Source organism: Microbacterium sp. (assembly GCF_051860965.1).
Lineage (GTDB): Bacteria > Actinomycetota > Actinomycetes > Actinomycetales > Microbacteriaceae > Microbacterium.
Genome location: NZ_JBIMKU010000008.1, coordinates 112,698 through 168,641, shown reverse-complemented (window position 1 = coordinate 168,641; position 55,944 = coordinate 112,698). Strand labels below are relative to the sequence as shown.

The 55,944-nt window shown below is 69.4% G+C and carries 55 protein-coding genes (2 of these 55 running past the window's edge); 32 read left to right on the top strand and 23 right to left on the bottom strand.

What is annotated here, in order from left to right; genetic code table 11:
* From ACTIFV_RS15895 to ACTIFV_RS15880, 4 genes are all read left to right on the top strand, one after another.
* A protein-coding gene (locus ACTIFV_RS15895) for a glycoside hydrolase family 32 protein (RefSeq protein WP_439593772.1) crosses the window boundary here: on the top strand, positions 1-918 show its 3' portion. It extends 324 nt beyond the left edge of the window; only the last 918 of its 1,242 coding nucleotides appear in the window; its start codon lies off the left edge, out of view; the stop codon is at positions 916-918.
* The gene (locus ACTIFV_RS15890; protein ID WP_439593771.1) at positions 915-1,901 is read left to right on the top strand and encodes a carbohydrate kinase family protein; all 987 of its coding nucleotides are present in this window, start codon (positions 915-917) and stop codon (positions 1,899-1,901) included. The genes ACTIFV_RS15895 and ACTIFV_RS15890 overlap by 4 nt, the downstream gene beginning before the upstream one ends.
* 277 nt (positions 1,902-2,178) lie before the next feature.
* On the top strand, positions 2,179-3,330 hold the full coding sequence (locus ACTIFV_RS15885; RefSeq protein WP_439593770.1) for an ice-binding family protein: 1,152 nt from the start codon (positions 2,179-2,181) through the stop codon (positions 3,328-3,330).
* Positions 3,331-3,468: 138 nt separating this feature from the next.
* The gene (locus tag ACTIFV_RS15880) at positions 3,469-3,690 is read left to right on the top strand and encodes a hypothetical protein (protein ID WP_439593769.1); all 222 of its coding nucleotides are present in this window, start codon (positions 3,469-3,471) and stop codon (positions 3,688-3,690) included.
* Between the two features lie 141 nt (positions 3,691-3,831).
* Here the strand turns inward: ACTIFV_RS15880 and ACTIFV_RS15875 are convergent, their stop codons facing one another.
* Positions 3,832-4,287 (bottom strand): SRPBCC family protein, encoded by a 456-nt coding sequence (locus ACTIFV_RS15875; RefSeq protein ID WP_439593768.1) that lies wholly within the window; start codon positions 4,285-4,287, stop codon positions 3,832-3,834.
* Between the two features lie 167 nt (positions 4,288-4,454).
* On the opposite strand from ACTIFV_RS15875, the gene ACTIFV_RS15870 reads away from it, so the two are divergent.
* The 8 genes from ACTIFV_RS15870 (at position 4,455) to ACTIFV_RS15835 (ending at position 11,546) form a co-directional block, all read left to right on the top strand.
* A complete protein-coding gene (locus tag ACTIFV_RS15870) occupies positions 4,455-4,757 on the top strand; it encodes a hypothetical protein (RefSeq protein ID WP_439593767.1) in 303 nt (100 codons plus the stop codon).
* The gene (locus ACTIFV_RS15865; protein ID WP_439593766.1) at positions 4,754-5,227 is read left to right on the top strand and encodes a GNAT family N-acetyltransferase; all 474 of its coding nucleotides are present in this window, start codon (positions 4,754-4,756) and stop codon (positions 5,225-5,227) included. The genes ACTIFV_RS15870 and ACTIFV_RS15865 overlap by 4 nt, the downstream gene beginning before the upstream one ends.
* Positions 5,228-5,332: 105 nt before the next feature.
* The gene (locus ACTIFV_RS15860) at positions 5,333-6,133 is read left to right on the top strand and encodes an SDR family NAD(P)-dependent oxidoreductase (RefSeq protein ID WP_439593765.1); all 801 of its coding nucleotides are present in this window, start codon (positions 5,333-5,335) and stop codon (positions 6,131-6,133) included.
* Positions 6,134-6,147: 14 nt separating this feature from the next.
* Positions 6,148-7,044, top strand: a complete 897-nt coding sequence (locus ACTIFV_RS15855; RefSeq protein WP_439593764.1) for an SDR family oxidoreductase — start codon at positions 6,148-6,150, stop codon at positions 7,042-7,044.
* A 31-nt stretch (positions 7,045-7,075) separates the two neighbouring features.
* Entirely contained in the window at positions 7,076-8,041 is a 966-nt protein-coding gene (locus ACTIFV_RS15850) for an LLM class F420-dependent oxidoreductase (protein WP_439593763.1), read from the top strand.
* Positions 8,042-8,062: 21 nt separating this feature from the next.
* Positions 8,063-8,236 carry a hypothetical protein gene (locus ACTIFV_RS15845; RefSeq protein ID WP_439593762.1) on the top strand — a complete coding sequence of 58 codons (174 nt, stop codon included), beginning with the start codon at positions 8,063-8,065 and terminating at the stop codon, positions 8,234-8,236.
* A 6-nt stretch (positions 8,237-8,242) separates the two neighbouring features.
* Entirely contained in the window at positions 8,243-10,051 is a 1,809-nt protein-coding gene (locus tag ACTIFV_RS15840) for a glycoside hydrolase family 15 protein (protein ID WP_439593761.1), read from the top strand.
* A 190-nt stretch (positions 10,052-10,241) separates the two neighbouring features.
* Positions 10,242-11,546: a cyanophycinase gene (locus tag ACTIFV_RS15835; protein ID WP_439593760.1), complete on the top strand. Its 1,305-nt coding sequence runs from the start codon at positions 10,242-10,244 to the stop codon at positions 11,544-11,546.
* A gap of 127 nt (positions 11,547-11,673) precedes the next feature.
* Here ACTIFV_RS15835 and ACTIFV_RS15830 read toward each other — a convergent pair whose 3' ends face one another.
* The 5 genes from ACTIFV_RS15830 to ACTIFV_RS15810 form a co-directional block, all read right to left on the bottom strand.
* Positions 11,674-12,534: a MurR/RpiR family transcriptional regulator gene (locus ACTIFV_RS15830; protein ID WP_439593759.1), complete on the bottom strand. Its 861-nt coding sequence runs from the start codon at positions 12,532-12,534 to the stop codon at positions 11,674-11,676.
* Positions 12,535-12,566: 32 nt separating this feature from the next.
* The gene (locus tag ACTIFV_RS15825) at positions 12,567-13,766 is read right to left on the bottom strand and encodes a M20/M25/M40 family metallo-hydrolase (RefSeq protein ID WP_439593758.1); all 1,200 of its coding nucleotides are present in this window, start codon (positions 13,764-13,766) and stop codon (positions 12,567-12,569) included.
* Complete coding sequence (locus ACTIFV_RS15820; protein WP_439593757.1) at positions 13,767-14,564, bottom strand: amino acid ABC transporter ATP-binding protein; 798 nt, start codon at positions 14,562-14,564, stop codon at positions 13,767-13,769.
* A 5-nt stretch (positions 14,565-14,569) separates the two neighbouring features.
* Entirely contained in the window at positions 14,570-15,508 is a 939-nt protein-coding gene (locus ACTIFV_RS15815) for an amino acid ABC transporter permease (RefSeq protein WP_439593756.1), read from the bottom strand.
* A 92-nt stretch (positions 15,509-15,600) separates the two neighbouring features.
* Positions 15,601-16,572 (bottom strand): ABC transporter substrate-binding protein, encoded by a 972-nt coding sequence (locus ACTIFV_RS15810; protein ID WP_439593755.1) that lies wholly within the window; start codon positions 16,570-16,572, stop codon positions 15,601-15,603.
* 217 nt (positions 16,573-16,789) lie between these two features.
* Between ACTIFV_RS15810 and ACTIFV_RS15805 the strand changes: the two genes are divergently transcribed.
* Together ACTIFV_RS15805 and ACTIFV_RS15800 are read left to right on the top strand one after the other, a co-directional pair.
* Entirely contained in the window at positions 16,790-17,146 is a 357-nt protein-coding gene (locus ACTIFV_RS15805) for a YciI family protein (protein WP_439593754.1), read from the top strand.
* A 10-nt stretch (positions 17,147-17,156) separates the two neighbouring features.
* Positions 17,157-18,377 carry an RNA polymerase sigma factor gene (locus ACTIFV_RS15800; RefSeq protein WP_439593753.1) on the top strand — a complete coding sequence of 407 codons (1,221 nt, stop codon included), beginning with the start codon at positions 17,157-17,159 and terminating at the stop codon, positions 18,375-18,377.
* Here the strand turns inward: ACTIFV_RS15800 and ACTIFV_RS15795 are convergent.
* Positions 18,355-19,926 carry an MFS transporter gene (locus tag ACTIFV_RS15795; RefSeq protein ID WP_439593752.1) on the bottom strand — a complete coding sequence of 524 codons (1,572 nt, stop codon included), beginning with the start codon at positions 19,924-19,926 and terminating at the stop codon, positions 18,355-18,357. The two genes, ACTIFV_RS15800 and ACTIFV_RS15795, sit on opposite strands and share 23 nt — an antisense overlap.
* 78 nt (positions 19,927-20,004) lie before the next feature.
* Here ACTIFV_RS15795 and ACTIFV_RS15790 point away from each other — a divergent pair, with 78 nt between their 5' ends.
* On the top strand, positions 20,005-20,541 hold the full coding sequence (locus tag ACTIFV_RS15790) for a MarR family winged helix-turn-helix transcriptional regulator (protein WP_439593751.1): 537 nt from the start codon (positions 20,005-20,007) through the stop codon (positions 20,539-20,541).
* A 3-nt stretch (positions 20,542-20,544) separates the two neighbouring features.
* Here ACTIFV_RS15790 and ACTIFV_RS15785 read toward each other — a convergent pair whose 3' ends face one another.
* The 3 genes from ACTIFV_RS15785 to ACTIFV_RS15775 are packed head-to-tail and all read right to left on the bottom strand — an operon-like array spanning position 20,545 to position 23,300.
* A complete protein-coding gene (locus ACTIFV_RS15785) occupies positions 20,545-21,399 on the bottom strand; it encodes an SDR family oxidoreductase (protein ID WP_439593750.1) in 855 nt (284 codons plus the stop codon).
* A gap of 40 nt (positions 21,400-21,439) precedes the next feature.
* Complete coding sequence (locus ACTIFV_RS15780; protein ID WP_439593827.1) at positions 21,440-22,114, bottom strand: response regulator transcription factor; 675 nt, start codon at positions 22,112-22,114, stop codon at positions 21,440-21,442.
* A 7-nt stretch (positions 22,115-22,121) separates the two neighbouring features.
* Complete coding sequence (locus tag ACTIFV_RS15775; protein ID WP_439593749.1) at positions 22,122-23,300, bottom strand: sensor histidine kinase; 1,179 nt, start codon at positions 23,298-23,300, stop codon at positions 22,122-22,124.
* 186 nt (positions 23,301-23,486) lie between these two features.
* On the opposite strand from ACTIFV_RS15775, the gene ACTIFV_RS15770 reads away from it, so the two are divergent.
* A complete protein-coding gene (locus tag ACTIFV_RS15770) occupies positions 23,487-24,194 on the top strand; it encodes an ABC transporter ATP-binding protein (protein ID WP_439593748.1) in 708 nt (235 codons plus the stop codon).
* Positions 24,191-25,498, top strand: coding sequence for an ABC transporter permease (locus ACTIFV_RS15765; RefSeq protein WP_439593747.1), 1,308 nt, complete (start codon positions 24,191-24,193; stop codon positions 25,496-25,498). The genes ACTIFV_RS15770 and ACTIFV_RS15765 overlap by 4 nt, the downstream gene beginning before the upstream one ends.
* Before the next feature lie 82 nt (positions 25,499-25,580).
* Here the strand turns inward: ACTIFV_RS15765 and ACTIFV_RS15760 are convergent, their stop codons facing one another.
* Positions 25,581-25,979: a DUF7882 family protein gene (locus ACTIFV_RS15760; RefSeq protein WP_439593746.1), complete on the bottom strand. Its 399-nt coding sequence runs from the start codon at positions 25,977-25,979 to the stop codon at positions 25,581-25,583.
* Between the two features lie 162 nt (positions 25,980-26,141).
* On the opposite strand from ACTIFV_RS15760, the gene ACTIFV_RS15755 reads away from it, so the two are divergent.
* A complete protein-coding gene (locus ACTIFV_RS15755) occupies positions 26,142-26,447 on the top strand; it encodes a hypothetical protein (RefSeq protein ID WP_439593745.1) in 306 nt (101 codons plus the stop codon).
* A 9-nt stretch (positions 26,448-26,456) separates the two neighbouring features.
* Positions 26,457-26,774, top strand: a complete 318-nt coding sequence (locus ACTIFV_RS15750; protein ID WP_439593744.1) for a DUF7882 family protein — start codon at positions 26,457-26,459, stop codon at positions 26,772-26,774.
* 3 nt (positions 26,775-26,777) lie between these two features.
* Here the strand turns inward: ACTIFV_RS15750 and ACTIFV_RS15745 are convergent, their stop codons facing one another.
* Together ACTIFV_RS15745 and ACTIFV_RS15740 are read right to left on the bottom strand one after the other, a co-directional pair.
* Complete coding sequence (locus ACTIFV_RS15745; RefSeq protein WP_439593743.1) at positions 26,778-28,448, bottom strand: amidase; 1,671 nt, start codon at positions 28,446-28,448, stop codon at positions 26,778-26,780.
* Positions 28,445-29,479 carry an agmatine deiminase family protein gene (locus ACTIFV_RS15740; RefSeq protein ID WP_439593742.1) on the bottom strand — a complete coding sequence of 345 codons (1,035 nt, stop codon included), beginning with the start codon at positions 29,477-29,479 and terminating at the stop codon, positions 28,445-28,447. Before ACTIFV_RS15740 ends, ACTIFV_RS15745 begins: the two co-directional genes overlap by 4 nt.
* 156 nt (positions 29,480-29,635) lie before the next feature.
* Here ACTIFV_RS15740 and ACTIFV_RS15735 point away from each other — a divergent pair, with 156 nt between their 5' ends.
* From ACTIFV_RS15735 to ACTIFV_RS15715, 5 genes are all read left to right on the top strand, one after another.
* The gene (locus ACTIFV_RS15735) at positions 29,636-30,280 is read left to right on the top strand and encodes a TetR/AcrR family transcriptional regulator (protein ID WP_439593741.1); all 645 of its coding nucleotides are present in this window, start codon (positions 29,636-29,638) and stop codon (positions 30,278-30,280) included.
* A 17-nt stretch (positions 30,281-30,297) separates the two neighbouring features.
* The gene (locus ACTIFV_RS15730; protein ID WP_439593826.1) at positions 30,298-31,656 is read left to right on the top strand and encodes a pyridoxal phosphate-dependent decarboxylase family protein; all 1,359 of its coding nucleotides are present in this window, start codon (positions 30,298-30,300) and stop codon (positions 31,654-31,656) included.
* Positions 31,657-31,678: 22 nt separating this feature from the next.
* Entirely contained in the window at positions 31,679-33,643 is a 1,965-nt protein-coding gene (locus tag ACTIFV_RS15725; protein ID WP_439593740.1) for an FAD-dependent oxidoreductase, read from the top strand.
* Positions 33,644-33,878: 235 nt separating this feature from the next.
* Positions 33,879-34,856: a PLP-dependent cysteine synthase family protein gene (locus ACTIFV_RS15720; protein ID WP_439593739.1), complete on the top strand. Its 978-nt coding sequence runs from the start codon at positions 33,879-33,881 to the stop codon at positions 34,854-34,856.
* A complete protein-coding gene (locus ACTIFV_RS15715) occupies positions 34,853-35,995 on the top strand; it encodes a cystathionine gamma-synthase (RefSeq protein WP_439593738.1) in 1,143 nt (380 codons plus the stop codon). Before ACTIFV_RS15720 ends, ACTIFV_RS15715 begins: the two co-directional genes overlap by 4 nt.
* Before the next feature lie 6 nt (positions 35,996-36,001).
* On the opposite strand, the gene ACTIFV_RS15710 is transcribed toward ACTIFV_RS15715, so the two are convergent.
* Positions 36,002-37,012 (bottom strand): LacI family DNA-binding transcriptional regulator, encoded by a 1,011-nt coding sequence (locus ACTIFV_RS15710; protein ID WP_439593737.1) that lies wholly within the window; start codon positions 37,010-37,012, stop codon positions 36,002-36,004.
* Between the two features lie 161 nt (positions 37,013-37,173).
* On the opposite strand from ACTIFV_RS15710, the gene ACTIFV_RS15705 reads away from it, so the two are divergent.
* From ACTIFV_RS15705 to rhaS, 4 genes are read left to right on the top strand one after another with little or no spacing between them, the layout of a single operon-like run.
* A complete protein-coding gene (locus ACTIFV_RS15705) occupies positions 37,174-38,703 on the top strand; it encodes a sugar ABC transporter ATP-binding protein (protein WP_439593736.1) in 1,530 nt (509 codons plus the stop codon).
* On the top strand, positions 38,700-39,740 hold the full coding sequence (locus ACTIFV_RS15700; protein WP_439593735.1) for an ABC transporter permease: 1,041 nt from the start codon (positions 38,700-38,702) through the stop codon (positions 39,738-39,740). The genes ACTIFV_RS15705 and ACTIFV_RS15700 overlap by 4 nt, the downstream gene beginning before the upstream one ends.
* Positions 39,737-40,804: an ABC transporter permease gene (locus tag ACTIFV_RS15695; protein ID WP_439593734.1), complete on the top strand. Its 1,068-nt coding sequence runs from the start codon at positions 39,737-39,739 to the stop codon at positions 40,802-40,804. The genes ACTIFV_RS15700 and ACTIFV_RS15695 overlap by 4 nt, the downstream gene beginning before the upstream one ends.
* A 43-nt stretch (positions 40,805-40,847) precedes the next feature.
* On the top strand, positions 40,848-41,894 hold the full coding sequence (gene rhaS, locus ACTIFV_RS15690) for a rhamnose ABC transporter substrate-binding protein (RefSeq protein ID WP_439593825.1): 1,047 nt from the start codon (positions 40,848-40,850) through the stop codon (positions 41,892-41,894).
* Positions 41,895-41,943: 49 nt separating this feature from the next.
* Here rhaS and ACTIFV_RS15685 read toward each other — a convergent pair whose 3' ends face one another.
* From ACTIFV_RS15685 to ACTIFV_RS15675, 3 genes are all read right to left on the bottom strand, one after another.
* Entirely contained in the window at positions 41,944-43,557 is a 1,614-nt protein-coding gene (locus ACTIFV_RS15685; protein WP_439593733.1) for an L-lactate permease, read from the bottom strand.
* Positions 43,558-43,646: 89 nt separating this feature from the next.
* The gene (locus ACTIFV_RS15680) at positions 43,647-45,155 is read right to left on the bottom strand and encodes a leucyl aminopeptidase (RefSeq protein WP_439593732.1); all 1,509 of its coding nucleotides are present in this window, start codon (positions 45,153-45,155) and stop codon (positions 43,647-43,649) included.
* Positions 45,152-46,846 (bottom strand): MFS transporter, encoded by a 1,695-nt coding sequence (locus ACTIFV_RS15675; protein WP_439593731.1) that lies wholly within the window; start codon positions 46,844-46,846, stop codon positions 45,152-45,154. Before ACTIFV_RS15675 ends, ACTIFV_RS15680 begins: the two co-directional genes overlap by 4 nt.
* Before the next feature lie 48 nt (positions 46,847-46,894).
* Between ACTIFV_RS15675 and ACTIFV_RS15670 the strand changes: the two genes are divergently transcribed.
* A complete protein-coding gene (locus tag ACTIFV_RS15670; RefSeq protein ID WP_439593730.1) occupies positions 46,895-48,463 on the top strand; it encodes an SLC13 family permease in 1,569 nt (522 codons plus the stop codon).
* Positions 48,464-48,481: 18 nt separating this feature from the next.
* On the opposite strand, the gene ACTIFV_RS15665 is transcribed toward ACTIFV_RS15670, so the two are convergent.
* Complete coding sequence (locus ACTIFV_RS15665) at positions 48,482-49,537, bottom strand: SDR family NAD(P)-dependent oxidoreductase (RefSeq protein WP_439593729.1); 1,056 nt, start codon at positions 49,535-49,537, stop codon at positions 48,482-48,484.
* A 48-nt stretch (positions 49,538-49,585) separates the two neighbouring features.
* Here ACTIFV_RS15665 and ACTIFV_RS15660 point away from each other — a divergent pair, with 48 nt between their 5' ends.
* A complete protein-coding gene (locus tag ACTIFV_RS15660) occupies positions 49,586-50,155 on the top strand; it encodes a TetR family transcriptional regulator (protein ID WP_439593728.1) in 570 nt (189 codons plus the stop codon).
* 36 nt (positions 50,156-50,191) lie between these two features.
* Here ACTIFV_RS15660 and ACTIFV_RS15655 read toward each other — a convergent pair whose 3' ends face one another.
* Complete coding sequence (locus tag ACTIFV_RS15655) at positions 50,192-50,803, bottom strand: TetR/AcrR family transcriptional regulator (protein WP_439593727.1); 612 nt, start codon at positions 50,801-50,803, stop codon at positions 50,192-50,194.
* A gap of 112 nt (positions 50,804-50,915) precedes the next feature.
* Between ACTIFV_RS15655 and ACTIFV_RS15650 the strand changes: the two genes are divergently transcribed.
* Both ACTIFV_RS15650 and ACTIFV_RS15645 read left to right on the top strand, forming a co-directional pair.
* Positions 50,916-51,719 (top strand): sugar phosphate isomerase/epimerase family protein, encoded by an 804-nt coding sequence (locus ACTIFV_RS15650; RefSeq protein WP_439593726.1) that lies wholly within the window; start codon positions 50,916-50,918, stop codon positions 51,717-51,719.
* On the top strand, positions 51,719-52,849 hold the full coding sequence (locus ACTIFV_RS15645; protein ID WP_439593725.1) for a Gfo/Idh/MocA family protein: 1,131 nt from the start codon (positions 51,719-51,721) through the stop codon (positions 52,847-52,849). Before ACTIFV_RS15650 ends, ACTIFV_RS15645 begins: the two co-directional genes overlap by 1 nt.
* Positions 52,850-52,900: 51 nt before the next feature.
* On the opposite strand, the gene ACTIFV_RS15640 is transcribed toward ACTIFV_RS15645, so the two are convergent.
* The 4 genes from ACTIFV_RS15640 to ACTIFV_RS15625 all read right to left on the bottom strand — a co-directional run.
* On the bottom strand, positions 52,901-53,491 hold the full coding sequence (locus ACTIFV_RS15640; RefSeq protein WP_439593724.1) for a MarC family protein: 591 nt from the start codon (positions 53,489-53,491) through the stop codon (positions 52,901-52,903).
* Between the two features lie 68 nt (positions 53,492-53,559).
* The gene (locus tag ACTIFV_RS15635) at positions 53,560-54,195 is read right to left on the bottom strand and encodes an NADPH-dependent F420 reductase (protein ID WP_439593723.1); all 636 of its coding nucleotides are present in this window, start codon (positions 54,193-54,195) and stop codon (positions 53,560-53,562) included.
* Between the two features lie 51 nt (positions 54,196-54,246).
* Positions 54,247-55,647 carry an aspartate aminotransferase family protein gene (locus tag ACTIFV_RS15630; protein ID WP_439593722.1) on the bottom strand — a complete coding sequence of 467 codons (1,401 nt, stop codon included), beginning with the start codon at positions 55,645-55,647 and terminating at the stop codon, positions 54,247-54,249.
* 100 nt (positions 55,648-55,747) lie between these two features.
* Positions 55,748-55,944, bottom strand: partial view of an ROK family transcriptional regulator gene (locus ACTIFV_RS15625; protein WP_439593721.1) — the 3' end only. Its footprint extends 958 nt past the window's final position; 197 of the gene's 1,155 nt are visible here — the last part of the coding sequence; its start codon lies off the right edge, out of view; it ends in the stop codon at positions 55,748-55,750.

Here is a 55,944-nt window from a genome sequence, read left to right as displayed (position 1 = left end):
GATGACGACGAGTGGATGTCGTGGACCAAGGGCGAGTTCGTCGTGGACGCCCCGACAGGTCTCGATCTCGTCGCCTACCGCGACCCGTTCTTGCGGTCGGACCTCGACGGCTGGCGCATGTTCGTGGGAGCGGGTGACAGGGCGGGTACGGCGATGGCGCTCAGCTACCGCTCTGACGACCTCGAGAACTGGGCGTACGAGGGTGTCGCGCTCGAACGCTCCACGAACGAGACCGCAGACGTATGGATGGGCGCTCTTTGGGAGTGCCCTCAGATCATCGACGTCGAGGGGCGAGCCGTCATGGTCTCGTCGGTCTGGGAGGCCGACGCGCTGCACTACGCCGGCTACGCGATCGGTGTGTACCAGAACGGCCGATTCGTCGCCGAGCGCTGGGGTCGGCTCACCTGGGGTGACAGCTATTACGCACCCTCCTACTTCCGCGACGATCAGGATCGCCCCTGTCTGATGTTCTGGATGCGGGGCATCGCGGACTTCGATGCCGGATGGGCGAGCGCGCACAGCATCCCTTATGTCCTGACAGTCGAGGACGACGTGCTGGTCGCCGCACCGCACCCGGACATCGAGCGCTACCGGTCACCCGAAGCATCCGGTCTCGCCGCTGACATCTCCTGGACTCCCGACACCGCCGGCCTGAACATCTCCTCTGGCGGGGACGCCGTGGCATCGCTTGAGCTCAGCAGCCCCGAGGAGCTGACCCTCCGCATCGGCGAGGCCGTGCACTCGTTTCCCGTCTCGGGTGACGTGCGTGTGATCGTCGACGGGCCGGTCCTCGAGGTCGCGAGCCGTGGCGGGCTGTTCGGGTCGGCCGTCGCGCCCCACGGCGAAGCGTTGCTCGTGCGAGCCGGTGACGCGTCGGAGATGACCGTGCACCCCCTTACGCGTCAGGGCGTGTCGTGACCTCGCAAGGGAGTGATGCGACTGGGGTGTCGGATGACGGTGTCCTCGTCATCGGCGAAGCGCTCATCGACATCGTGGTCCCCGCAGACGGTCGGAGGCAGACCGAACACGTAGGCGGATCACCCGCCAATGTTGCGCTGGCACTCGGCCGGCTCGGCGACCGAGTGAGCCTCTTCACCGCGATCGCCGACGATCCGCGAGGCAGGCGAATCGCCGACCACCTGGGTTCTGCGGGCGTCGCGATCGATCCTGCGTCGTGGAGTTTGGATCGCACATCGACGGCCCTCGCCCGCATCGCTGCGGACGGGTCAGCACGATACGAGTTCGATGTGACCTGGACTCTCCCCGAGGTTCCGATCGTGCGCAATCCGGTCGTCCACGTCGGGTCGATCGCGGCGTTCGTCCGGCCCGGCGCCGAAGCGGTGCTCGCCGCCATCCGGAATGCGCCGAACGGCACCGTCGTGTCCTTCGACCCCAACATCCGTCCGGCTCTCATCGGTGAGCGCCTCTCCGCCGTCATGCAAGTGGACGCGCTCGCAGCTCTCGCCGACATCGTCAAGCTGAGCGACGAGGACGCGGAGTGGCTCTACCCTGGCTGGGAAATCGATGCGGTGGTCGATCGGCTGCTGGCGATCGGCGCCGGTGTGGTCGCCGTGACGATGGGTGGTGACGGCGCCATCGTCGGCTCAACCTCAGGGCGGGTGACTGTCCCGGCTGCAAGGGTGCAGGTGCGCGATACGGTCGGCGCGGGGGACACGTTCTCAGCAGGATTGATCGACGCCGTCCTGCGCGACCCCCACCTGTTGCTGACACCGGATGCCGAGGCGCTGGCTGCCCTTGGACGCCACGCCACTGCTGCCGCAGCGATCACGGTTCAGCGTGCAGGTGCAGACCCGCCCACTCGTCGAGACCTGCTGCGGGCAGTGCGAGCGGACGCCGTCCGTCGCGGAATGACCGGCGGGGTCGGGCTCTTTGCGTTCTGAGGTGAAGAGTTCTGCACTGTTCCTGGCGTGCTCTGCGGCAAAACCTCACGCGCGCGGGTTCAATCCCCTCCGTCTCCTCCCCATCGAGCCGCCCTTCCCCCGGCCCCGCCTCCGTTGCGTCGCGGCTGCGTTCGTCCAGGAACGCGATTGTCTCGTTTGTGCTGTCAGTTGCTTCGGTTCTCGTTCTGGAAGACATCCGCGTGGTACTTCTTAGGTAGGCGCAGATCCTGTCGACATCGCGACGACCTTTGTTCCTCCCTATCTGAAGGGATCGAACATGGTCCAGGTATCAGTACGTGTCAGAAGCGCATCCCTCGCGGTGCTTGCCGCCTGCCTGTTGCTCGCGCCGGCGACCGCGGCCCGGGCGGCGACTTCCATCGATGGGCCGGTCGACCTGGGTACGGCCGCCCCATATGCGGTCCTCGCAGGATCGACCGTGACGAACACCGGTCCATCGATCTTGAACGGCGATATCGGGCTGAGTCCGGGATCGTCCGTCACCGGATTCCCTCCCGGCATCGTAAACGGCGTTCCGCACGTCACGGACACCGTCGCCGCGCAGGCGCAGCTGGATCTGACCACGGCGTACAACGTGGCGGCGAGCCTGACACCCATCGCGGTCGGTCTGGGCGATCTCACTGGGGCGTCACTGACTCCCGGCGTCTACTCCGGCGGAGCACTGTCGCTCAGCGGTGCTCTGACGTTGGCCGGCACCGCCGAGTCCGTCTGGGTCTTCCAGGCCGCATCCACGCTCACCATCGGCTCGGGCGCGATCATCACCGTGACCGGCGGAGCGAACGCCTGCAACGTGTTCTGGCAGGTCGGCACCTCCGCCACTCTCGACCCGGGTGCGCAGTTCACGGGTACCGTCATGGCAGCCCAGACGATCACCGCGGCCACGGCCGCCACCATCACCGGCCGACTCCTCGCCCGCAGCGGCGCGGTCACCCTCGACACGAACACCATCACCGCCCCGACCGGATGCGCGGCGGGGACCGTCTCCACGAGCCCGACGATGACCTCCGGCCCACCGCCCGATGGGGACACCGGCGCCGTCTACTCCCACACGATCACCGCCACGGGCACACCCGCGGCGACGTACGCCGTCTCATCCGGCGCACTCCCCACCGGTCTCACGCTCGACACCGTGACCGGCCTGCTGTCGGGGCAACCCACCACGCCGGGGAGCTACAGTTTCGAGATCACCGTGAGCAACGGAACGAGCCCGGATGCGGTCGCGAGCTACACGATCAGCATCGCGGAAGTTGGGGTGCCGTCAGCATCCGGGGCAGCGCTCGCGTACTCCGGCGTCGACGCGCGCCCAGCCGTCCTCATCGCCGGCATCCTCACGACCCTCGGCATGAGCCTGCTCTTCTACGCGCACAGTCCGGGGTTCCACCGTCGACCGACCAGCCGCCGTTCTCGCTGACACCGTCGACGCGTCGCTCATGGTTTCTCCTTCTCCTTCGATCCGCCCGCCTTCGGAATGTCGGCCCCGGTCTACCACGCCCGACAGCGAGAAGCCATGGGGTCACCGGACTCGGCGCCGATGCGTAGCGTCGCGACCATGAGCGACATGACCCCACCTGTACCCGCAGACGACGCGATGACGCCGGAGCAGATGCGGCGCGATCAGCTGTTGGCCGCGCCGAACGCCGTGGAGAGCGACGCCGACCCTCGCATCCAGATCACCGAGCACGACGGCATCACACGCGTCGACATCCTTCCCGACGCGGATGTGCGGCCGGGGAATCCCTACGCCGAGCCGGGCGAGGGGACGCGGTCGTGAGGACCTCGACGTGGCAGGGGCGCCCGTAGAGCGAACGTCGAGACGGTACCGGGTCCTGGCAAGGGGAGCCGACGGACCGGGCGATGGACCTGCGTGATGAGCAGGTCGCACCCGCTCATCACGCAGAGATCGTCCGGCGTTCTACGCGTCGACGTCGCTGCGCCATTCGCCGGTCGGGCCGCCCTGCTTCTCGATGAACTCCTTGAAGTTCTTGAGGTCCTTCTTGACAGCGTGCCCGCCGACGCCGACCAGCGAACCGAGCTTCTCGAGTAGCCCCTCGGGCTCCCAGTCCAATTGCACGGTGACACGACTCGTCGTGTCGGTGAGCTTGTGGAAGGTCACGACACCGGCGTGCTCGGTGTCTCCGCCGGTGCTGGTCCACGCGACACGCTCGTCGGGATGCTGCTCGGTGATCTCGGCGTCGAACTCGCGCTCGAATCCTCCGACCTTGACCTTCCAGTGCGTGTGGGTGTCATCGGTCTGGGTGATGGACTCGACCTCATCGAGGAACTTCGGGAAGCTCTCGAACTGGGTCCACTGGTTGTAGGCGGTGCGGACGGGGACGTCCACGTCGATGGTCTCGATGATCTGGACCATGGGGTGCTCCTCACTGCTCGGCGATCGTGTGCTCCATCACACTCGACATCGCGTATTCCACCCTCGGGGTTGACAGCATCCCGTAAGGGGTCCGCTCCTTCGTGCAGCCACCTCCGACCGTGTCAACCCCAGCGCTCGACACCCCATCGGCTCCTACCGTTGCCAGCATGAACGCCGACGACAAAGCCCGGTTCGCGGCCGGCGAGACCGATGAGATGCCTCCTGCGCCCGACAGCTCCGCATTGAGCGCAAGCGACGCGGTGCGCAAAGACATGACGTACAGCCCGGCGAGCGAGACCGAGACACAGCAGAAGCAGACCGATCCGGTGCCCGACTCGATCGACGAAGACATCGACCGCGACGCCATCCGGACGGTGCCGGGTACCGGCGGTCCCGATGACACCGGCGATGTCGACGTCGACCCGGAGGATCTGAACCTCCCTGGACGTGGTGCGAGTAGCGTCGAGTGAGCACCGGCGACGGCCTGCAGCTCACGCCCATCTCGATCGATGACGCGGGTGAAGTGCTCACGATCCAGCGCGCGGCGTTCGTCTCGGAGGCCCTGATCTACGGGTCGGTCGACATGCCGCCCCTCACGCAGACGCTCGAGGCGCTGCAGGCGGAGCTGCGCGACGCCTACGGCTGGGTCGCCCGGCTCGACGGGCGACTCGTGGGCGCCATCCGGGGGCGCATGGACGGTGACCTGCTGCTCATCGGACGCATCGCGATCGCGCCGGACGTGCAGGGCGAGGGTGTGGGCAGCGCGCTCCTGGAGGCTGCTGAGGCCCACAGCGGCGCCCGTGAGGCGGAACTGTTCACCGGAAGCCTCAGCGAGGCCAACATTCGCCTGTACGAGCGGAACGGCTACGTCGAGACGCAGCGGGTGGATCAGGGCGGGGGCATCGAAGAGGTGTACCTGCGCAAGCGACTCGCCCCATAACCCGCGCGGGTCACGTGGTCAAGGTCCCTCAAGGATTCGCGCCCCGTCCGTAGCGTGAGCAGAGGCGAACCCGCCGACGCGATTCGCCGGAGCGAGGAGTGGAACATGGATCTCGGCATCACCGGGCGCACAGCGCTGATCACGGGCGGCGACTCGGGCATCGGCTGGCACACCGCGCGTCTTCTGCTCGAAGAGGGCGTGACGGTCGTCATCAGCGACCAGGATCCCGACGCTCTCGCCACCGCCGCCAAGAGACTCGCGGCGGACGAGGGCACGCTCTTCGCGTTCGATGCCGATATCACGAGCGTCGACTCGCTCGCGCAGCTCCACGAGAAGGTGCAGGATGCCGTGGGCGACATCGACATCCTCGTGCAGTCCGCCGGCGTGACCGGCGCTCAGGGGCTGTTCCACGAGATCACCGACGAGGGCTGGACGAAGACGATCGAGACCGACCTGATCGGCCCGGTCCGCCTCGTCCGCCAGTTCCTCCCGTCCCTGCGCAAGGGAGGCTGGGGGCGACTCGTGTTCCTCGCCTCGGAGGACGCCGTCCAGCCGTACGACGACGAGCTCCCCTACTGTGCGGCGAAGGCCGGCATCCTGGCCCTGTCCAAAGGACTGTCCCGCTCGTACGCCTCCGATGGGCTCCTCGTGAACGCGGTCTCGCCCGCCTTCATCCACACCCCCATGACCGACGCGATGATGCGCAAGCGCGCCGACGAGCTGGGCACCACACCGGCCAAGGCGATCCGATCGTTCCTCGCAGAGGAGCGTCCGCACATGGAGCTCGGCCGACGAGGCGAGCCGGAGGAAGTGGCATCCGTCATCGCCTTCCTCTGCTCGGATCGCGCCTCGTTCGTCAACGGCTCCAACTACCGGGTCGACTCCGGCTCGGTGGCCACCATCTGAAGACCTGGAGATCCATGTCCCGCGACCAGTACACGTTCACCGACCCGGCGAAGCTCTATGCAGACATCGAGCCGGAGAAGCAGCATCAGCCCGAGCCGGGACTCGATGCGCAGCTCACGCCGCGCGCCGATCTCGGCGAGGACACCTATCGGGGGACCGAACGACTCGTCGGCCGGAGGGCGCTCATCACGGGAGGCGATTCGGGGATCGGCGCAGCGACGGCGATCGCGTTCGCGCGCGAGGGCGCGAGCGTCGCACTGTCGTACCTCCCGAGCGAGGAGGAGGATGCGCAGCGGATCGCGAGCATCATGCGCGACGCGGGTGCGACGGTTGCGACGATCCCCGGCGATCTGCGCGACGCCCAGTACTGCCGGGACCTGGTCGCCCGCACGGTCGAAGAGCTCGGCGGTCTCGACATCGTCGTCAACAACGGCGGCAAGCAGATCTACAACGAAGATCTCACGACCCTGAGCGACGAGCAGTTCGACGACACCTTCAAGACCAACGTCTACGCGATGTTCTGGATCACGAAGGCCGCGCTGCCGCACCTCCCCGCAGGATCCGCGATCATCAACACGACATCGATCCAGGCGTACAGCCCGTCCGACATCCTGGTGGACTACGCCTCGACCAAGGCGACGATCAACGCGTTCACGAAGGCACTCGCCCAGCAGCTCGCGCCGAAGGGGATCCGTGTCAACGCCGTGGCGCCCGGCCCGATCTGGACACCGCTGCAGGTGACCGACGGCCAACCGCAGGAGAAGATCGCCGAGTTCGGCGAGGACACCCCGCTCGGGCGCATGGGGCAGCCCGCGGAGCTCGCGCCGGCGTATGTGTTCCTCGCATCCGCCGAATCGAGCTACGTGGTCGGCGAAACGCTCAACGTCAACGGCGGAAAGCCCACCCCGTGACCACGCACGATCGAGAGAAGAGGAGTCGACGATGACACGTTTCGGATACACGCTCATGACGGAGCAGAGCGGTGCGCGCGACCTGGTGCGCTACGCCGTCGCGGCGGAGGAGGCCGGCTTCGACTTCGAGGTCTCGAGCGACCACTACTCCCCGTGGCTCACGAGTCAGGGCCACTCGCCCTACGCGTGGACGATGCTCGGGGCGGTCGCGCACGCGACGTCCAGAGTCGAGCTCATGACGTACGTCACGTGTCCCACCATGAGGTACCACCCCGCCGTGGTCGCGCAGAAGGCGGCGACCCTGCAGGACCTCGCCGAGGGACGCTTCATCCTCGGACTCGGCTCGGGCGAGAACCTCAACGAGCACGTCGTCGGCGAAGGCTGGCCGTCGGTGAGCGCCCGGCAGGACATGCTCGTCGAGGCGATGAAGATCATCCGTGAGCTGCACACGGGTGAACTCACGACGTGGGAGGGCGACTACTTCCGAGTCGATTCCGCACGCATCTGGGATCTGCCCGATCAGGTCATCCCGATCGCCGTCGCGGTGTCGGGAGACGAGTCCATCGAGCGGTTCGCCCCGCTGGCGGAGCATCTCGTCGCCGTGCAGCCCGACAAGGACGTGATCGACAAGTGGGATGCCGAGCACGACGGCGGCTCGCGCAAGATCGGGCAGATCCCGATCAGCTGGGATCCCGACGAGAAGACCGCGGTCGCCCGCGCTCACGACCAGTTCCGCTGGTTCGGAGGCGGATGGTCCGTCAACGCCGATCTCCCGACCCCCGCCGGATTCGAAGGTGCCAGCCAGTTCGTGAGGCCCGAGGACGTCGCGGAAGCCATCCCGTGCGGTCCCGATCTCGACAGGATCGTCGCGGCCGTGAAGGAGTACGTGGATGCCGGATTCACGGACGTCGCCCTCGTCCAGGTGGGCGGCGACACGCAGTCGGCGTTCCTCGACGGCCCTGCGACCGAGCTCCTCGAAGAGCTGCGCGCCCTCTGAGGCATCCAGAGAGGAGACACCATGAGCACGGAACCGAAGGACGGCGTCCACAAGGACGACGAGCCGCCGCGCGCCGAAGAGGTCGTCGCCGATGAGGACCTGACACTGCCTGGATCGCTCGAGAGCATCGAAGGGTCTTCTGCGTCGCCCTATCCCGAGGATCCCGGCGACCCGTCTCCGGGCCGGAAGCCCTGACGGACGGTGGCGCGCGCGACCCCCAGGGACGATGAGCGTCCGCCGGGCGAGGAGCTGAGCTCCTACGCGCCGATCGGCGACGGTCGAACTGTCGCACTCATCGGGATGCGCGGGCAGGTCGACTGGCTGCCGATTCCCAACCTCAGTTCGCTACCCGTCTTCGCGCGGTTGATCGACGACGAGACGGGGGGATGCATCGAGCTCGAGCCGGTCGACGAGTACACCGTGACGCGCAGGTACGTCGCCGGAACGAACGTCCTGCGGACCACCTTCACCACCGCGAAAGGGAAGGCGACGGTCACGGATGCCCTCGTGACGGGTGTCGCGGGAAGGCTGCCCTGGGCGGAGCTCGCGCGGCGTGTCGACGGCGTCTCGGGCGCGGTCGCGTTCGCGTGGCGCGTGCGACCGGGGACATCCCTCGGCACGGCCTCGCCCTGGATCGAGCGGCGTGAGAGCGGACCGGTCATCCGGTCGGGTGAGACGTCGATCGCGGTCGTCGGCAGCGACCACGGGCAGCGATCCGCGAGCCCCGAGGGCTACCCCGAGATCTCCGGACGACTCACGACGAAGAAGGGATCACGGCACCTTCTGATCGTCGTGGCGACCCACGACGAACCCGTGCATCTGCCCGACCCCGCGATCGTGGACGAAGGAATCGACCGCACGATCGCGGCGTGGCGCACGTGGTCGAGAGAGTTCTCGTACGACGGTCGCTGGCCTTCTCAGGTGCAACGCAGCGCTCTCGCGCTGAAGCTCCTCATCTTCAGCCCGAGTGGAGCGATCGCGGCGGCGGCGACCTCGTCCCTCCCCGAGAGCCCTCGGGGAGAGAAGAACTGGGACTACCGCTTCGCGTGGGTGCGGGATCTCGCCTACACGACGCACGCGCTCGTGCGTTTCGGTCTGCGCGAGGAGACCCACGCGGCGATCTCGTGGCTTCTGCGAACGATCCGCGACAACGGCCCCGAACTGCACATCTTCTACGGTCTCGACGGAGACGTGCCGGCGGGGGTGCGCGAATACGATGTCGCCGGCTGGCGCGGCCTCGGACCGGTCGTGACCGGAAACCCCGCGCAGGGGCAGCTGCAGCTCGGGGTCTTCGGTGATCTGATCGGGGTCTGCCGCACATACGTCGACGCCGGGAACGTGCTCGACGTCGCGACCGGACGCATGCTCGCCGAGATCGCCGACCGCACGTGCGATCTCTGGCGCAATCGCGACGCCGGCATGTGGGAGCTGCCCGAACTGCAGCATTACACGTCGTCGAAGATGGGATGCTGGCAAGCCCTCGATGACGCGATCCACCTCGCCGAAGCAGGTGAGATCGCCGGGAGCATCGACCGGTGGAAAGCGGAGCGGCAACGCGTCCGCGAATGGATCGACCAGCACTGCTGGTCCGACCAGCGGTCGTCGTACCTCATGTACCCCGGATCGGACGACCTCGACGCATCGGTCCTCCTTCACGCACTCAGTGGATTCGACCGCGGCGACCGCATGTCGACGACGATCGATGCGCTGACCGCCGAGCTGGGTTCCGGCGCCCACCTCTACCGGTACTCCGGCATGCAGCACGAGGAGTTCGCGTTCGTCGCGTGCGGATTCTGGCGTGCTGCGGCCCTCGCCTGCGTGGGCCGCGGGGGCGAGGCTGTGGCGGCGATGGACGATCTCGTCGGCCAGGGCAACGACGTGTCGATCTTCGCCGAGATGATCGACCCCGCCAGTGGGGAGTTCTGGGGCAACCTCCCTCAGGCGCTGAGTCATCTCGCGCTCATCGACGCGGCGATGACCATCGACGAGCTGGTCCCAGGCGGGCCGTGAACGACAGTGCGTGGTCGCGTGCTCGTCGCGACCCGCCCGACCCTCGGCTGCGGCGCGCCCGGTGTCGCGCGATCAGCCGCAGCTCCTGAGCGCGTCAGGTGGTCCGCTCCAGCCGAAGAGGTGATTGTAATGCGCGTTAGATTCATGTCAGAATCAGCGCATTCTGTATCACTTGTTCCAAGGGAGAACCATGCACCGTCACACCATCGGCATCGTTGCCGTCCTCGGCGCGACCGCGCTCGCGGTCGGTCTGGGCGGCCCTGCGGTCGCCGCGCAGCCGTCACCGAAGAAGCTCGCACCGCACGCCGTGCTGATCGGCGGAAACCTGCAGGAGAACGCCGACATCCTGCAGAGCATCGTCGATCTGGCCGACCCCGACGGCAAGGGCCCGCTGAAAGCGCGCATCGCGATCGTATCCGCAGCGGCATCCCCCGCCCGCAACGCCGTCGACGCCGCCGATGCGGATCTCAACAACGCCGCCGCGAACGGTCTCTACTACGGTGCGCTGTTCGCCAGGTTCGGCGCAGACACCTACGCGGTGCCGATCGACGGCGGTGTCGACTACGAAGGCGACCCCTACACCCCGGACAACGCCGACAGCGCGGCCGTCGCTGCGGAGGTCGCGGCATCCACCGGCGTCTTCTTCGGCGGCGGAGACCAGATGCGCTACGTGCGTACGCTGTTCGAATGCGCGGATGCTGAGCTCGAGGCGTTCACCGACTGCACGGACACCCCGGTCATGAAGGCGATCCGCGACGTCGCGGCGCGCGGCGTGGTCGCAGGCGTGAGCGCCGGCCTCACGATCCAGCAGGGCCCCGATATGATCACCGGCGGCGAGTCCTACCAGTCATGGCGGGATGGCGGCACCCCCGGATACCTGGACGACGCGGACGCTCTCGGTTCTCTGCCGTACGGCGGATTCGGCTTCGTCGACGGTGTGCTGCTCGACAGCCACTTCACGACCTGGGGCCGCCAGGGTCGTGCCGTCAAACTCGCGCTCGAGACGGGCAATCCCTACGTGCTGGGCGTGGACGAGACCACGGCCGTCGTCCTCGACCGGAAGAAGCGCGAGGGCTACGTGATCGGCGAGCACGGGGCCTCTCTGATCGATGTGCGCAGTGCGGTGGTCACCGAGGCGGGTGTCGAGGGCGTGCGCTGGAGCTATCTCAACGCCGGCGACCGGATCGACCTCGGCAAGAAGGTCAAGGTCGATCAGGGCAAGGGCGCGAAGAAGCTCAAGACCCAGGGTGCGGTCCCGGCTGTCCAGACCGACACGTGGGACTCGATCGACGGCGAGGGCGGTGTCTACTCGCTGCGCGACCTCGCCCAGCAGGTCGTGGCCTCGTCCGTCGGCGTCGGCGTCGGCCTGTCGCTCGAGACCGGACCCCAGTTCGCGACGACCCTCGTGCGCGACGGCAAGACCGCGGCATGGACGACCAAGGCGGGCAAGGTCTCGTTCAGCCAGCTGCAGATGGTGATCGCGCAGGTCGGCTGACCGCGCTTCCCACCACGGCCCGGGCCGGTCTGGAACAGGAGACCGGTCCGGGCTCGTTGTCGATGCCAGGACCTGCGCCATGCGCTCCCCGTCGGATCGCGGCAGCGCCGCCGCGATGTGGATCCGATCAGTACAGGCCCAGATCGGTCGCCGTGCGGTCGGCGCGCGCCATGCGCTTGGTCGCCGCGTCACCCAGCGCCTCGAAGCATCCGGCCACCACGGTCTCGACCAGTGCCATCACGGGGGTCAGCGCATCGAAGGGCGAGGGCGCCCTCGTCTCGCTCGTGAGAACGACGTCGGCCACGGACGAGATCGGCGACAGCCACGCGTCGGTGAAGAGGATGATCGAGGCCCGCCTCGCCCGCGCGTGCCGCGCCAGGAGGAGCGTCTCGTCCTCGTAGCGGCGGTAGTCGAAGAGCACCATGACGTCGCGTCGGCCGAGGTCCTCCAGCACCGCGGCGCGTGTCGACGGCAGGTCGGGCAGCATCTGGACGCGCGGACGCAGCTGCTGCAGGTGCAGGGCGAGTGCGCGTCCGAGAAGCTGAGAGTAGCGTCCGCCGGAGATGTGGATGGCCCCCTGCGCTTCTGCGAGCAGCGAGATGCACCGTTCGAGATCGTGCGTCGTGAGGCCCTCGAAGGTGCGGCGCAGCGTGTCGACGGCGATGGATGCGGCGCGGTCTCGCAGGGAGGTCTCGGTGCCGGGCTCCGCGCCCTGGCGGGACTCATAGATGCGCAGTGGCGAGGCCGACCGCTCGTCGAGATCGCGCCGCAGTGACTCCTGGAAGTCCGGGAAGCCCTTGTAGCCGAGGCGATTCACGAACCGGATGACCGTCGGCCCGCTGACGCCCGCGCGCTCTGCGAGCTTGGCCACCGTCTCGAAGCCGGCCGACGGATAGGCGGCGAGAAGGACCCGTGCGACCTTGCGCTCGGCGGGTGAGCACTCACCCATGCCGCGCCTGATCGCGTCGGCGACGCCGGTCTCAGCCATCTCTCGTACCTCCCGTCTCGACAGTAGTGCCCTCACCCCGTGGCGACTCGGATGATGAGGCCCGCCAGCAGCGCGATGCGGGCGGGGGCGCTGTCGATGTCGAGCCACTCGCCGGGAGCGTGGTCGTCGCCGCCGATCGGCCCGAGGCCGTCCAGCACCGGCACCCCGGTCGCGGCGACGAAGTTCGCGTCCGAGGCGCCCCCGGTCGTGGCCCCCGCGACCTCGATGCCGAGCTCGCGCCCGACCTCGACCGCGAGACCGAGGAGAGCATCGGTCGAGGCCGTGCGCTCGAGCGGCGGGCACACGGCGACGCGCGCCGTGGCGATCGTCGCCCCGGCGGTCACCGGCTTCGACGCCCGGCTCTCGATGGCGGTGAGCGTCGCGTCGAGGTCATCGACAGTGGCCGCACGCACCTCCCCGTGGATCTGGGCCGACGCGGGCACCACGTTCGCGCGGTCGCCCGAGCGGATCATGCCCATGTTCACGTGCAGCCCCGGCTTGCTCCCCGAGAGCGCTTCGGCCTCCAGCAGCAGGTGCGCGGCCTCCACGGCGGCGCTCACGCCGCGCTCCGGATCGACACCCGAATGGGCGGCCCGCCCTCGCACGTCGATGCGGATGTCGGCGACCCCCTTGCGCGCGACCACGAGGTCGCCGTTCTCTCGCGCGCATTCCAGGCAGAACGCGGCATCCATTCCCGCCGCGATGCCGCCGAGGATTCCCTGCGATGCGGGAGAGCCGATCTCCTCGTCGGGTGTGAAGACGAGGACGAGCTCGGCGAAGTCGTCGAAGCCGCTCTCCGTGACGATCTGCGCACCGTGGATCGCCGCGAGCAGCCCGCCCTTGTCGTCGCTCACTCCCGGGCCGTAGGCGCGGCCGCCGCACTCGCGGTAGGGCCGCTCGGCGGCCGTGCCGTCGGCGAACACGGTGTCCATGTGCGCGAAGAGCAGGATGCGACGGATGCCGCGTCCCCGTCGCCGCGCGACGATCACGCTGCCGAACTGGTGGCCCTGGACGGGAGCGGTGCTCACGCGCTCGACGGCGAAGCCGAGATCGCGGAGCCGCGCCGTGCACCAGGCGCCCACGGCCTCCACCCCGGCCGTGTTCCACGAGCCGGAGTCGATGCCCACGAGCGTGGTCAATTCGCGGCGGAACTGCCCCGACAGGCCCTCTGCGCGGGCGCGCAGCTCAGCGACCCCGGGCGTCGATGCGCGCACCGGGTGAACAGCCGACATCTACAGCACCTTGGCGAGGAAGGACTGGGTGCGCGACTCGCGCGGACTGCCGAAGACGTCGGCCGGTGAGCCCTGCTCCACGATCACGCCGCCGTCCATGAAGACCGCCACATCGCCGACCTCGCGGGCGAAGCCGATCTCGTGGGTCACCACGATCATGGTCATGCCGTCGGCGGCGAGGCGCCTCATGACGTCGAGCACGTCGCCGACGAGTTCGGGATCCAGCGCAGACGTCGGCTCGTCGAAGAGCATGACCTCGGGCTCCATGGCGAGGGCCCGAGCGATCGCGACGCGCTGCTGCTGACCCCCCGACAGCGCACTGGGGTAGGTGTGCGCCTTGTCGGCGAGACCGACCCTCTCGAGCAGTTCCAGTGCCTGCGCCTTCGCCTCCGCCGACTTTCTGCCGAGGACCTGCGTGGGGGCCTCGATCACGTTGTCGAGGGCGGTCATGTGCGGAAAGAGGTTGAAGCGCTGGAAGACCATGCCCACCTTGCGGCGCTGGGCGGCGACATCCTTCTCGCGCAGTTCGTAGAGCCTGCCGCCGCGCTCGGCGTAGCCGACGGTCTCGCCTGCGACGCGGATGATGCCGGCGTCGATCTTCTCGAGGTGGTTGATGCATCGCAGGAACGTGGACTTGCCCGAGCCGCTGGGCCCGAGGAGACAGGCGACCTGGCCGCGCTCGACCTGCAGGCTGATGCCCTTGAGCACTTCGAGCGATCCGAACTTCTTGTACACGTCCTGCGCGTCGATGATCGCGGTCGTCGCGGTGTCGATCGGCGCCGCTGAGGGGAGGGTCATGGTGGTCACTTCTTTCCGCCCTTCCAGGCCTGCAGCACGCGGGTCACGCTGCTCTCGCGGGCGCCGGCGACCCCGCGTCCGAACCGGCGCTCGAGCCACGCCTGCGGAACGGCGAGGATGCTGGTCAGCACCAGATACCAGATGGCTGCCACGATGAGCAGCGGGATGATCTTGAAGTTCTGCGCGTAGGCGGCCTGCAGATTCGACATGAGGTCGCGACCCGCGATGACCGAGACCAGTGCCGTCGTCTTGAGCATCGTGATCACCTCGTTGCCCATCGGCGGGACGATCACGCGCATCGCCTGCGGCAGGACGATCCGGCGGAGCGTGCGCCCCGGCGACATGCCGAGCGAATGGGCGGCCTCGGTCTGGCCGTTGTCGACGGACTGGATGCCCGCCCGCACGATCTCGGAGGCGTAGGCCATCTCGTTGAGACCGAGCGCCAGAAGGGCGGCGACCGTCGCCGGGATGAGGTCGGATGTCGAGACCGACCAGAACTCGATGCTCGTGAACGGGATGCCGAGCACGATCTTGGGGATGAACGCGCCGATGAAGCCCCAGAAGATCAGCTGCAGCAGGACGGGCGTGCCGCGGAACACCCAGACGAAGAGCCCGCTGACGACCCGCAGGACCGGGTTCGGCGAGAGGCGCATGACGGCCACGACGATGCCGCCCGCGAGACCGATCGCCATCGCGCTCACCGTCAGGAAGATCGTGGTGGCCAGGCCCTGCAGGGTCAGGGGCGCGAACAGGTACTCGCCGACCGTCGGCCAGTCGAGGTTGGGGTTCTGTACGACGGAGAAGAGGAACGCCGCCGTGGCGATGCCGACGATGCCGGCCGAGATCCAGCGGCCGGTGTGGCGGAGCGGAACCGCCTGGATCCGTGCCGGGCCGTTCGTGTGGGGAGTGGGCGTCGGTGCGACCCGCTGCGACGTTGCAGTCATGATCCTCCTCGATGAGGTGGCGCCGCTGAGGCGCCGGTGAATGGAGAGAGTGCCGGTGCGGCCGTGGGGGGCGGCCGCACCGGCGGAGGGCGCTAGGAGGCTGCGCCGTTGATGGTGGCTTCGTCGATGCCGATTCCCTCGACGCCGAACTCGGCCAGGATCTTGTTGTAGGTGCCGTCGTCGATCAGTGCCTGAAGCGCCGCCTGGATGGCCTCGGCGAGCTCTTCGTTCTCCTTGAGGACCCCGATGCCGTTCAGGGTGGCGTTGTAGCCGTTCGGCGACGTCGGATCCTCGATGACCTCGAACGTCGCGCCGTCGTTGGTCGTCTTGGCGACGAACCCGGCGCTGGGCTTGGTGAGCAGCGACGCGACCGCTTTGCCGGCCGTGATGGCGAGCTGCGCGTCGGAGTCGGAGGGGAACTCCGACAGTGCGATCGGGTCGAGGCCCTCGGCGGCGCACTCGGCCTGCCACGTGTCGTTGACGAGGTCGACCTGGCTGGTCGCGCCCTGAACGGCGACGTCCTTGCCGCACAGGTCGAGGTACGTCTCGATGTCCTCGGGGTTGCCCGCCGCGGTCAGGATGCCGGTGCCCGACGCGGAGTAGTCGACGAACGTGAGCACATCCATGCGCTCGACGCTCGAGGTCATGGCCGACAGGGTGACGTCGAAGTTGCCCGCCTGGAGCGCGGGGATGATGCCGTCGAAGCCCTGCTGCGCGAAGTCGAACTCGATGCCGAGCTTGGCGCCGATCGCCTGGCCGAGGAGCACATCGACGCCGGTGAGTTCTTCCGAACCCTCCTCGACGAAGAACTCGAACGGCGCGTAGGGGGCGTCGGTCGCGACGGCGACCGCGCCGGCATCGCGGATGTCGGCCGGCAGGAGTGCGCGGGCGTCTTCGTCGACGGTGATCGAGACGCCGGCGATCTCGACGCCGTCGGGCGCCGAGCCGGAGTCGGTCGTCGTCTCGCCGGCGGCGGACGTGCAGCCGGCGAGGAGGATGCCGACAGCGGTGAGTGCGGCGGCAACGGTGCCGACGCGGCGGGCGGGGGTGCGGAGCAGTTCCATGGGAGGACCTTTCTCGGGTTCCTATCGCTGAGCGACGTTCTCTGATCCTGTAACAAAAAGTACAGAAGCGCCAGCATGTAATCAATCTGTAACACACGTGTCGCGCCGGTGATTTCGAACAAGTTCCGCCGTTTGTCGAGATGGACGCTTCCTGTGCGTCTCCCTGGTGCGCCACACCGGCGCGAGCAGACATGATCATCGGAAGAAGGAGACCACCATGCAGTACGCAATCCTGGCCGTCGAAGCGGACGCCGACTTCGATGCCCGCAACGACCCCGCGCTCGCCGAGTCGTACTGGGCATCGTGGGCCAGCTACGTCGCAGCGCTGGGGGAGAGCGGCGTCATGACGGCCGCAGCGGGACTCCAGCCGCCTCAGTCGGCCACGACCCTGCGGGCGCGGGGCGGTTCGACGAGCGTGCAGGACGGACCCTTCGCCGATGCCAAAGAGCATCTCGGAGGGATCTTCCTCATCGACGTCCCCGACCTCGACACCGCCATGGAGTGGGCGGCGCGGTGCCCGGCGGCGGTCAACGGCAGCGTCGAGGTGCGCCCGATCCTCCCGTCGATGGGGTGAGGTCGTCGCCATGTCCGACCCGGACCCCGATGAGGCGCTCGAGGCTGCGCACCGCGCGTTCTTCGGGCGCCTCGTGGGGTGGCTCTTCCGTCGCACCGGCGACCTGCAGCTCGCCGAGGATGCGGTGTCGGCTTCGTTCGCATCCGCGGTGACGGCGTGGCGCGCCGGCGGCGTGCCCGCCTCGCCCGAGGCATGGCTGCGCGTGGCATCGCGAAATCAGGCGATGAGCGCGCTGCGCTCGAGCGCGCGTGTCGTGTCCGTCGCGCCGGAAGACCTCGAGGATCGCGGCGCTCCCGCGCCGTCGCCGGACGCCGCCATCGACGATCGGCTCGGCCTGCTCATGGTGTGCGCGCATCCCGCCATCGATCCGCGCATGCACGCGCCCCTGATGCTGCAAGCGGTGCTCGGGGTCGATGCCGCACGCATCGCATCCGTCTACCTGATCCCTGCGGCGACCATGGGCCAGCGACTGAGTCGCAGCAAGGCGAAGATCCGTGACGCGGGACTCCGGTTCGAGGTGCCCGAACCGGAGTCCTTCGCACCGCGGCTGGATGCCGTGCTGCAGGCCGTCTACGGCGCCTACGGCCTCGCCGACCCGATCGCCGACGTGGAGGACGAGCGGGACGCGGCGCTGCGGGCGGAGGCCATCAGGCTCGCCGAGGTCCTCGCGGAACTCCTGCCAGCCGAGCCCGAGGTGTGGGGGCTGCTGTCCCTGATGCTGCACACCGAGAGCCGGAGGGGCGGACGGATCGTGGACGGCGAGTTCGTGCCCCTGGCGGCGCAGGACACGTCGCGGTGGTCGCGCAGCATCCGGGAAGCCGCCGACGCGCATCTGCGACGCGCCGCGAGCATGGGCCGCATCGGGCGCTTCCAGCTCGAGGCGGCGATCAGCGCGCTGCATTCGTCGCGCGCCGACGATCGCGAGCCCGATGCCTCGGCCATCGTCGCGCTCTACCGCGGGCTGCTGCGGATCGCACCGTCGCCGGGGGCGACGATCGGCGCCGCAGCCGCACTTCTCTCCACGGGCGAGACCGTCGAGGCCCGGACGCTGCTGGATTCCCTGCCCGCGGAGACCGTCCGCTCGCATCAGCCGTACTGGGTGTGCCGTGCCCGAATCGCACTGGCCGACGCAGACGGGTCCGCTGCGTGCGCGGCGGCGGAGCGCGCGATCGGGTTGACCTCGAACCCCGCCGTACGCCGTTACCTCATCAGATCTCTGCTCCGGTCCTGACGCCCACATCCCGACCCTCGAGAGGTCTGGCCGCCGCGCGACCCGGGGCCACGATCACGACGATGACGGCCGCGACAGCCAAGACCACCGCTCCGACGAACATCGATGCACTGAGTCCGACGGCGAAGGCTTCACGCGCGGCCAGAGCGAGCGCATCGCCCTGCGGTCCGAAGGCCTCCGCGACGCCCAGCGCGGCACCCGCGCCGCTGTCGGCCGCATCCTGCACCTCGGGCGGAAGCCCGTCCAGGGCGGGAGCGATCTCGTCCCGGTAGAACGCGACCAGAATGCTCGAGAGCACGGCGATGCCGAGCACGCCGCCGACCTCGCGGGTGATGTCGTTCACGGCGCTCGCGACGGAGCGACGTTCGGCGGGGAGCCCTTCGATGATCAGCTCGGTGCCGGGGGTGATGCCCATGCCGAACCCCACGCCGAACACCAGCACGCCGCCGCCCAGCACCCACAGCGATGGCTCCAGTCCACCGAGGAGCCCCAGTCCGAGAACGGCGAACCCACCGCCCATGAGCAGGAGACCCAGCGAGCCGGGCACACGCGCCCCGAAGCGCTTCGCGAGGGCGGCCGAGGCGCCGATCCCCGCCCCGACTCCGACGGGCACGATCAGCAGCACGAGGGCGGCCCCGAGGGGGCTGTAGTCGAGCACGATCTGCAGGTACTGCGGCGAGAGCACGAAGAAGCCTAGGGATGCGAAGAACTGAATCGTCACGATCGTCGAGCCCGCGGCGAGTCCGCGATTCTTGAAGAGCCGCACATCGAGCGAGGGCACACGGGCGCGGAGCTGGTGCGCCACGAATGCGACGAAGCCCGCGGTTCCGACGGCGAGTGCCGCGAGCGTCACGGCGTCCGTCCACCCCCGCTGGGGACCCTCGACGATGCCGAAGACGAGGCCACCGAGGGCGATCACCGACCACAACGCACCGACCGGGTCGAGCGAGAGGGCGGGGTTCCGGTTCTGTGCGACCAGCAAGAGCGCCGGCACGATGAGGGCGATCGCGACGCCGCCGAAGAGGAGCTGGACGCTTCCCCACCAGAAGACCTCGAGCAGGGCTCCGGAGATGATCGTGCCCGCGACGGCGCCGGCGGAGCTCACCCCTGACCAGACCCCGATCGCGAACGTGCGGCGCTCTTCGGGGTAGGCATCCACAAGCGCCGAAAGGGTCACCGGGAAGACCGCCGCGGCTCCGACTCCGGACACGGCCCGCAGAGCGATGAACCATTCCGGATCGGGCGAGAACGCCGAGGCGACGCTGGCCCCTCCGAAGACGACGAGGCCGAGCACGAGGATCGTCCGCCTGCCCACCCGGTCGGCGGCGAGGCCGGCGGTCAGCAGCATCGCGGCGAACGTGAGGGCGTAGGCGTCGATGATCCAGGTGAGCTGAGACTGATCGGCGCCGAGATCTTCGGCGATGTCGGGGAGGGCGATGGCAAGCGCCGAGTTGCCGGCTACGACGAGTGCGAGCGCGGCGCAGAGCACGATGAGCAGTGCGCGCAGCCTGCCCGGCGTCAGAACAGGTGAAGTAGCGGACGAGGGCATCACAGGCCTTTCATTCGGCAGGTAGCTCCGTGTCCGAGTGTTTCGGAAACCGAGTGAAATGTCAAGTATGATGTGCCCATGGATGCGACCAGCGGACACCGCGGGCCGGACGCGCGCTCTGCGGAGGACGTCGAGCGCGGGCGAATGAGCGCCGATGAGCTGTCGTGGGCGCTCCGGTCGGTCAACCGTGCGGCCGCCCAGCTCGACCACGCGCTCGCCGCGCGCATGGGTCTGCGTCCGACCGACTACGAGGCGATGGGCCACATCATGGACAGCGAGGGATCGCATCTCGGTCCCGTCGAGCTGGGGCAGCGTCTCGGGATGAGCACGGGCTCAGCCACTGAGCTCGCAGATCGGCTCGAGCGCGCCGGACACATCCTGCGCGCGCGCGACGAAGCGGACCGCCGACGGGTCTCGCTCGTGCCCCAGGGGGAGACGGTCGGGCGGATCCTCGGCGAACTCGGGCCCCTGTTCGAAGCGCTCGATGAGCTCGCAGCGGACTTCAGCGACCACGAACGCGACGCGATCGAGCGCTACCTCCGACAGGCGGCGCGGCGGTTGCAGACGCGGGCGCAAGAACTCGGCGGCGCCGGGGCGCGGCATCCTTCGGCGTGACCCTCAGGCGTTCCAGACCTCGGCGTAGTCGGCGACGAACTTCTCGAGCGTCGTGGCCGGTCGCCCCGTCAGCTTCCGCACGGAGGTGTTCGGGAGCGCGGACACGTTCATGCGCACCACCCTGTGGATCATCTTCTGCACGTCGATGTAGTCCTGTGGGGCACCCGCCTCGGCGAGGCGGGTGAGGTAGGCCTTCTCGCTCGGGCGCGCGTAGCGGATCGTGCGGCCGAGGACCTCGCTCATGATCGCGGCCACGCCACGGTAGGTGAGGCTCCGCTCGCCCGACAGCGTGTAGGCCTTGCCGATGTGAGCCGGGTTCGACAGCGTCGCGGCCGCAGCGCTGCCGACGTCGCGCGCGTCGATGAAGGCGGTATGAGAGCGTCCGGCCGGCACGAAGATCTCGCCGTGCCGGCGGATGGGCTCGGCGTACGTGGTCGACAGGTTCTGCATGAAGAAGTTGGGCCGGAGGAATGTGCAGGGGCTCCGCGTCTCGCGCAGGTAGGCCTCCACCGCGTAGTGCGGCGTCTTCCGATTCGCCTGCACGCCCTGAAGGCTGAGGAAGGCGATCTGATGGATGCCGCGCCGCCGTGCCGCATCGATCACGGGGAAGAGCGTCTCTCGCACGTTCGCGATCGCCGGCGGACGCATGAGGAAGAGGCGATCGACCCCTTCGAACACCTCGTCGATCTCTCGTGTCCGGGCGTCGAACGAGAACGGCCGTTGCTCGGCGGCCGCCGGAACCCGAGCGTCGCCCGTACGCCGGACGGCGGCGATGACCTGCTGGCCGCGGGCGAGAAGGTGCTCGACGACGGCCGACCCGACGGTTCCGGTGGCACCGGTCACGAAGACGGCGGTCATGGTCTGTTCCTCTGCTTCGTGATGATCGGGATGCCGTGGCTCAGCCCGTCGCCGGCTGCACGAGCCCGTTCTCGTAGGCGGCGATGACCAGTTGAGCGCGGTCGTGGGCCGCGACCTTCATCATGATGCGGTTCACGTGGGTCTTCGCCGTGAGGGGAGAGATCACGAGCGCTTCGGCGATCTGCGCATTGCTCAGGCCTCGGGCGACGAGCACGAGCACCTCGGTCTCGCGTTCGGTGAGGCCGCCGAGGTCGAATGCCGGCCCGGTCGAGGTCGCCGCCCGCTGATCCATCCGCGCATAGCGGTCCACCAGCGTGCGAGTCGCCCGCGGTGAGAGGAGCGCTTCGCCGGCATGGACCGTGCGCACGGCGGCGACGATCTCTTCGGGGTCGGCACCCTTGCCGATGAAGCCGCTCGCGCCGGCGCGGAGGGCCTCGACGACGTACGCCTCGTCTTCGAACGTCGTGAGGATCAGAACGCGCGTGCCGGCGAGGTCCGCGTCGGTGCAGATGCGACGGGTCGCCCAGATGCCGTCGTGCTCCGGCATCCGGATGTCCATGACGACGACGTCCGGTCGGAGCGTGCGCGCCTGGCGCACGGCATCCGTCCCCGTCGCCGCTTCGCCCACGACCTCGAGGTCGTCCTCATGGGCGAGGAGGCCGACGATCGCCGACCGGACCAAGGGCTGATCGTCGACGACCACCACCGAGACCACCGTCACATCACGACCTCTCCGTCGTGAGGGGAAGACCGACCTCGAGCACGAAGGCGGTTCCGTCGCGACGGCCTTCGCGCCGCGCGTGCACGAATCCGCCGATCGACTCGACGCGCTCGCGGACGCCGATCAGGCCGTACCGGCCCGTGGGTGCCGACGCGGGCACGGGCCCCACGAGATTCTCGACCCGCAGCATGAGCTGCCGTCCGTGCACCTCGGTGGCGACGAGGGCCTGCCCGTCGCCATGCTTGAGCGCATTCGCGAGTCCTTCCTGCAGGACCTTGTACGCCACGACGTCGGCCGCGCCGCCCAGGTCGCCGAGGCCGTCGCCCAGGTCGGCGGTCACGTCCAGCCCCGTGGAGCGGAATTCCTCGATCACCAGCGGCGCGTGGGCCCATGTCGCCACCGGTGCGAGCGCCTCGTCGTCGCCCGTCGCACCGCGCAGAAGCCGCAGCAGTGCGCCGATCTCGTCGAGCACCGTGCGAGCCGACTGCTGGATGCCGGTCAACAGCATCGTCGCCCGCTCGGGGTCGTCGGGGAGAGCGTTCTTCGCGACCCCCGCGTTCAGGTTGATGGCCGCCATCTGGTGGCCGGCCGTATCGTGCAGGTCGCGAGCGATGCGCAGGCGCTCCTCGGTGACCCGGCGCTCGGCCTCGAGCTCTCGTGTGCGCTCGGCACGTTCGGCACGCTCCGTGATCGCGTCGATGTAGGCCCGGCGACTGCGGGTCGCTTCTCCGAGGGCGGCGGCGCCCCCCAGTACGGCGACAGGCTGCAGCATCCAGGCGAGGTAGTGGTCCCCAGGCCCGAAGAGCGCGACGCTGGTCACGAGCAGTGCCGCGGACGACGCGAAGGCGATGACGATGACGCGTCGGTCGGCGGTGACGGCGGCCAGTCGATACAGGCACACCGCGCTGGCGAGCACCAGCCCGAGGGTCGCCGTGGACCACAGAGGCGCGCTGGCCGCGATGAGGGTCGTGACGGTCAGCATCGTGCGCGGGAAGCGACGGGCGAGCGGAAGAGTCGCGGCCACGGCGATGCCCACCGCGAGGGTCGCCCAGAACTCGGGCGCGGACGACGCCTCGGTGAAGGGTGTGGGCGCGAGTGCCCCGAGTGCGACCGGAAGACCGAGCAGGATGTCGACGAGCCACTCGGGCGCCCTCGTTCGCGCCGCGGCGTCGGAGGGCACAGCGGCAGATGAAGGCCGGGACGGACTGCGGATGGTCACCTCGCTCAGGACGGATGCGTCGAGCGTGCCACACGTACGGCGTCCCGGCATCCGCCTTCCGCAGTCTGCCGCTGTACTGCACCTGCAGTACCGAAGTGCCCACGGCGGACGGATGCTCGCGCGTGGGCCGCGGACGACGCTGGAAGCATGATCACACAGGCCCCTGCCGTCCCGCCCGCGTTCGAGACGCGCGAGCTCACGAAGACCTACGGACGCGGCTCGACCCGGTTCGATGCTCTGCGCGGTGTGTCGCTCAGCATCGACGAGGGCGCCAGCGTCGCCATCACGGGTAAGAGCGGATCGGGCAAGTCCACGCTCATGCACATCCTCGCACTGCTCGACACGCCCTCGTCAGGCGAGGTGCTGATGAAAGGGAGCAGCGTCGCGAACCTCGGGCCCACGGCGATCAACAAGGTGCGCAATGCGACCTTCGGATTCGTCTTCCAGCAGTTCTTCCTCATTCCGAACGCCAGCGTGCTCGACAACGTCACGCTGCCGTTGAAGATCGCAGGCGTCCCGGCTCGCGAGCGCCGGCGCAGAGGTGTGGAGGCGCTCGACGCGCTCGAGATGGCCGACAAGGCGCGCAATCGGGCGACCGACCTCTCGGGAGGCCAGAAGCAGCGGGTCGTCATCGCACGCGCCCTGGTCAACGACCCGAGCATCATCTTCGCGGACGAGCCGACGGGCAACCTCGACTCGGCCACCGGTGCGATCGTCGAGGACATCCTCTTCGAACTCAACGCATCGCGGGGGATCACGCTCGTGATCGTCACTCATGAGCCCGAGCTCGCCGCCCGCTGCGATCGACGCATCCAGATCCATGACGGCCTGCTCGTCGAGGAGGTGGCGGCGTGAACATCCGCGACCTCGTCGGCACCGCGGTGCAGAGCACCTTCCGCAGCAAGCTGCGCACCACACTCACAGTGATCGCCATCTTCATCGGAGCCTTCACCCTGACGACCACTTCGGCGATCGGAACGGGCGTGTCGAACTACATCGCGTCGCAGGTGGCCGCCATCGGGGCCGAGGACGTCCTGCTGGTGACGAAGGCGCCCGAGGGCGCGCCGGCCGACGCGGGCGACGGACCCCAGCCGTACGACCCCGACGCCACCGGCGGTTCGGCCGGACCGTCCGGTCCGATCGCGCTTCCAGGACAGGGGGAGCCTCTCACCTCCGACGACATCGACGCACTGCGCGCGACGGAAGGCGTCGTCGCCGTCACTCCGCTCAGCAGCATCTCGCCGGAGTGGATCGAGTACGGCGCGAACGGCAAGTTCCAGGTGAGCGTGAACGTCGCGGCCGGAGTGAGCCCTGCGGACCTCGCGGCAGGACAGGCGCTGGACAACGACACCGCCGAGTTCGAAGTGCTCCTTCCGACGAGCTACCTCGAGAACCTCGGGTTCGACAGCGCGAGCGCCGCGATCGGCGAGACCGTGGTGTTCGGCGTCGACGACTACCTGGGCGAGCGTTCCGAAGTGGCCGCGACGGTGGTCGGCATCCAGAACGAGTCCCTGCTCGGAAGCGGAGTGAGCCTGAACTCCGCCCTCGCGAACGAGATGGACGACATCGGCTCGACGGGCAAGCCGGACTCGGTCGAGACGACCTTCGCTCAGGCGACGGTCCAGATCACGGCGGGGCTCACCGCGCAAGAGGTCGCCGACCTGCAGGACCGTCTGGCCGAAGAGGGCTTCGCGGCGCAGACCCTCGAGGATCAGCTGGGGTCGTTCCAGCTCGTCATCAGCGGGATCGTGGGTGTGCTCAATGCCTTCGCCGCGATCGCTCTGCTGGCCGCCGGCTTCGGCATCGTGAACACACTTCTCATGAGCGTGCAGGAGCGCACGCGCGAGATCGGCCTCATGAAGGCGATGGGCATGGGCGCGGGAAGAGTGTTCGCCCTGTTCAGCCTGGAGGCGGTCTTCATCGGATTCCTCGGCAGTGCGCTGGGCGCCCTCGTGTCGATCGCGGTCGGCGTCCCGCTCAGCGCAGCCCTCGCCCAGACCGTGCTGTCCGGCCTTCCGGGACTGAACATCCTGCAGTACGCGCCGGCCTCGGTGGCGACGGTCATCCTGGTCGTCATGGGGCTGGCATTCCTCGCAGGCACACTCCCTGCTCGCCGCGCCGCACGTCAGAACCCGATCGACGCGCTCCGGTACGAATGACCGATGAGCGGGGCCACCCCGTCGGTGCCGATCCGACGCCGACGGGGTGAGCGCCGGCGAGGAGTGCGGACCGCAGCGTGCGTCAGTCCGACTCGGTCTCGATCTTTCCGACCTTGACGACCTCGACCTCGGCCACCTCCACGGTCAGCTTGGCGGGCTCCTGCACGTCGACGGGACCGGTGTCGAAGTGCTCGGAGATCAGTGTGATGCCCCCAGACGAATGGGCGGAGTTCGCGAGCTCTTCGAGCCATGTGCGGCTCAGCTCCGGCGCCTCGGGCTCATCGAAGACGAATCGCAGGGGGATCGACGGATGCAGCCAGATCGTCGATCGGCCACCGGGCTGATCCTCGGGATGCTTCCACGAGACCGTGAAGCTCTCACCCCGGCGCAGCTTGGTCGCGATGACGACCTTCAGGTGCGCGAGCGCGCGGTCCTCGATGTCGATCGGCGTCGCTTCGCCGCCGTAATAGATCCTGCCCACGGGTGAATCGTAACCCGGCCGGTGGTGTTCGGTACCAAAGCCGCGGAGACGCGTCAACCCGTACGCCGGGAGAGGGGGTCACCCTCATTGTGGAAAGACCGGTTCGCCGGCGGACGCGGTATTCGCCGCTCAACTCGGAACAGAAGCGTACGGGAGCCTCCAATGAAAGATCTGCTGATCGCCGGCACGCGCTTCCTCACGACGGATGACATCGCCGACTCCGTCCTCGAATACGCGAGCCTGCTGAGCCTCTATCAGCGCGTCGACACGGTGCGCTTCCCGGCCGTCGTCTCCGGCACAACGGCCCAGTCGGCCGTCGCGGTCGGCGCCGGCAATCAGCTTGTCGTCGTCGACGCGCCCGATGTCATCGCCGTCCGCCTGCCGGGAGCCCAGGAGGCTGTCGACGACATCCGTCGTCGAGCGGCCCGCTATCGCGACGCACCCGTGGACGATGCCGCTGAGGGTTAGGCTCGCCCCATGGGCAGGTTCATCTACGACACGATCGGCAACTCGGTCGAGCTCGAAGACCGCACGCTGGCGCACCTTCGCATCGTCTTCATGAACAAGCTCCGCCGTGCCGAGCCCTTCATGTTCGACGTCGACCTCAGCGACGGCACGGGTCGCCGCAGCTTCTGGATCCACCCGTCGATCCCGATGCAGATCCACTTCAACGGCACCCGCCCGCCCCGGATCAATCGCTTCTGGGTCGACGAGCTCATGAAGTCCGCGAGCGGACCCAACGGCCTCACGATCATGCCGGAGCCGCCCGAGGGGGAGCAGCCCGCCGAGGGGTGAGCGTCACATGCGAGGAGTGCGCGGGGGAGTCGTGCGCCGTTCCCCGGTCGCCTCGAACGCGACGGCCAGCTGCAGGAGCGCCGTGTCGTCGTAGGCGCGACCCGCGAACGTGAGGCCGACCGGCATCCCGATGTCATCCATCGTCCCCATCGGGACGGTCACGGTGGGGATGCCGAGGTGGCGGATCGCGAGGTTGCCGTTGGCGACCCACACGCCGTTGCGCCACCCGAGGTCGGCGGATGCCTCGTTCACGTCCATGTCGGCGGGCCCGACGTCGGCCACCGCCGGGAAGACCACGGCGTCCAGCCCGAGGCGATCCATCCACTCCTCGAGGTCGACGCGGCGGGTCTCTTCGAGCCCACGGAGTCCGGCTTCGAGTTCGGGCATGTCGGCCGGACCGACGCCCGGGTGCGCACGCACCCAGTCGGGGTACTCCGCGATGTCGTCGTCGAAGCCCGTGTAGCGGTCGGGGAGCGCCCCCGCCGGGTGCGGGAAGATCGTCGCGCCGTCCACTGCGGCGAGGCTCGAGAGTTCAGGGTCGCCGTTCGCGGCGAGGAAGTCCTCCCACCCCCAGGCCGACAGGTCGACGATCTCGCGGTGCAGATACTCGGCGCTGACGAGGCCGCGCGTCGCGATCGTGGGCGCGCCGGGGCGATCGCCTTCGTAGTTCGAGACGACGGGGAAGTCGACCTCGACCACGGTCGCGCCCGCAGCCTCGAGGTCGCGGCGGGCGGCATCCCACAGCGCGATGACGGAGTCGCGGGTGCGGATGCGCCGGCCGGTCGGACCCCCGATGCCGACGCCGTCGGGGGCGTCGTCGGCGTTGATGTACATGCGGGGGATGCCGATGCGGCATCCCTCCAGTGAGCCGTGGAGGCCGCGATACGAGTCCGGCCGCACCGACGATGCCGTCGGGACCTCCACCCACGGCTGCGAGCGCCAGAAGTCCCCGCGCGTCTCGGCATCGTCGGCGACGATGACGTCGAGCACCTCGAGGAGATCGGCCATCGTTCGCGCGTGCGGCACGACGACATCCATCGTCGGAACGAGCGGCCAGTTGCCGCGCGTCGAGATGACCCCGCGCGAGGGGGTGTAGGCGCAGAGCGCGTTGTTCGACGCGGGCCCGCGGCCGCTCGACCACGTCTCCTCGCCGAGGCCGAAGGCCGCGAAGCTCGCCGCCGTCGCAGTGCCCGAGCCGTTGGATGACCCCGAGCCGAACGGCGCGGTGAGGAAGTCGGCGCTGTAGGGGCTCTCGGCGCGACCGTAGACCCCGCGCTGCATTCCGCCGTTCGCCATCGGGGGCATGTTGGTCAGGCCGAGGCAGATCGCGCCCGCGGCGCGCAGGCGCTCGATCGTGAAGGCGTCGCGCTGCGCGACGAGGTGCTGGAACGCGGGGCTGCCGGCGGCGGCGGTCAGCCCTGCGACCAGGTACGAGTCCTTGGCCGTATAGGGGATGCCGTCGAGCGGACCCCGCACCGCACCGCGCGAGCGACGGGCGTCGGATGCCTCGGCCTCGGCGATCGCGTCGGGATTGCGCACGACGACGGCGTGGAGCTCGCCGTCGTACGCGTCGACGCGTGCGAGGTACGCCTGGACCAGTTCGACGGCCGTGGTCGCGCCGGACTCGAGGGCCGCGCGCAGGTCGGCGATGGAGGCTTCGACGACGTCGATCACGAGGCCACCGTCGGCTGCTGCTGCGTGATGCAGTGGATGCCGCCGCCACGCGCGAAGATCGCCCGCGCATCGACGGTGACGGCACGGCGTCCCGGGTAGGCCTCCTCGAGGATCGCGCGGGCAGCGGCATCCGCCCGCTCTTCGCCGAAGCCGCACGCGATGATGCCGTCGTTGACCACGAGGTGGTTGACGTAGCTCCAGTCGACGAAGCCCTCGTGGTCGCGGAGCGTCTCGGGCGCGGGCAGGTCGACGATCTCGAACCGGCGGCCCGCGGCATCCGTCTCGTTCTCCAGCAGCGACTTCAGCTCGCGCGTCACCTCGTGGTCGGGGTGGGCGGGGTCGTTCTGCGCGTGCAGGAGGACGCGGCCGGGAGAGGTGATCGTCGCGACGATGTCGACGTGGCCGTTCGTGCCGAAGTCGTCGTAGTCGCGCGTGAGGCCGCGGGGAAGCCAGATCGTCTTCGTCGTTCCGAGCGTGCGGGCGAACTCGGCCTCGACGCGGGCCTTGTCGACGAAGGGATTGCGGCGCGGATCGAGCTGCACCGTCTCGGTCGCGAGGACCGTGCCCTCTCCGTCGACGTGGATGCCGCCGCCCTCGTTGACGAGCACCGAGCTCACGAGCTCCGACCCCACGAGGTCGCTCACGAAGCGGCCGATCCGGGCAGACAGGTGCCATTCCGCCCAGTCGGGTGCGCCCCAGCCGTTGAAGATCCAGTCGACGGCACCCAGAACACCCGGGCGCTCGTCATCGACCACGAAGGTCGGGCCGAAGTCCCGCATCCAGTACTCGTCGAGCGGAGCCTCGACGATGTCGACGCCGGTGCCGAGCATGCGGCGCGCGCGGCCTGCCTCGATCGGGTCGACGACCATCGTGACGGGCTCGAACTGCGCGACGGCGTGGGCGACCGCGGTCCATGCGGCGTACGCCTCTTCGGCCTCGGCGGGCGATTCGCCGAGCGTGATGCCGGGGCGCGGGAACGCCATCCACGTGCGGTCGTGCGGCGCGGTCTCCGCGGGCATTCGCCAAGCCATCGGACTCTCCTCGAGTAATATTGATCACGTGCTCAATAGTGCGACGGTACCGACTCGCGAGGTTCTCGTCAATGCTCGTTCCGCCGCGGCGCTTGCGCCTTCGCTTATGCGCGGGCATTATTGACCAAACGATCAATACCGGCGGGGGGATGTTGCATGCCGACCACGACGCGCGCGCCGCGCCGTTCGCCCGATCAGCGGCGCGGCGAGATCGCCGACGCCGCGCGCGACCTCGCTCTCGACGAGGGACTCGCCGCCCTCACGCTGCGCGGCGTCGCATCACGTGCTCGCGTCACCCCGGCGCTCGTGGCCCACTATGTTCCGACGATGGACGACCTCGTCGCCTCGACCTTCACCTCCGTGGTGGATGCCGAGCTCGCCGAGCTCACGGCCCTCGCGGCATCCGGAACCGCCACAGGCCGCCTCGCGGCGCTGCTCGCCGCGCTGCTCGACGGGTCGCGCGACGACGTCACCCTCATCTGGGTCGAGGCGTTCGCCCTCGGACGCCGCAACGAGACGCTCGCCGCCGCCGCACGCGACGCGATGGACCGGTGGCAGAGCGCGCTGCAGGAGCTCCTTGCCGAGGGCGCGGCGGAGGGGGATCTGCACATCGACGACCCCGCCGAAGCCGCCTGGCAGCTGCTGGGCATGATCGACGGCATCAACGCGCAGTCGCTCGTGCGCTGGGGCGGGGCATCCGATCGCTCCGCCCTCATGCTCCGCGCGGTCGAGGGGATGCTCGGCGCCCGCCGCGGCATCCTCGACCCGTCCGAGTCCCCGTCCGAAAGGAAGACCCCGTGACGATCCAGCCCGACGCGATGCACGCGATCACCGACGAGACCCGCGACACCGTCGACGACGTCCTCGCCTACGCGCGCAGCCGCGCCCTGTACGAGAACGTCCCGCTCGACAAGCCCGTGAGCCCCGACGAGCTCGCCACGACGGCGTCCGGCTCGATCACGGCGGACGGCATCGGCGCGCAGGCGGCGACGGCGCTTTTCGCCGACGTGCTCGCGCCGACATGCCTGTCGATCGACCACCCGGGATACGTCGCGTTCATCCCGAGCGCCCCGAGCAAGGCGGCGATCGCGTTCGACCTCGTCGTCTCTGCGTCGGCGATCTACGGCGGCTCGTGGCTCGAGGGCGCGGGCGCCGTGTTCGCCGAGAACGAGGTGCTGCACTGGCTCGCGCGCGAGTTCGGACTCCCCGAGGGAGCGGGTGGCGTCTTCGTCCAGGGCGGAACGATCGGCAACCTGTCGGCGCTCGTCGCGGCTCGCGATGCGGCGCGTCGGCGGAATGCCGAGAACGGCGTGCAGAATCCGCCGCGCTGGAAGGTCGTGTGCAGTTCCGAGGCGCACTCGTCGATCATCTCGGCGGCATCCGTCATGGACGTCGACGCGGTTCCCGTGCCGACCGGCGCCGACGGGCGCCTGCACGGGGATGCCGTGGCGGCGGCGCTCGACGAGCACGGCGATGCGGTCTTCGCCGTCGTCGTCACGGGCGGGACGACCAACTTCGGGATCGTCGACGACATCGCCTCAGTCGCCGTCGTGACGAAGGAACGCGGGGTGTGGCTGCACGTGGACGGCGCCTACGGCCTCGCGGCGATGCTCGTCGAGCGGATGCGGCCGACCTTCGCCGGTGTCGAGCTCGCGGACTCGGTGATCGTCGATCCGCACAAGTGGCTCTTCGCGCCGTTCGACGCGTGCGCGCTGATCTACCGCGACCCCGCGCAAGGGCGGGCGGCGCACACGCAGCACGCGGAGTACCTCGACACCCTCACCGAGCGCCCGGACTGGAACCCGTCCGATCTCGCGGTCCAGCTGACGCGCCGGTCGCGCGGTCTGCCGCTGTGGTTCTCGCTTGCTGTGCACGGGACCGACCAGTACCGGGCATCCATCGACCACGGCATCACGCTCGCGCGCGAGATCGCCGACGAGATCGAGCGGCGCGAGGGGCTCTCGCTCGTGCGCGACCCGCAGCTCTCGGTTGTCGTGTTCCGCCGCGAGGGCTGGACGCCCGCCGACTACCAGGCGTGGTCCGACCGTCTGCTCGACGATCAGGTCGGCTTCGTCGTGCCGAGCTCGCACCGCGGCGAGACGGTGCTGCGGTTCGCCATCATCAACCCGCTCACGACCTTCGAGGTGCTCAGCGGCATCCTGGACACCCTCGCCTGACACGTCGTCGTAGGCTCGGGCCATGACCTCGGCTCTGTTCACCCCACTGACGATCGGGTCGACCGTCGTGCCGAACCGTCTCATGCAGACGGCGCACTCGAAGCAGTACTCCGACCGTTTCGAGACGCCGCGCGAGACGGCCTACTACGTGCGGCGGGCACGCGGCGGGTGCGGCCTGTTCGTCGCCGGCAATCACTTCGTGCACCCCTCCGGCTCGATCCGCGGGTTCCAGGACGCGTTCCGCCCTGAGTCGGTGGCGGCGAACCTCGCGATGACCGATGCGGTGCACGACGCCGGATCCCGCATCTTCGTGCAGCTGAACCACCACGGCGCGCAGGCGCAGCCCGACGGCCCCGAGGGCCCGCGGACGGTGTATGCCCCGTCGCGCATACTCTCGCCGTCGACGGCGCACGCGACGCGGGAGATGGATGCCGCGGACATCCGTTCCTTCGTCGATGCCTGGGCGACCTCGGCGGCGCTCGCGCAGGACGGCGGCTTCGACGGCGTCGAGATCCACATGGCCCACGGCTATCTGCTGCACGAGTTCCTCTCGCCTCTCTACAACGCCCGCTCCGACGGCTACGGCGGTGACCTCGAGGGCCGCACGCGGTTCCCGCGCGAGGTGCTGGCCGCCGTGCGCGAGCGCGTCGGGGACGACTTCACCGTCGGCATCCGCATCGTCGCGAACGAGTTCCATCCCGAGGGGCTCGACGGTGCCGCGATGCGCGCGGTCATCGCCCGCCTGCGCGAGGACGCCCGCATCGACTTCCTCGACCTCGCCGCGGGCGGCTACCACAACGTGCACTACGTCTTCCCGTCCTCGCCCATGCCCTACGCGTGGCTGCGCGACGACGTCGCGGCGGTCAAAGCCGCCAACCCCGACGTGCCGGTCTTCGGTGTCGGCGCCGCACGATCGGTCGAGGAGGCCGAGGAGGTCGTCCGCGACGGCATCGCCGACATGGTCGCCCTCACCCGTGCGCAGATCGCCGACCCCGATCTCGGCCTCAAGCTGGCCGGCACCGACCATGACGGCATCCGGCACTGCATCCGGCTCAATCAGGGCTGCCTCGGTCGAGGCAGCCGTGGGCTCGCGATGTCGTGCACCGTCAACCCGGTCGCGGGGCGCGAGCTCGAGCGCCCGCCACGGCCGCGCGCGACCGAGCCCGAGCGCTGGACCGTCGTCGGGGGAGGGCCGGCCGGCATGCGGGCGGCGATCGAACTCGCGACCGACGGACACGACGTCACGCTGTACGAGCGTTCCACGGAGCTCGGCGGGCAGCTCAGGCTCGCGAGGCGCGTGCCGGGCCGCGAGAGCGTCGGCCTGCTCGTCGACGATCTCGTGCGCGACCTCGCGGCCGCGGGTGTCGCCGTGCGGCTCGGCGCGGAGCCGCCCGAACTGACAGGCAACGTCGTCGTCGCGACGGGTGCGATCGCGCCCCGAGTGACGTCGCTCGCGCTGGGTGGGGCGTATGCGCCGGATGCCGTGCGCGAGGAGATCGTCGACGCGTTCGCCGCGGCATCCGCCCCCGACCGCCTCGGTCGTCGCGTCGCGGTCGTCGACGCCGACGGCACCGCGTACGCGGCCGGAATCGTGCTGACGCTGCTCGAGCACGTCGACGAGATGGAGCTGATCACACCGTTCGAGACGGTGTTCCCGCACATCGGCGCCGGCTACGACCGCCCGTTGCTCCTCGAGCGGCTCGGCGCCCACGGCGGCTTCCGCCGGCGCACGTCGCAGCGCGTCGAACGGATCGAGGCCGAGGACGTCGTGATCCGGGATGCCGTGACCGGCGAGGAGGGTCTGGTCGTCGCCGTCGACACCGTCGTGGGGATCGAGCCGCGGTCGTCGGTGCAGGTCGAGGCGGCCGATGCCTCCCGCGTCTTCGTCGTCGGCGACGCCTTCGCGCCGCGCACGATCGACGCCGCGATCTTCGAGGCCGTCGAGCTCGCCTACGACGTCGCAGGGCTCGCGACGCTTCGCGGCTGATCCGTCTTCCGCCGAGAGCACTTCGCGCGCACGAGAGTGCTCACCGAACGCGTGCGGGACGCGGGTGCTCGTGCGGAGGAAGCACTCTCGGCGGCTCGTTGGGCACGAGAACGGTCCATCGGGTACGGTGGACACGTGCTGACCTGTCGTTGTTGTCGCTGAACGCCCTCGCGTTCCCCTTCGACGACCCCAGCCCACGGCGCCCGACTCGGCGCATCCATCCAAGGACCATCCCGTGCGTTACGCCCGCAGCGTCGCCGACCTCGTCGGCAACACTCCTCTCGTCCAGCTCACCCGCGTGACCGACGGCATCGCCGCGACCGTCCTCGCGAAGGTCGAGTACTTCAACCCCGGCAGCTCCTCGAAGGACCGGATCGCCCGCAACATCATCGATGCGGCCGAGCGCGAGGGACTGCTGAAGCCCGGTGGCACGATCGTCGAGCCGACCAGCGGCAACACCGGCGTCGGCCTCGCGCTCGTCGCCCTCGAACGCGGATACCGCATGGTCTTCGTCGTCCCCGACAAGTTCGCGGGCGAGAAGGTCGCGGTGCTGAAGGCCTACGGCGCCGAGGTCGTCATGACCGACACGAGCGTGCCGCCCGAGGACCCGCGCTCGTACTACAGCGTCTCGGACCGCCTCGCACGCGAGATCCCGGGGGCCTTCAAGCCGAACCAGTTCGCGAACCAGAACGGCCCGCGTGGGCACTACGAGTCGACCGGCCCCGAGATCTGGCGCGACACCGACGGCCGCATCACCCACTTCGTCGCGGGAGTCGGCACGGGCGGCACGATCACCGGCACGGGGCGCTACCTGCGCGAGGCCGGCGACGTGACGATCGTGGGCGTCGATCCCGTCGGCTCGATCTACTCGGGCGGCGATCTCCACGGCTACAAGATCGAGGGGGTCGGCGAGGACTTCTGGCCCGAGACCTTCGACCCCGCCGTCGTGCACGCGTGGGAGCGCGTCGACGACGCGGAGGCGTTCGCGATGACCCGCCGCCTCGCCCGCGAGGAGGGCCTCCTCGTCGGCGGCTCGAGCGGCATGGCCGTCGTCGGGGCGCTGCGCGTCGCGCGCGACCTGCCGGCCGATGCGGTCGTCGTCGTGCTCCTGCCCGACCACGGCCGCGGCTACCTCAGCAAGATCTACGACGACGACTGGATGCGGGCCAACGGCTTCGACATCGACACCCCTTCGGAAGGACACAGCGCATGACCGGCTTCGACACGAACGCGGTGCACGCGGGCCAGGAGTTCGACCCCACGACGGGTGCAGTCATCCCGCCCGTGCACTTCTCCTCGACGTATGCCCAGGACGGCATCGGGGGCCTGCGCGGCGGCTACGAATACGGCCGCAGCGCCAACCCGACCCGCTCGGCGTTCCAGACGCAGCTGGCCGCTCTCGAGGGCGGCGCGCACGGCATCTCGTTCGCGTCCGGTCTCGCGGCGGAGGACGCGCTGCTGCGCGCCGTGCTCGAGCCGGGCGACGAGGTGCTGCTCGGCAACGACGTGTACGGCGGCACCTACCGGCTGATCGCGCGGATCCTGGGTCCGTGGGGGGTGAAGCTGCGGGTCGTGGAGATGAGCGACCTCGCGGCGGTCGAGGCCGCGCTCGCCGAGAGCCCCGCGAAGATCCTCTGGGTCGAGACGCCCAGCAACCCGCTTCTCAAGGTCAGCGACATCGCGGGCCTCTCGCGACTCGGTCGCGCGGCCGGAGCCCTCGTGGTCGTCGACAACACCTTCGCCTCGCCCGCGCTGCAGCAGCCGATCTCGCTCGGCGCCGACGTCGTGGTGCACTCGACGACGAAGTACCTCGGCGGACACTCCGACGTCGTCGGCGGCGCGGTCGTGCTCAACGACGACGCGCTCGCCGAGAAGGTGCGCTTCCTGCAGTTCGCCGCCGGCGGCGTCTCGGGCCCGATGGACGCGTGGCTCACGACGCGGGGCATCAAGACGCTGGGGATCCGGATGCAGCGGCACAGCGAGAACGGACAGGCGGTCGCCGAGCACCTGGTCGCGCACCCGAAGGTCGCCCAGGTCTACTACCCCGGCCTGGCGACGCATCCCGGACACGACATCGCCGCGCGGCAGATGGCGGGCTTCGGGGGGATCGTCTCGGTGGCGCTGACGGATGCCGCGGCCGCCCGCCGCTTCGCCGAGTCCACGCAGCTCTTCACGCTCGCGGAGTCGCTCGGCGGCGTCGAGTCGCTCGTGAACTACCCCGATGCCATGACGCACGCCTCGGTGCGCGGCACCGAGCTCGCGGTACCCGAAGAGGTCGTGCGCCTCTCGGTGGGGATCGAGTCGATCGACGACCTCATCGCCGACCTGGACCAGGCGCTCGGAGCGCTCTGACGCGGATCAGCGGCCGGCTGTCGAGGCCCGCACGACGAGCTCGGGGGGGAAGACCGTCTGACGAGGGATCGAGTCGGGGTCGGATGCCTCTTCCAAGACGATCCGCAGCGCCGTGCGACCGATCATGCGGCTGGGCTGGCGGATCGACGAGAGCGGCACGGCGGCGGCGCCCGCGAAGGGGATGTCGTCGAAGCCGATGATCGCGATGTCGTCGGGCACGACGGCGCGGCCGTCGACGACGAGCGACTGCAGCAGGCCCAGGGCGAGCAGATCGTTCGCGGCGAAGAGTGCATCGGGCCAGTCGCGGCGCGGGCGCGACAGGATCCGCGCGCCGGCGGCCGTGCCCTCTTCCACTGTCATCGCCGCCGTCGCCACGACCTCGAGGTCGACGTGCGCTGACGCGTTCTCGGCGGCCGCGCGGGCGCCGGCGAGGCGGTCGGTGACCTGTCGCATGTCGAACGGACCGCCGACGAAGGCGATGCGGCGCCGGCCGGTCGCGATCAGGTGGTCGACGGCGAGGCGCCCGCCCGCGACGCTGTCGACCGAGACGGAGGAGAAGCGACCGTCGCCGCTGAACCGGTCGACGAGGACCGCCGCGATCCCACCGGCCTTGAGCTGGCGAAGGCGCGGGGTGACGTCGCCGTAGGGTGCGATGAGCAGGCCGCGGACCTGCTGCTCCTGGAACAGGTCGAGGTACATGCGCTCGCGCGTCGGATCCTCATCCGTGTTGCCGTAGAGGATCGCGATGCTGTGGCGCGTCGCTTCGTCCTCGGCGCCGCGCACGACGTCGTTGTAGAACGGGTTCTGACCGTCGAGGACGACGAACCCGACCGTCGTCGACACGCCGGCCCGGAGTTTGCGGGCCGCGTCGTTGCGCACGTAGCCGAGCTCCTCGATCGCGCGCGTGACGCGATCGACCGAGTCGGACGAGACCTCGTCGGGGCGGTTCAGGACGTTCGAGACCGTGCCCACCGATACGCCCGCGCGCTGCGCGACGTCACGGATGCTGACCGGCACGGCATCCTCCATCCCTCATCGGATCACGATTCGGTCACTGTCGGCCTTCGACTTGACCACCACTGTCGGCGCTCCTAGAGTAGCCTGAAATCAACCTGAATCGATTCACCGGTTTTCAACGGATCGTTTCATCCGCACAAACCTCAACGAGGAGGAGCCCCGTGGCTCTCGATGCAGATCCGCAGCCCGAAGCGGCGCATGCGCTCGAGCTCCGACGCGTCGTCAAGTCGTTCGGACCCGTCGTCGCCCTCCGCTCGGGCAACCTGACACTCGACCGCGGCTCGATCCATGCGCTGATCGGCGAGAACGGCGCGGGCAAGTCGACGCTCGTCAAGATCATCGCCGGGCTCTACCGCCGCGACTCGGGGGAGTTCCTCCTCGACGGCGAGTCCGTCGACTTCACGACCACGGCGCAGTCGAAGGCATCCGGGATCGCGGTCATCTATCAGGAGCCGACGCTGTTCCCGGACCTGTCGGTGACCGAGAACATCTTCATGGGTCGCCAGCCCACCAATCGCATCGGTCGCATCGACCGCAAGGCCATGCGCACCGAGGCCGCCGAGATTTTCCAGCGCCTGGGCGTCGGGCTGGACCCCGACCGCATCACCGAGGGTCTCTCGATCGCCGATCAGCAGATCATCGAGATCGCGAAGGCCATCTCGCTCGACGCGCGCGTGCTCATCATGGACGAGCCGACCGCCGCGCTCTCGGGCGTCGAGGTCGAGCGGCTCTTCGCCGTCGCGCGCAGCCTGCGCGACGAGGGCCGCGCGCTGCTGTTCATCTCGCACCGCTTCGACGAGGTCTTCGCCCTGTGCGACACCGTCACCGTCATGCGCGACGGCTCGTACGTCGACACGACGCCGATCGCCGACACCACCGTCGACGAGCTCGTGCGCCAGATGGTCGGCCGCGACGTGACCGAGCTCTTCCCCAAGCTCCCCGCCGAGGTCGGCGACGTCGTCCTGTCGGTCGAGGGACTCACGCGCAAGGGCGTCTTCCGCGACATCACCTTCGACCTCCGCGCCGGCGAGATCGTCGGGCTGGCAGGACTCGTGGGTGCGGGCCGCAGCGAGGTCGCTCGTGCGATCTTCGGTGTCGACCCGTACGAATCGGGTTCCGTCATCCTCCACGGCAAGGCGCTCCCCAAGGGCAATCCGCGGCTCGCGACGAGCCGCGGCATCGCGCTCGTTCCCGAGGACCGCCGCAAGCAGGGTCTCGTGCTCGACGACGGCGTCTCGCGCAACATCACGCTCGCGATCCGGCAGAAGCTCGCCAAGTGGGGTCTCATCTGGAACGACCTCGAGAACGAGGCCGCGCAGGTGTGGGCGAGTCGTCTCGAAGTGAAGACCGCGGCGCTGGATGCCGAGACCGGCACGCTCTCGGGCGGCAACCAGCAGAAGGTCGTGCTGGGCAAGTGGCTCGCCACCGAGCCGACGGTGCTCATCGTCGACGAGCCCACCCGTGGCATCGACGTCGGCACGAAGTCCGAAGTCCACCGCCTGCTGAGCGAGCTCGCGCAGCAGGGCCTCGCGATCCTCATGATCTCGTCCGAACTCCCGGAGGTCCTCGGCATGGCCGACCGTGTCCTGGTCATGCGCGAAGGTCGCCTCACGGGCGAATTCCCGCGCGAAGAGGCGACGCCCGAAGCCGTGATGTACGCAGCGACCGCGGATGCGGAGGCCGCAGCATGAGCGCGACCACGACGACACCGGTCGCGCCCGGCACCAGCAGCGCCGCGCGCATCGTGCGCAGCATCGCGACAGCGCGCGAGACGGGCATCGGCATCGCGCTGGTGATCGTGATCATCGCCGCGACCGCCGCGAACCCCACGTTCCTCTTCTCGAACGACGGCTTCCGCGACCTGCTCCTGACGCCGTCGCTGCTGCTCCTGGTCGCCGTCGGTCAGGCGATCGTCATCATCACGCGCAACGTCGACCTCTCGGTCGGATCGATCGTCGGACTCACGGCGTACTTCACGGGTCGCCTGTTCATCGACATCGAGGGCATCCCGATCATCTTCGTGTTCCTCGGCGGCGTCGTGCTCGGCGGTCTGCTCGGGGCGATCAACGGCCTGCTCGTCGCGTGGGCGAAGGTCCCCGCGCTCGTCATCACGCTCGGCACGATGTACGTCTATCGCGGCATCAACGTCGCGTGGACGGGGTCGGACCGCATCAATGCGTCGGATCTCCCGAAGGAGTTCCGCGGTCTCGGCACCGATCAGCTGCTCGGCATCCCCGTTCTCACGATCATCGCGGTGGTCGTGCTCATCGCCGCCGCCTGGTACCTGCGGAACATCCGCGCCGGACGCGAGTTCTACGCGATCGGCTCGGACCCTGCCGCGGCCCACCTCTACGGCCTGAAGGTCAACCGACGCATCATCACGGCGTTCGTCGTCTCGGGGGCGCTCTCGGGCCTCGCCGGCGTCCTCTACGCCGCGCGATACGGAACCGTGAGCTCGGCCGCCGGCTTCGGATGGGAGCTGCAGGCGATCGGCGCGGCGGTCATCGGCGGCGTCGCGATCTCGGGCGGCGTCGGAACGGTGTGGGGCGCGGCCATCGGCGCGTTCCTCCTGCTCACGATCAACCGCGCGCTGCCCATCCTCGGCATCGACGACTTCTGGCAGCGGGCTGTCGTGGGCGTCCTGATCCTCGGCTCGATCGTGCTCGACCGCGTCCTGGCGGTCAGACAGCATCGACGACTCATCGCACAGAGGGAGGAGGGCCGATGAGCGCCACCGTCATCGACACCGTTCCGGGTCGCCAGTACCAGGCGCACGCGCGACCCGCGTGGCGTCGCATCCTGCTCACGCGCGAGATGGCGATCATCGCGATCCTCGTCCTGGTCGTGGTCGTCTCTCTCGCGACGGTCCGCAACTTCGACAGCCCGCTCACCGTCACGTACCTGCTGCGGGACATCGCGCCGATCCTGCTGATCGCCCTCCCGATGACCCTCATCATCATCACCGAGGAGATCGACCTCTCGGTCGCCTCGATCGTGGGCCTGTCGTCGGTCATGACCGGCATCCTGACGCAGGCCGGGCTTCCGTTCCCCGTCGCCGCCGTGCTCGCGATCCTCGTCGGCACCGTCGCGGGGGCCTTCAACGGCTTCCTGGTCACCGTCGTCGGCCTTCCGTCCCTCGCCGTCACGATCGGCACGCTCGCGCTGTTCCGCGGCATCGCGGTGGGGCTTCTCGGAACGACCGCCATCACCGACTTCCCCGAGGAATGGACGGATCTCGCGAAGGCGAACATCCCGGGCACGCCGATCCCCGCCATCATGATCCCGTTCGTCGTCCTCGCGATCGTCTTCGCCGTGCTCCTGCACTTCACGCCGTTCGGACGCTCGCTCTACGCGATCGGCCTCAACAAGGAGGCGGCGCAGTTCTCGGGCATCGACGTGGGGCGCACGAAGTTCCTGCTCTTCGTCATGAGCGGAGCGGTCTCGGGCTTCGCCGGGGTCTACTTCACGCTGCTCTACTCCAACGCTCGCGGCGACAACGCGATGGGCATGGAGCTGCAGGTCATCGCCGCCGTCCTGCTCGGCGGCGTCTCGATCTTCGGCGGCCGCGGGGCCCTGCACGGCGTCATCGCGGGCGTGCTGCTCATCGGAACTCTCGGCAGCGCTCTGCGCCTGGCCGGCGTCACGAGCGACATCATCAACGTCATCACGGGAGTGCTCCTCATCCTCTCCGTGGTCTCGGCAAGTCTCCTCGCATGGGTCCACCGACGTCGGTCGGCGGCCATCGGGAAGCGAAGGGGACGACGCGCAGCCGCGTCCGGCCCGACCCAGTAACACCACACCCGCGAGATCCCTCGCACCAAGGAAGGAAACAATGATGTTCGGAATGAAGCGCACGCGGCGTGCTGGTGTCGTCGCCGCGGTTGCTCTGGGCGTGGCTCTCGTCGCGGCCGGATGCTCGAGCTCGGGCGGCGACGCCGGTGGCGACGCGGGCGAGGACGGCGGCGACGCCAACCTGTCGATCACGATGCTGCCCAAGAACCTGGGCAACCCCTACTTCGACACCTCCACCGGCGGCGCCGAGGAGGCGACCGAGGAGTTCGGCGGCACGTTCGAAGAGGTCGGCCCGTCGGAGGCGTCGCCCACCTCGCAGGTGCAGTACATCCAGACCGCGGCGCAGCAGGGCGCGGGCGGTCTCATCGTGTCGGCGAACGACCCCGAGGCCATCTGCGACGCGCTCGACGAGGCCCGTTCGGCGGGCGTCAAGGTCGTCACGTTCGACTCCGACACCAACCCCGACTGCCGCGACCTGTTCATCAACCAGGCGACCGCCGAGGGCATCGCCAAGATCCAGGTCGACCTCATCGCCGAGCAGATCGGCGACGCGGGTCAGGTCGCCGTCCTGTCGGCTTCGGCCAACGCAACCAACCAGAACGCGTGGATCGAGACGATGAAGGAGCTCCTCGCATCCGATCACCCCGACATCGAGCTCGTCGAGGTCGCGTACGGCGACGACGACGACCAGACGTCGTTCGACAAGACCGCGGCTCTGCTGCAGACGTACCCCGAGCTCAAGGGCATCATCTCGCCCACGACGGTCGGCATCTCGGCGGCCGCGCGCTACCTCTCGACGTCGGAGTACAAGGGCAAGGTCGCGCTGACCGGTCTCGGCACGCCGAACCAGATGCGCGAGTACGTCGAGGACGGCACCGTCACGGCGTTCGCCCTGTGGAACCCGGCCGACCTCGGCTACCTGGCCGCGTGGGCGACGCAGGCGCTCATCACTGGTGAGATCACGGGCGCAGAGGGCGACTCGTTCGAGGCCGGCAAGCTCGGTTCGTTCGAGGTCGGTGCCGACGGCGCCGTCCTGCTCGGCGACCCGTACGTGTTCGACGCCGACAACATCGGAGACTTCGACTTCTGAGCCGTCGTCACCTCGAGCGCCCGGTCTGCTTCGGCAGGCCGGGCGCTCCCTATGAAGGAAGCACCAAGGACAGCGCGAACACCCAGATGCAGATGAACACCAGCATCCCGAGACTGTATTTGATGGATGCCCGCAGGATCTCGCTCTCGCGTCCGACGAGCCCGACGGCGCCGGCGGCGATCGCGATCGACTGCGGCGAGACGACCTTGGCGACCGCGCCGCCCGCGGTGTTCGCGGCGACGAGCAGGGTCGGATCGACGCCGATCTGCTGAGCCGTGATCGTCTGCAGATGCGCGAACAGCGTGTTGTTGTTGACGACCGACCCGGTGATGAAGACGCCGAACCACCCGATGACGGGCGAGAAGAGCGGGAAGAGGATCCCGACGGCGGCGAGAGCGTTGCCGATGGATGCCGAGCCTCCCGAGTAGTTCGCGATGTTGGCGACCACCAGGATCAGGGCGATCAGGATGATGGGGCGCCACAGCTCCCGGATCGTCGCGGAGAGCTGCGCCCACAGATCGTGCGCCTTCAACTGCGGCGTCGTGAAGAACGTGATGAGCACGGCGATGAGGATGGCGGTGCCGGTCGCGTTGACCGGGGTGAACGCCCAGGTCGTAGCGACCGCATCCGTTGCGCCGGCGGGCACGACGACGCCCGTGATGCCCGGGATCGGCACGGCGAACACCAGCCACGACAGTGCGCCGTCCGGGGCGAAGAGCGCCTTGAACCACGGGATCGACCACACGAAGATGACCGCGGTCAGGATGTAGAACGGGCTCCAGGCGACGACGACGTCGCCGAAGTCGTACTTCTTCGGCTTCGGGGCGACACCGCCGTCTTCGCGGTAGATGCGCTTCGGCCTCCAGACGCGACCGACCATGAAGATCACGACCATGCCCACGAGTCCGGGCAGGATGTCGGCGAGCTCGGGTCCGAGGAAGACCAGGATCCCCGCCTGCACGGCGCTGAACGCGACGCTCACGGCGAGGGTGACGGGCCACGTCTCGCGCACCCCCCGCCAGCCGTCGAGGATCAGGACGAGGATGAACGGCACGGCGAGCGTCAGTCCCTGCAGGACGAGCACCATGTCCACGGTGAGGTCCATGAGCTCGACATCGCCGACCTGAGCGCCGACGATGACCGGGATGCCGATCGCCCCGTAAGCGCCCGCGGCGACGTTGGCGACGAGGCAGAGCATGGCGGCCTTGACCGGCCCGAAGCCGAGCTGCACGAGGAGCGCGGCGCAGATCGCGATCGGCACGCCGAAGCCCGCCGCGCCCTCGAGGAAGGCGCCGAAGCAGAAGCTGATGAGCAGCACCTGGATGCGCTGATCGGGCGAGATGCCCGAGATGCTCGCCCGGATCACCTCGAATCGGCCGCTGGCCACCGCGAGCTTGTAGAGCCAGACGGCCATGACGATGATGTACGCGATCGGCCAGATCGCGGTGAGGACGCCCAGCAGGCCCGCCCCCGCGATCGAGCCGATCGGCATCCCGAACGGCCAGATCGCCACGACGACCTCGAGGCCGACGGCGATCAGGGCGGCAGTGATGCCCTTGAGCTTGAAGACGACGAGACAGAGCAGGAACACCAGGATCGGGACGACGGCGATCAAGGCCGAGAGCCAGAGCTGCCCCGTCGGATCGATGGACTGCTCCCACATGCCGTTGCCCCCGCTCGCCGATGTCGCTCGCGGTCACCCTATCGACGCGGACGCGCCGATCGCCACTGTCGGGCCGAGGGTGTGCGGTGTCAGGCCGTGAACGATCGAGCCAGCTCGAGCAGAGTGCGCGCGCCGAAGCCCGTCGCCCCCGCCGATCGCCATGAGTCGTCCTTGTCGGTCTGCATCGTGCCGGCGATGTCGAGGTGGGCCCACGGGGTCTCGCCGACGAAGCTGTCGAGGAAGAGGGCGGCCGTCGTCGCCCCCGCGTACTTGCCGCCGAGGTTCGAGATGTCGGCGACGTCGGAGTCGAGCTGCGACCTGTACTTGCGCTCGAGGGGCAGGCGCCACAGCGGCTCGTCCATCGCCGCCGAGGCCGTGAGCGCCAGGTCTGCCATGCGGTCGTCGTTGGCGAAGACGGGCGCCGTCGCCTGGCCGAGCGCCATGAGCGCCGCGCCCGTCAGCGTCGCGATGTCGACGATCGCGTCGACACCCTCCTCGTTGGCGAGGACGAGGGCGTCCATCATGACGAGCCGGCCCTCGGCATCCGTGTTCTTCACCTCCACCGTGGTGCCGCCGCGCGCGACGAGCACGTCGCCGAGCTTGTACGACGAACCGGACGGCATGTTGTCGGTGCACATGAGCCAGCCGGTGACCTTCGCGTCGACGCCGAGGTCGCGCATGCCGGCGAAGGCGCCGAGCACCGCCGCCGCGCCGCCCATGTCCATCTTCATGAGCAGATGCATCGGGTCGGACGGCTTGAGGCTGATGCCACCCGAGTCGTACATGATGCCCTTGCCGACCAGCCCCAGGTGACCCGTCGCCTCGCCCTGCGGCAGGTAGGTGAGCTTGATCATGCGCGGCTCTTCGACCGAGCCCTGGTTGACGCCGAGCAGGCCGCCGCAGCCCAGCTGGATCAGCGCAGCCTTGTCGAACAGCTCGACCTCGAAGCCGAAGCGCGCACCGAGCGCCTCGGCGGCGGCACCCATGTCGGTGGCCGTCAGATGGCCCGGAGGCGTGTTCGCGAGATCGCGGGCGACGATCGCCGCTCGCGCGGAGGCCAGAGCGGCCGACGCGCCGTTGACGACGGCCGAGGCATCCGGTCCCGGCAGTTCGAGCGCGAGCTCGGCGAGCGGCGTGTGCTTCGATGTCGTCTTGAGCGCCCGATAGCGATACCGCGCGAGGGCGACGCCCTCGACGATCGCGCGTGCCGTCACGACCGGGTCCGCCGCGGACTGCCCCACGACGAGCGCGATGCGCGAGCGCCGCGAGGCCGCGCGCGCGAATGCCGCGGCGAGGTCGCGCAGGGCCGCCGTGTCGAGCGCGGTCGCCTCGCCGGCCCCCACCGCGATGAGGTCGGGACCCGACGGCGTCGGGATGACGAGGGTCTGGCCGATCTTGGGGTCGAAGCCCGCCCGCGTGAGAGCGTCGCGATCGAGACCGAGCGCCGCCGGAACGTCGCCGTCGGCGAAGACCGTGTAGCCGACCGCTTCGTCGGCGTCGCTCGGGCGCCGCGCGGTCACGGTGAGGCCGGCGAGATCGCGCAGTCCCGGGAGACTGTCGAAGCCCTCGGGGCTGAGCTCGTCGGTCTGGCCGTTCATGCCTTCGTCTCCTCGTCCATGGCCGCTTCGGGGTTGAGCGGCACGTCGTCGTCGATGTCGTCGTTGTCATCGGGCTCGAGCTTCTCGGGGAGCTCGCCGGCGATGCGGCCGGGCATGCGGGTCGCGGGCACGATCGCGAGCAGGGCGAGGCCGGCCAGTCCGAGCAGCGAGACCTTGAGCGCCTGCAGACGCGCCTCTTCGTTGATCGCGATCGCCGCCACGACCTCGGCATCGGTCGCCGTCGTGCCGGCGAGCACCGACTCGAGCTGGTCGTTGGTGAGGAAGTCCGCCTCGTTGATGTTGACCTGGCTGATGAGCTCGGACGAGATCTCGGGATGCTCGTCCGCCGCCGTCGCGAGCGTCGAGGCGAGCAGTCCCACGGCGAACGCGCTGGCGACGGCGATGCCGACCGAGCCCGACAGATTGTGGACGAGACCGCGCCACGCCCCGACGTCGCCTGCCAGCTGCTTGGGCGCCGACGAGAGGAGCGTGTTGAAGACGAGCGCGACGATCGACCCCTGGCCGAGGCCCAGCAGGATGAGGCCCACGACGATGAAGAGCTGCCCCCACTCGCCGCGGATCGTGAACGCGATGAGGGTCAGCGCTCCCGCGACCACGACGAATCCGACCGCGCCGAGCACGCGCGGCGGGGCGATCCGGTAGAGGTAGGCGACGAAGGTCGACGCGAGGAAGATCGAGATCGTGTACGGGATGATCGAGAACGAGGTCTGTATGCCGCTGAGCCCCTGCACGACCTGCATGTAGAGCGGGATGAGGAAGTTCGCGGCGGTGCCGACGAACAGCATGATCGCCATGCACGCGGTGATCGCGAGTTCCTTGCTCGAGGCGAGGACGCGAAGGTCGAAGATGCGCGAGAGATGCGCGCGCTGGCGCCTGCCGATCCAGACGAAGAACACCTGCCCCACGATGAGGCCCAGGATGATCAGGATCGGCGCCGGCGAGATGCCGAGCACCGTGAACGGCGCCTGCGCCGTCGCCTCCCACACCCCCCACGAGTTGAGGCCCGAGAAGCCGAAGCTGAGCAGGATGATCGCGCCCGCCGCGAGGAACGCGCCCGTCCAGTCGATCTTGAGGTCGGGCTGAGCCGGGACCTTGCGCACGCCGAAGCTCAGGAGGAGGTTGATCGCCCCGAGGGCGACCATGAGCACGAACGACCAGCGCCAGCCGATCGTCTCGGCGAACCATCCCGCGATGAGGAGGGCCAGGACGCCCGCGAGGGGGATCGCGGCCGCGAGCAGGCCGATGGCCTTCGCCTGACGATCGCCGTGGTAGTTCGTCGCGATGAACACCGTGAGCGCCGGGGCGATGAGCGCGATGACGGCGCCGGATGACGCCTGGGCGATGAAGAGCATCGCAGGCGACACGCTGAGGGCGACCCCGAGCATGGCGAGCGCGTGGATCGCGACGGCGATCTGGAAGACCCGGCGAGTGCCGAAACGGGATCCCACCTTGGCTCCGAGCAGGATGAAGGCGGCCATCGCGAACGTGCCCGCCGTGATCGCCGTGCCCACCGACGTGGCCGGCGTATCGAGGTCGGTCGTGATCCCGGCCATCGAGACGGTGAGCGCGTTGACGGCGAAGGACGCCTGCACCTGCGTGAGCACGACGACGATGAGGGGCAGCCACGACGCTGTGACCGCGGCGTCCGTTCCGGCAACTCGCTGATCCATCCCACGACCTTTCCCCAGCGCTGACGCTGTGATGGCTACGCTGAGCGCGTGGACCCCGTCGTCGCTACGCTGCTGATCCTAGTGCTCGCGATCGTCGCGTTCGTGAGCAATCGGCTGCCCCTCGGCGTCATCGCGATCGGCGTCTCTCTCGCGCTGTTCTTCACGGGAGTCCTGACCCTCCCGCAGGCGCTCGCGGGGTTCGGCGATCCGACCGTGCTGTTCATCGCGGCACTGTTCGTCGTGAGCGAATCCCTCGATGCCACAGGGGTGACGGCGTGGGCGGGCCAGATCGTGATCGGCCGCGCCGGCACGAAGCGGACGCGCCTGCTGATCGTCATCGGGCTCCTCGTCGCAGGGCTCACCGCCCTCATCAGCGTCAACGGTGCGGTGGCGGCTCTGCTGCCTCTCGTCGTCGTCGTCGCGTCGCGCGCCGGCATCCCGACCTCGCAGCTGCTCCTGCCGCTCGCGTTCTCTGCCCACGCGGGCTCGATGCTGCTGCTGACCGGCACGCCCGTGAACATCATCGTGTCGGAGCTCGCGGCCGACAACGGCGGTCGCGCGTTCGGCTACTTCGAGTTCGCCCTGGTCGGCCTGCCGCTCCTGGCCGGGACGCTGCTCGTCATCGCGCTCTTCGGGTCGAGGCTCCTCCCGTCTCGCAACGGGGCGCTGATGCCGACGGACCTCGTTCGTCACGCGCGCCTGCTGCGGCAGCAGTACTCGGTGAGCCTCGATACCGGCATCATGGTCGGGCCGGTGAACGGAGTGACCGAGGTCGTCGTGCCGCCGCGCTCGGCGCTCATCGGCGTGACACTGTGCACCGGCATGGCCACTCCCAGCGGCGATCTCGTGCTGCTCGCGGCACGTCGGGGCAACGAGGTGCTCAAAGGCGGCGACATCGTGGTGCAGGCGGGCGACGCTCTCCTGCTGCAGGGCACGTGGGATGACCTCGCCCGTCATACCGATGCGCCCGGATCGAAGGTGATGGCCGTCGATGCCCCCGCGACGCTCCGCCGCTCCGTGCCGCTGGGCAAGCATGCCCCGCGCGCGCTCATCATCCTCGGGGCGATGGTCGTGCTCCTTGCGACCGGACTCGTGCCGCCCGCCGTGGCCGCCCTGCTCGCGGCATCCGCCCTGGTGCTCTCGCGCACCGTCACCGTCGGTCAGGCATACCAGTCGATCTCGTGGACGACGGTCGTGCTCATCGCGGGCATGATCCCGCTGTCGACGGCCTTCATCGAGACCGGGACGGCGGACCTCGTCGCGGGGTGGCTGCTCCTGCTCATCGGCGATGCGAGCGCGCACATCGCCCTGCTCGTGCTGTGCCTGCTGACGATCCTGCTGGGGCAGCTCATCAGCAACACGGCGACGGTGCTCATCGTCGCGCCCATCGCGCTGTCGATCGCGACGACGCTCGACCTGTCGGTGCAGCCGTTCATGATGGCGTTGACCGTCGCCGGCGCGGCATCCTTCCTCACGCCCATCGCGACGCCCGCGAACCTCATGGTCATGGAACCCGGCGGATACCGCTTCGGCGATTACTGGAAGCTCGGAGTGCCGCTGGCGCTGCTGTTCCTGCTCGTCGCGGTCTTCTACGTGCCGGTGATCTGGCCGTTCTGACGATCGCTCGAGGGCGCCTCAGGCGGCGGACCACCCTCCGTCGGACGCGAGCGTCACGCCGTTGACGTTCACGCCGTCGTCCGACAGCAGGAAGGTGATGGATGCCGCGAGCGCATCGGCTTCGACGGGGTCGGGCATGACCGCCATCGCGGTCTGGATCCGACCGGCGCCCAGAGGCGAGGCGAACGACGCCTCGATGTTGGTGATCGTCGGGCCGGGGGCGACGGCGTTGACGCGGATGCCGCTCGGACCGTACATGAACGCGCTCGACTTCGTCAGGCCGACGACGGCGTGCTTCGAGGCCGTGTACGCGGCTCCGGCGGCGGAGCCGCGCAGCGCCGCCTCGGACGCCGTGTTGACGATCGAGCCGCCGCCCTGCGCGAGCATGGTCGGGATGACGGCGCGCATGAGCTTCATGGTGCCCGTGACATTGACCTTCATGACGCGGTCCCAGACGGCATCCGTCAGGTCGCCGATGGGTGTCATGTCGTCCATGATCCCGGCGATGTTCGCGAGGCCGTCGATCGTGTCGCCCGCCGCATCCACGATCCGGGCGACGCCCGCGTCGTCGGTGATGTCGGCGACGAGCGCGACGACGTCGGCGCCGGGATGCTCGGCGACGAATTCGTCGAGACGCTCCTGGCTCACGTCGACGGCGATGACGCGGCCGCCTTCGCGGGCGATGCGGGATGCCGTGGCCCGGCCGATGCCCGAACCCGCGCCCGTGACGATGTGGGTCCGACCGGTGAATCGGCCCTGATCGAGTCGCTCGGTCCACTCCCGCAGCGGCACCTCGTCGGCGGCCGGCGCGTCGGCGTCGGCGGTGGGGGCGGTGGCTCCGGCCGGGACGTCGCCCGCGGCCGCTCGCCGCACGAGGTCGTCGAGCATCTCCTGCGTGAACGCGCCGCGGCTCAGCTTGACGAGTCGCTTGATCGCGAGACGCCGGACGGGCTTGAAGACCTCGGGGGTCTGGCCGCCCTGCGCGAGCATCTCGGTCAGGATCGCGTTGCCCGCGGGGTCGGCGAGCCAGTCGGCGATGGAGGAGTCGCCCGAGAGCGGCTTGGTGGTGGCCATGATGTTCCCTTTCTACCGGACAACCGTGTCCGGTTATAGGCTACACCCGTGCCGTCGAAGGAAGAAGAGTCTCCGAAGCCCAATCGCGGGCGCGCGGCCGGGCCGTCCAATCGGCGTGCGCTCATCACCGCCGCGCGCGAGGTCTACGCCGAGGAGGGGCTCAACGCGCCGTTCAGCGCCGTCGCGAAGCGCGCCGGCGTCGGGCAGGGGAGCCTGTACCGGCACTTCCCCGACCGCACGGCGCTCGCCGTCGCGGTGTTCGAGGAGAACGTGGCCGACCTCGAGGACTACACCTCGCCCGACGGCCGGACGATCGACGATCTGCTCGACCGCGTGGTGGCGCAGGCCATGGTCTCGACGGCGTTCATCGACCTCATCACCGCGGATCTGCACGACCCGCGCGTCCTGCCCCTCGGCCAGCGCTTCGCCGCGGTCGTCGCACGGCTCGTGGCCCGCGAGCACGAGGCCGGCCATCTCGGAGCCCACATCGACGCAGCCGACGTCATGATGGCGACGGGGATGCTGGCGACCGAGCTCGCCAGGACGGATGCCGCGGACCGCCCTGCGGTCGCCCGCCGCGCGCGCGCTCTCTTCTCGGCCGCGTTCCAGCCGCGCTGACCCACCCGCGGAGGCGAACCGCCGCGCGGACGCGGATCAGACGGCGAGGAGACGTGCGAGGAGTTCGAGGGCCTCGGACTGCGGGACGGATTCGTCCAGCATCCACTGCGTCTGCAGGCCGTCGGATGCGGCGATGACGAGTGAGGCGACGGCATCCGGATCCACGTCGGCACGCGTGATCCCCGCCGCCTGATCGCGGCGCACGCGCTCGGCGAGGTCGGACCGCACGCGCGCGAAGCGTTCGGTCGCGAACGCCGTCGCTGCGGGATGCCCCGCCTCGAGAGCGGCGGCGACCAGAGTCGAGTAGAGCTGCACGAGGCCCGGCACGCCGTGGTTGTGGCGTGCGGAGGCGGTCATCATCTCGACGGGCGATGCCTCGGGGCTGTGCGGATGCTCCGAGTCGCCACGGCGCTCGGCCTCTTTGTAGACCTCGACGAGAAGGTCCTCGCGAGAGGAGAAGTAGTGGGTCAGGGCCGCGTGCGAGACCCCGATCTCCTGCGCGATGGACCGCAGGCTCGTGCCCTCGGAGCCGCGGCGTGCGAAGACCTCGATCGCTCGGTCGAGGATCTCCTGCCGTCGCGCGAGGCCCTTCGCATACGAGCCGCGGGCGCGGCCGGCGACCTCGTTGTCGGTGGCGTCATCGGGCATGGTGCGATCCTAGCGAACAAAAACCTCCAGGTGGAGGTATTTGTGCTAGCGTACTCGACAGCGCCGAAGACACGGCGCGCGTCGACGACGACCGCCTAGAGAGGTAACCCCAATGACGGCACTCACTTCCGTTCAGCTCTTCACCGTGCGGGAGGCCCTCGAGTCTGATCTCGACGGCACCCTCGCCGAGGTCGCCCGCCGCGGCTTCACGGCCGTCGAGCCCTACGACTTCGTCCGCCGCGCCGATGCGCTCGCGGCATCCCTCACGGCCCACGGGCTCACGGCCCCCACGGGGCACGGCTTCCTCGCCTCGACGACGTTCGTGAACCCGGACGGCAGCGACACCGACAACGCCGTGCCGACGCCCGACGAGGTCTTCGACGCCGCCGAGACCATCGGCATGACGACGATCATCGACCCCTACACGCACCCCAACCGCTGGGAGACGCGCGAGCAGATCGAAGAGACCGCCCGTCGCCTCAACGCGGCCGCCGAGCTCGCCGAGGCCCGCGGTCTGCGCGTCGGCTACCACAACCACGCGCACGAGCTCGAGGCCGTCATCGACGGCCAGACGGGTCTCGAACTGCTCGCCGATCTGCTCGACCCGCGCGTGAAGCTCGAGGTAGACCTCTACTGGGCTGCTCGCGCGGGAGTGGACCCCGTCGCGCTCCTCGAGAAGCTCGGCGACCGCGTCATCGCGGTGCACGTCAAGGACGGCACGCTCGACGCCGAGGCGATCAAGGCCTACCCGCCGGCCGATCAGGTGCCCGCCGGCCAGGGCGTCGTGCCGCTCGCCGCGGCGATCGACGCGGCATCCGCCCTCGAAGTCGCCGTCGTCGAGTACGACGCGTTCGGCGGCGACATCTTCGACGGCATCGAGCAGAGCCGCCGCTTCCTCGACGAGCGAGCGGCCTGATGTCGGGTCCGATCGGCGTCGGCATCATCGGCGCAGGGAACATCAGCGATCAGTACCTGACGAACCTGACGAGCTACCCCGACGTCCGCGTCCTCGCGATCGGCGACCTGCTCGAGGATCGTGCGCGCGCGCAGGCCGAGAAGTACGGTGTGCCGAAGGCGGGCGGGGTGGACATCGTGCTCGACGACCCCGACATCCAGATCGTCGTCAACCTCACGATCCCCGCGGCGCACGTTCCCGTGTCCGAGGCGATCGTCGCGGCCGGCAAGCACGTGTGGAGCGAGAAGCCCATCGGCGTCGATCGCGCCGAGGCGCGCAGACTGCTCGAGAAGGCGGATGCCGCGGGCCTGCGCGTCGGCATCGCGCCCGACACGGTGCTCGGGCCGGGAGTCCAGACGGCCAAGCGCGCGATCGCGCGCGGCGACATCGGGCGCCCGCTCTTCGCGACGACGACCTTCCAGTGGCAGGGGCCGGAGATCTTCCACCCCGACCCCGCGTTCCTCTACGCGCGGGGTGGCGGTCCGCTCCTCGACATGGGGCCGTACTACGTCTCGACGCTCGTGCACGTGTTCGGCCCCGTCGCCGCCGTCGCCGCGCTCGGTCTCAAGGGGTCCGAGTCCCGAGCCGTGCAGGTCGGTCCGCTCGCCGGCACGGAGTTCCCGGTCGAGATCCCCTCCACCGTCTCGGTGCTCCTGCAGTTCGAGCAGGGCGGTCAGGCGCAGAGCCTGTACAGCACCGACTCACCGCTGCGCCGCCAGGGCATCGTCGAGATCTCCGGCACCGAGGGCACGCTCGTGATCCCCGACCCGAACACGTTCGGCGGCGAGATCACGATCACCCGCGCGCTCACCGAGATGGTCATCCCGCCGGCGCCCATCGTCCAGCAGGTCGACGACGTCGCGCAGGAGGGCGTGCTCACCGGCCGCGGCCTGGGGCTGCTCGACATGGCGCGTTCGATCCGGGACGGTCGTCCGCATGTGGCGACCGGCGAGTTCGGCTACCACGTGCTCGACACGCTGCTGTCGATCGAGGAGGCCGTCGAGACCCGCGGGTTCGTCACGGTCGAGAGCACGATCGCCGAGGCCGGCTCGCTCGACGCCGACTTCGACCCCTACGCCGCGACGCTCTGACGCCGAGATCGAAGCGCCCCGGGCAGGACGCCCGGGGCGCTTCGGCGTGAGTCAGCCGGCGAGGCCCGGCCAGATCTTGGGCATCGCCTCGAGGATCTGCTGCACGCAGATCGCGAGCAGGATGAGCCCGAAGAGCTTCTGGAAGATCTGCATGCCCGCGGGACCGAGCAGTCTCGCGAGGTACGGCGCGAAGAAGAAGATGACCGCGGTGGCGACGGCCGAGACGACGATGATGAGGATGCCCCACAGGTAGTCGGTGATCGCAGGGTTCTCCTTGGAGAACGCGATCACGAGCGCGATCGCTCCCGGGCCGGCGACCACGGGCATCGCGAGCGGCACGATCGCGGGCGAGCCCTCGTTGGTCGTGGGGAGGATGGCGCCGGTGCGGGTCATCATCGCCCACGCGATCGTCGCCACGAACAGGAAGCCGGCGATCTTGAGCGCGGGGACCCCGATGCCGAAGAAGCTGAGGATGAACGAGCCGAGGATGAGCGAGACGGCGAGCACCGCGAACACCCCGACGCCCGTCATGAGGGCGATCCGCCGCTGCTCGGCGGCGGTCTTGCCCTGCGTCACGCTCAGGAAGACCGGGATCGTGCCGATGGGGTTGCAGATCGTGAACAGGGCGACCCCGGCCGTCAAGAGTGTCGTCTCGTCGATGTCGGGCTCCCTCCGCCGCGCATCATCGTAGCGGGGGAGCCCGGCGCCGCTCAGCGCTCGGCGCGCGCGAGGTTCGCTGCGAGCTCGTCCTTGTTCTGCCGCACGACGTACGCGGGGCGGTCGCGCTCGACGCGCCAGCTCTCGGCCACCGAGCCGATGTCGACGGTGTCGAACCCGAACTCGTCGTAGATCGCGGTCACGAATGCGGCCGCCTCGGGGTGGTCGCTCGCGGTGGCGAGCGCGCGACGGTCGGGTGTGCCCGCGGGCGAGCCGGTGGTCAGGATGTCGCCGGCGGTGATGTGGTTGAAGGCCTTGGCGACCTTCGACGCGGGGAGGTGCTCCTGAAGCAGCCCCGTCGTCGTCGCACGCTTCTCCTCCAGCGCGGCGATGCGTCCGTCGCGCTCCCAGTAGTAGTTGTTCGTGTCGAGGACGATCTTGCCGGCCAGGGGTTCGACCGGCACGTCCTCGAGCGCCTTGAGCGGAACAGTCACGACGACGACGTCGCCGGCGGTCGCGGCATCCACCGCCGTCGCGGCCGACGCGTTCGCCCCGAGCTCAGCGACCACGTCGGTCAGCGTCTCCGGTCCGCGGGAGTTGCTGATCACGACGGTGTAGCCGCGGTCGACGAGCCCCTTCGCGACGGCCTTGCCGATGTGTCCTGCTCCGATGATTCCTACGGTTGTCATGTCGAAGGGCAACGTCGAGGAGCGACGATCATTCCCGCACGACGCTCCGGGTCAGAGGCGCGACCAGGCCTCCGTGAGCACGCCGCGCAGGATCTGCTCGATCTCGGTGAACTCCGACGGGCCGATCGTGATCGGCGGGGCGAGCTGGATGACGGGATCGCCGCGGTCGTCGGCGCGGCAGTACAGCCCGGCCTCGAACAGCGCCTTCGAGAGGAACCCGCGCAGGAGACGCTCGGACTCGTCGTCGTCGAAGGTCTCCTTCGTGGCCTTGTCCTTCACGAGCTCGATGCCGAAGAAGTATCCGTCGCCGCGCACGTCGCCGACGATCGGGAGGTCCTTCAGCTGCTCGAGGGTCGAGCGGAAGATCGGCGAGTTCGTGCGGACGTTCTCGAGCAGTCCCTCTTCTTCGAAGATGTCGAGGTTCTCGAGGGCGACGGCGGCCGAGACGGGATGCCCGCCGAACGTGTACCCGTGGTAGAACGTCGTGTCGCCCTTCGAGAAGGGCTCGTAGATCCTGTCGCTGATGATCGTGCCGCCGAGCGGCGAGTAGCCGCTCGTCACGGCCTTCGCGAACGTGATCATGTCGGGCTGGTAGCCGTATGCATCGGCGCCGAAGTAGTGACCGAGGCGACCGAACGCGCAGATCACCTCGTCGGACACGAGCAGGACGTCGTACCTGTCGCAGATCTCGCGCACCCGCTGGAAGTAGCCGGGCGGCGGCGGGAAGCATCCTCCCGAGTTCTGCACCGGCTCGAGGAAGACCGCGGCGACGGTGTCGGGTCCCTCGAACTGGATCATCTCCTCGATGCGGTCGGCCGCCCAGACGCCGAACTCCTCGAGGCTGCCGGTCGGGCCGCCCATGTCCGCGGCGCGGTAGAAGTTCGTGTTGGGCACGCGCAGACCGCCGGGGGTGAGCGGTTCGAACATCGACTTCATGGCCGGGATGCCCGTGATCGAGAGGGCGCCCTGGGGCGTGCCGTGGTACGCCACGTAGCGCGAGATGACCTTGTGCTTGCCCGGCTGCCCCTTGAGCTTCCAGTAGTACTTCGCGAGCTTGAACGCGGTCTCGACCGCCTCGCCGCCGCCCGTCGAGAAGAAGACGTGGTTGAGATCGCCGGGCGCGAGATCGGCGATGCGGTCGGCCAGCTCGATCGCCGCGGGGTGCGCGTACGACCAGATGGGGAAGAAGGCGAGCTGCTCGGCCTGCTTGGCGGCCGCTTCGGCGAGCCTCTTGCGCCCGTGACCGGCGTTGACCACGAAGAGGCCGGCGAGCCCGTCGATGTACTTCTTGCCGTTCGAGTCCCAGATGTGGTGGCCCTCGCCCTTGACGATGATCGGGACGCCGCTCGACTCCATCGTCGACTGGCGTGCGAAGTGCATCCAGAGGTGGTCCTTCGCCATCGCCTGGAGCTCGGCCTCGGTGCGGGCGTGGCGTTCGGTCGTGATCGACATTGCTGGCCTTCCGTCAGGGTGCTCCCGACGATACCGCCGCGCTCGCCGGGCGGCCATGACGCATCGTCCGGTTCCCGCGCGCTCCGCGGCGGAGTGTCCGTCAGGCCGAGGTCGGGTTCCTCAGCAGGTCGGCGAAGGCGAGCTCCGCGGCGCCGATCAGCAGGCGGTCCTCGGCGAGGACGGCGACGCGGATGTCGAGGCCCTCCATGTTGGCGGGCATCGCCTGCGTCGCCACCTGCGCGGTGAGTCCGTCGAGGTCGCGACCCGCGACGGTGGCGAGGAATCCGCCCAGCACCA

Bases quoted from the DNA above. Each gene is read 5' to 3' on its own strand.
- ACTIFV_RS15825 (WP_439593758.1), bottom strand. From the start codon at position 13,766: ATGTCGGCTGTTCACCCGGTGCGCGCATCGACGCCCGGGGTCGCTGAG.
- ACTIFV_RS15885 (WP_439593770.1), top strand. From the start codon at position 2,179: ATGGTCCAGGTATCAGTACGTGTCAGAAGCGCATCCCTCGCGGTGCTT.
- ACTIFV_RS15685 (WP_439593733.1), bottom strand. From the start codon at position 43,557: ATGTGGGAGCAGTCCATCGATCCGACGGGGCAGCTCTGGCTCTCGGCC.
- ACTIFV_RS15645 (WP_439593725.1), top strand. From the start codon at position 51,719: ATGTCGGGTCCGATCGGCGTCGGCATCATCGGCGCAGGGAACATCAGC.
- ACTIFV_RS15855 (WP_439593764.1), top strand. From the start codon at position 6,148: ATGTCCCGCGACCAGTACACGTTCACCGACCCGGCGAAGCTCTATGCA.
- ACTIFV_RS15835 (WP_439593760.1), top strand. From the start codon at position 10,242: ATGCACCGTCACACCATCGGCATCGTTGCCGTCCTCGGCGCGACCGCG.
- ACTIFV_RS15680 (WP_439593732.1), bottom strand. From the start codon at position 45,155: ATGAACGGCCAGACCGACGAGCTCAGCCCCGAGGGCTTCGACAGTCTC.
- rhaS (WP_439593825.1), top strand. From the start codon at position 40,848: ATGTTCGGAATGAAGCGCACGCGGCGTGCTGGTGTCGTCGCCGCGGTT.
- ACTIFV_RS15800 (WP_439593753.1), top strand. From the start codon at position 17,157: ATGTCCGACCCGGACCCCGATGAGGCGCTCGAGGCTGCGCACCGCGCG.
- ACTIFV_RS15815 (WP_439593756.1), bottom strand. From the start codon at position 15,508: ATGACTGCAACGTCGCAGCGGGTCGCACCGACGCCCACTCCCCACACG.
- ACTIFV_RS15650 (WP_439593726.1), top strand. From the start codon at position 50,916: ATGACGGCACTCACTTCCGTTCAGCTCTTCACCGTGCGGGAGGCCCTC.
- ACTIFV_RS15750 (WP_439593744.1), top strand. From the start codon at position 26,457: ATGGGCAGGTTCATCTACGACACGATCGGCAACTCGGTCGAGCTCGAA.
- ACTIFV_RS15830 (WP_439593759.1), bottom strand. From the start codon at position 12,534: ATGGCTGAGACCGGCGTCGCCGACGCGATCAGGCGCGGCATGGGTGAG.
- ACTIFV_RS15635 (WP_439593723.1), bottom strand. From the start codon at position 54,195: ATGACAACCGTAGGAATCATCGGAGCAGGACACATCGGCAAGGCCGTC.
- ACTIFV_RS15655 (WP_439593727.1), bottom strand. From the start codon at position 50,803: ATGCCCGATGACGCCACCGACAACGAGGTCGCCGGCCGCGCCCGCGGC.
- ACTIFV_RS15875 (WP_439593768.1), bottom strand. From the start codon at position 4,287: ATGGTCCAGATCATCGAGACCATCGACGTGGACGTCCCCGTCCGCACC.
- ACTIFV_RS15860 (WP_439593765.1), top strand. From the start codon at position 5,333: ATGGATCTCGGCATCACCGGGCGCACAGCGCTGATCACGGGCGGCGAC.
- ACTIFV_RS15795 (WP_439593752.1), bottom strand. From the start codon at position 19,926: ATGCCCTCGTCCGCTACTTCACCTGTTCTGACGCCGGGCAGGCTGCGC.
- ACTIFV_RS15805 (WP_439593754.1), top strand. From the start codon at position 16,790: ATGCAGTACGCAATCCTGGCCGTCGAAGCGGACGCCGACTTCGATGCC.
- ACTIFV_RS15725 (WP_439593740.1), top strand. From the start codon at position 31,679: ATGACCTCGGCTCTGTTCACCCCACTGACGATCGGGTCGACCGTCGTG.
- ACTIFV_RS15675 (WP_439593731.1), bottom strand. From the start codon at position 46,846: ATGGATCAGCGAGTTGCCGGAACGGACGCCGCGGTCACAGCGTCGTGG.
- ACTIFV_RS15730 (WP_439593826.1), top strand. From the start codon at position 30,298: ATGCACGCGATCACCGACGAGACCCGCGACACCGTCGACGACGTCCTC.
- ACTIFV_RS15790 (WP_439593751.1), top strand. From the start codon at position 20,005: ATGGATGCGACCAGCGGACACCGCGGGCCGGACGCGCGCTCTGCGGAG.
- ACTIFV_RS15770 (WP_439593748.1), top strand. From the start codon at position 23,487: ATGATCACACAGGCCCCTGCCGTCCCGCCCGCGTTCGAGACGCGCGAG.
- ACTIFV_RS15845 (WP_439593762.1), top strand. From the start codon at position 8,063: ATGAGCACGGAACCGAAGGACGGCGTCCACAAGGACGACGAGCCGCCG.
- ACTIFV_RS15880 (WP_439593769.1), top strand. From the start codon at position 3,469: ATGAGCGACATGACCCCACCTGTACCCGCAGACGACGCGATGACGCCG.
- ACTIFV_RS15740 (WP_439593742.1), bottom strand. From the start codon at position 29,479: ATGGCTTGGCGAATGCCCGCGGAGACCGCGCCGCACGACCGCACGTGG.
- ACTIFV_RS15810 (WP_439593755.1), bottom strand. From the start codon at position 16,572: ATGGAACTGCTCCGCACCCCCGCCCGCCGCGTCGGCACCGTTGCCGCC.
- ACTIFV_RS15715 (WP_439593738.1), top strand. From the start codon at position 34,853: ATGACCGGCTTCGACACGAACGCGGTGCACGCGGGCCAGGAGTTCGAC.
- ACTIFV_RS15850 (WP_439593763.1), top strand. From the start codon at position 7,076: ATGACACGTTTCGGATACACGCTCATGACGGAGCAGAGCGGTGCGCGC.
- ACTIFV_RS15870 (WP_439593767.1), top strand. From the start codon at position 4,455: ATGAACGCCGACGACAAAGCCCGGTTCGCGGCCGGCGAGACCGATGAG.
- ACTIFV_RS15630 (WP_439593722.1), bottom strand. From the start codon at position 55,647: ATGTCGATCACGACCGAACGCCACGCCCGCACCGAGGCCGAGCTCCAG.
- ACTIFV_RS15785 (WP_439593750.1), bottom strand. From the start codon at position 21,399: ATGACCGCCGTCTTCGTGACCGGTGCCACCGGAACCGTCGGGTCGGCC.
- ACTIFV_RS15820 (WP_439593757.1), bottom strand. From the start codon at position 14,564: ATGACCCTCCCCTCAGCGGCGCCGATCGACACCGCGACGACCGCGATC.
- ACTIFV_RS15755 (WP_439593745.1), top strand. From the start codon at position 26,142: ATGAAAGATCTGCTGATCGCCGGCACGCGCTTCCTCACGACGGATGAC.
- ACTIFV_RS15700 (WP_439593735.1), top strand. From the start codon at position 38,700: ATGAGCGCGACCACGACGACACCGGTCGCGCCCGGCACCAGCAGCGCC.
- ACTIFV_RS15665 (WP_439593729.1), bottom strand. From the start codon at position 49,537: ATGGCCACCACCAAGCCGCTCTCGGGCGACTCCTCCATCGCCGACTGG.
- ACTIFV_RS15695 (WP_439593734.1), top strand. From the start codon at position 39,737: ATGAGCGCCACCGTCATCGACACCGTTCCGGGTCGCCAGTACCAGGCG.
- ACTIFV_RS15735 (WP_439593741.1), top strand. From the start codon at position 29,636: ATGCCGACCACGACGCGCGCGCCGCGCCGTTCGCCCGATCAGCGGCGC.